Below are 52,402 nucleotides of genomic sequence, written 5' to 3' on the forward strand. Positions count from 1 at the left end.
GGACACTTGAGGCCCCTGAATCCGCGGATTCAGGGGCCTCAAGTGTCCGTTCGCGCTTGCTTGTGGGGATTATTTCGCCGGGAGGCCGTAGCGGTGTTCCGGGCGGCCCGTGGTGCCGTAGCGGAGCTGGATGTCGACGGCGCCGTCGTCCGCCAGCGAGGACAGGTACCGCTGGGCGGTGGCCCGGGATACCCCTACCCGCCCGGCGACTTCGGCCGCCGAATACTGCTCCCCGGGCACCAATGATTCGAGCACGGCGGCCTCGGTAGCGGAGCGTGGCTTGGCTGAGGGAGTGACGTCGCCGGGAATCAGCGAACGTTTGGCCCGCTCCACCGTGTCCTGGTCCAGTGCACCCGGCTGGGCCAGGATCCGCCGGTACCGGGCATAGGAACGGAGCTGCTGCGACAGGGACTCCGCCGTGAAAGGCTTCAGCAGGTACCCCAGGGCGCCGCGACGAAAGGCCACCCGCAGTGACGCCGCGTCCGAGGCCGCGCTCAGGATCATCGTGTCCACGTCCAATTGGCCGAGCAGGTCGAGGCCCGACGCATCAGGGAGGTAGACATCCAGCAGCACCAGGTCCGGGCGCAGGCTGTGGATGGCCTGCAGCGCCAGCGAAGCCGAACCCGCGGGCGGCAGCGCCATGAAACCCGCCACCGAATCCACGTAGGCCGCGTGCAGCTTGGCGACGTGGAAATCGTCGTCCACAATCAGGACCCTTAAATCCTCAACCATCGGTGTCCTTCCCGACATCGTTGTCCTTTCCGATAAACCTGTCCTCCGTGAGGGACTTCTCCCGTCCGGGTGAGTCGGCGGTGGTGCGCGGCAGCGTCGCCATAAAGACGGCACCCGGTCCGCCGGGGGAGCCGGGCTCCAGCACCCTGACGTCTCCGCCGCGGCGCCGCGCAAGTTGCCGGGCCAGTGCCAGCCCCAGTCCCTGCCCGCCGCCTGCACGCGCCGGCCGTGCCGACGTCGTATACCCTTCGGCGAACACGGCGTCCGCCGCGGCTTCGTCCGCTCCGCCCGCCGCGGCTTCGACGGCCAGGCCGTCGCCGGAGTCCCCGACGACGATATGCAGCGTCCCGCCGTCGGCTCCCGGTTCGTCCAGCAGCTCCACCTCCACCCAGCGGTCCGTAGCGGAACCGGCGACGGCGGCGTTCACGGCGTTGTCGATCAGGTTCCCGAGCACCGTGGTGACGTCCTGCGGCTCTGTGACCTGGCCGCGGACCAGCGTTTCCGGGCCGATCCGAAGCGTCACGCCGCGTTCGTCCGCTTCCACGCCCTTGGCCCCCACGAACGCCTGCAGGTAAGGGTCCTGGAGGAGTTCGGCCTGGTCCACGGGGAACTTCAGCGGTCCCGTGGCAGCCAGCCGCGCCAGGTAGTCCCGGGCCTGCTGATGCTGCCCGATGCTCATGAAGCCGGCAATGGTGTGCAGCTGGTTGGCGAATTCGTGGCGTTGGGCCCGCAGCGCCGTGGACATGGTGCCCACGGCATCCAGCTGGCGGGTCAGGTGCTGGAGTTCGGTGCGGTCGCGGAGCATCACCACCCAGCCCAGGTCCTCCTGCCGGTGCAGCGCCTTGCGGGCACTGGCCACCAGCACCCGGGACCCTGCAATGACTTCGGCGGCGTCGGCCTCGGCGGCGTCCGGCAGGGTGAGGGCCTTCAGCTGCTCCGGGACGGGGGCCCGCTTCCACGGCGTGCCGGTGAGGTCCGGCTGGCCGAGGAGCCGCTGGGCGGCGGCATTGAAAACGCTGATCCTGCCGTCGGCCGAAACGCCGATCACGCCGTCGTCAACGCCCTGCAGAACCGCCACCTGGTCGTGGACCAGGGTGCTGATCTCCTCCGGCTCCAGGCCGAGCGTCAGCCGCTGCAGCCGGCGGCGCAGGAGGAAGGAGGCCAGGATTCCGGCCAGCAGCGACCCTGCCGCCGTGAGCGCAATCGGGGTGATGTCCCGGGCCAGGCTCTGGGCGACGCTCTCGGTGGAGTACCCCACGCTGACCTCGCCCACCACCGTGTCCGAATCCGGCGCGAAGACCGGTACCTTGGCACCCGCGGAGGGTCCCAGCGTTCCGGTGTTCCGGGTGGTCACCTCCTTGCCGGAGAGGGCTTCGGAGGGATCCGTGCTGACCTTTTCGCCGAGCCGGTCGGCGTCCGGGTGGGCCAGCCGCAGGCCCGTTTCATCCGTGACCACCACGAACAGTGCCCCCGTGCGGGTACGGGCACCCTCAGCCACCGCCATTAGCGGTCCGGCCAGCAGCACCGATGCCGGGGGAGTGCCCGCCTCGCGGCTGATGGCCTGGACCTCCCGGCGGACTGCGGGATCCGAGGCGACGGTTCGGGCCAGGGTGAGCGCCTGGTTCTCGGCTTCCCTCCCCAAGCGCTCGTACGTCAGCCAGGCATGCACGGCGCCGCTGAGCAGCACCACGAGCAAAACCACACCGACCTGGAGCAGCAGGGTCTGCGTGGAGAACCGCAGCGGCGGCCTCGGTGACGGACGCTTCATTGCCCTCCTGACGGGGATGCTGACGGGGATGGTGACGGGGTAGTGGCCTGCTGAGCTAAATGAGCAAAATGCTCCCAATAAGCAGTATGCCAATCAATTGAGCCAAAGGCACTGCCGTGACGCGGGCCACTCTAACGTCTGTAGTGCGCATCACACCGGAGTGGTGCCACTGACTGACAAAGGAGCCGGCCGTGCTGGTATTACTTGGATTCGCCATGATCGCGGTATTCATGGTGCTGATCATGACGAAGAAGTTGACGCCGGTGCTGGCGTTGATCATCGTCCCCACCGTCTTCGGGCTGTTCGCCGGGGCGGGACTGGGCATCGGGGACATGGTCATGGACTCCATGAAGTCCATGACGTCCACAGCAGCCCTGCTGATGTTCGCCATTATCTACTTCGGGCTGATGATCGACGTCGGGCTGTTCGACCCCCTGGTGCGGTTCATCCTCCGCAAGCTGGGAAACGATCCCGCCAAGGTGGTGCTCGGCACCGCCATCCTGGCCGCCGCAGTGTCCCTGGACGGTGACGGCTCCACCACCTTCATCCTCACCACCGCGGCCATGCTGCCCATCTACCTGCGCCTGAAGATGAGCCCGGTGGTCCTGACCTGCGTCGCGGGCCTCGCCAACGGCACCATGAACATCCTGCCGTGGGGCGGCCCCACCGCCCGCGCCGCCACCGCGCTGAAGATCGACGTCAACGACGTCTTCGTCCCCATGATCCCGTCGCTGATCGCCGGCCTCGTTGTGGTCTTCGCCTTCGCCTGGCTGCTGGGCCTGCAGGAACGCAACCGCCTCCGCGCCACCGCGCCGGAAATCTGGGGCGTGCCTGATACGGCAGAAGAGTTCGACGGCGGCACCAGCGGCGGCCGCACAGCCGGCGGTTCCGGTACCGGACGCAAGGGTACGGGCCCCACGGGAGCCGGCAGCCCCGCCGTCGGCGGTTCCGTTGCCGTGCTGGAACGCACCGAGGAACTCGTTGACGACCGGGATTCCGCCATGGCTGACACCGCCCTGGACCCCAACCGCAAGACCCTGCGTCCCAAGCTGTTCTGGTTCAACCTCGGCCTGACGGTTGCCGTCATGGTCACGCTCGTCGCCAACGTCATTCCGCTGCCGTTCGTCTTCATGGTGGGCTCGGCCATCGCCCTGCTGGTCAACTTCCCGAAGGTCAAGGACCAGGGCGCCCAGCTCATCGCCCACGCACCGTCCATCGTGGCCGTTGTCAGCATGGTCATGGCCGCGGCCGTCCTCACCGGCGTCCTGAAAGGCACCGGCATGGTCGAGGCCATGTCCGCCTGGCTCGTCCAGATCATCCCCGCCAGCATGGGCCCGTTCATGGCAGTGATCACCGGCGTCCTCAGCATCCCCATGACGTTCTTCATGAGCAACGACGCCTTCTACTTCGGCGTCCTCCCCGTCCTGAGCGAGACCGCCGCCCACTACGGCGTCAGCGGCGCCGAAATGGCACGGGCATCCATCACCGGCCAGCCGTTCCACCTGCAGAGCCCGCTGGTTCCGGCCATCCTGCTGCTCGTCTCGCTCGCCAAGGTGGACCTGGGCGACCACCACAAGAAGGTGCTGTGGCGCACCGCCGTCATCTCGCTCGTCATGCTGGGAGTCGGAATGCTGACGGGAGCCATCGGCATCGGCTAGGGTAAAGCTGCCTGCGGCTGTGGGCTGCTTGCAGCTGGCGCCGCAGGTCGGTGCTGCCCGTCTGACGCCCGCTGGGGGTCGTCAGGCGGGCACACTGTTGCAACGTAGACTATGGGGGAAACCAAAACTACATTGCAGGGGAGATCCATGGCTGCGATCAACCGCGACGACGTCGCGCATCTCGCGCGTCTCGCGCACATCGAGATGAGTGCTGAAGAGCTGGACCGGATGGCCGGCGAACTCGCCGTCATCGTCGAATCAGTGAAGTCCGTCAGTGAAGCCGCCGGTGATGATGTCCCGGCCACGTCCCACCCGATTCCGCTGACGAATGTGTTCCGCGAGGACGTTGTGGGCCACACCTTCACATCCGAGCAGTCCCTGAGCGGAGCCCCTGACGCATACGAAGGCCGCTTCAAGGTTCCGGCCATTCTGGATGAGGACTGATACATGACTGAGAACAACGTACTGATCCGCCTCTCCGCCGCCGCGCTCGCCCAGAAGCTTGCAGCGGGCGAGGTCACCTCCGTTGAGGTCACCCGGGCCTATCTGGACCGTATCGCTGCAGTCGACGGCGGCCCCCGCGGAGTGCACGCCTTCCTGCACGTCAACACCGAGGAGGCGCTCGCCGTCGCCGCAGAGGTGGACGCCATCCGCGCCGCCGGCGGCCCGGCTGCTGCGGAGCTCCACGAACTGGCCGGCGTCCCCATCGCCGTGAAGGACCTCATTGTCACCATCGGCCAGCCCACCACGGCCGGCTCCAAGATCCTCGAGGGCTGGCACAGCCCGTATGACGCCACGGTGGTCAAGCGCCTCCGCGACGCCAAGATGCCCATCCTGGGCAAAACCAACCTGGACGAATTCGCCATGGGCTCCTCCACGGAGCACTCCGCGTACGGTCCCACCCGCAACCCGTGGGACCTGGACCGGATCCCGGGCGGTTCCGGCGGCGGCTCGGCTGCTGCCGTCGCCGCGTTTGAAGCGCCCCTTGCCCTCGGCACGGACACCGGCGGATCCATCCGCCAGCCGGGCGCCGTTACCGGCACCGTGGGCGTCAAGCCCACCTACGGCAGCGTTTCCCGCTACGGCGCCATCGCGATGGCCTCCTCGCTGGACCAGATCGGCCCGGTCTCCCGCACCGTGCTGGACTCGGCCCTGCTGCACCAGGTCATTGGCGGCCACGATCCGCACGACTCCACGTCCCTCCCGGACCCGCTGGAAGACCTGGTTGCCGCCGCACGGACGGGCAACGTGGACGGCATGAAGATCGGCATCATCAAGGAACTCCACGGCGAGGGTTACCAGGCCGGCGTCGAGAACCGTTTCAACGAATCGCTCGAACTGCTCAAGCAGGCCGGCGCGGAAATCGTCGAGGTCTCCTGCCCCAACTTCAAGTACGCGCTGGGCGCGTACTACCTGATCATGCCCTCGGAGGCCTCCTCCAACCTGGCCAAGTTCGACGGCGTCCGGTACGGCCTGCGCGTCCTGCCCAAGGATGCCCCGCTCACCATCGAACGCGTCATGGGCGCCACCCGCGCCGCAGGCTTCGGCGACGAAGTGAAGCGCCGCATCATCCTGGGCACCTACGCGCTCAGCGCCGGCTACTACGACGCCTACTACGGCTCCGCCCAGAAGGTCCGCACCCTGATCCAGCGCGACTTCGAGGCCGCGTTCGCCCAGGCCGACGTGCTGATCTCCCCGACGGCGCCCACCACGGCCTTTAAGCTCGGCGAGAAGCTGAACGACCCCCTGGCCATGTACCTCAACGACGTCGCCACCATCCCGGCCAACATGGCCGGCGTCCCGGGCCTGTCCCTGCCGGGCGGCCTGGCGGATGAGGACGGCTTGCCGGTCGGCATCCAGCTCCTCGCCCCGGCGCGCCAGGATGCGCGCCTGTACCGCGTGGGTGCCGTGCTCGAATCGCTGCTCGAGGCACAGTGGGGCGGTCCGCTGCTGGACAAGGCCCCGGAATTGGCCACCTCGGTGGTCGAGCCCGCCGAGACCCTCGAAACCCAGGAGGCAAAATAATGAGCACCGACGCAACCCTGAGCTTCGAAGAGGCCATGGAGAAGTACGATCCCGTCCTGGGCTTCGAGGTCCACGTGGAGCTCAACACCAAGACCAAGATGTTCTCCTCCGCCCCGAACGTCTTCGGCGACGAGCCGAACACGAACGTCAACGAGGTGGACCTGGGCATGCCCGGCGTGCTCCCCGTGGTGAACAAGACGGCCATTGAGTCGTCCATCAAGATCGGCCTGGCGCTCAACTGCAAGATCGCCGAGACCTGCCGCTTCGCCCGGAAGAACTACTTCTACCCGGACACCCCGAAGAACTTCCAGACCTCCCAATACGACGAACCCATCGCGTACGACGGCTACCTGGACATCGAGCTCTCCGACGGCACCGTGTTCCGCGTCGAAATCGAACGCGCCCACATGGAAGAGGACGCCGGCAAGCTGACACACATGGGCGGGGCCGCGGGCCGCATCCAGGGCGCCGACTACTCGCTGGTTGACTACAACCGTTCCGGTGTTCCGCTGGTCGAGATCGTCACCAAGCCGATCCAGGGCGCTGGCAGCCGCGCGCCGGAACTGGCCAAGGCCTACGTCGCCGCGGTCCGTGAAATCGTGAAGAACCTCGGCGTTTCGGACGCGAAGATGGAACGCGGCAACGTCCGCTGCGACGCGAACGTCTCGTTGCGTCCCCACGGCCGCGAACGCTTCGGCATCCGTTCCGAGACGAAGAACGTGAACTCGCTGCGCGCCGTCGAACACGCCGTCCGCTACGAAATCCAGCGGCACGCCGCCGTCCTGGACTCCGGCGAGCCGGTCATCCAGGAAACGCGCCACTGGCACGAGGACACCCGCTCGACGACGTCGGGCCGGGCCAAGTCCGACGCCGATGATTACCGCTACTTCCCGGAGCCGGACCTCGTGCCGATCGTCGCTTCCCGCGAATGGGTGGAGGAACTGCGCGCCACCCTGCCCGAGCCGCCGGCCGAACGCCGCAAGCGCCTCCAGGCCGACTGGGGCTATTCGGACCTGGAATTCCGCGACGTGGTCAACGCCGGCGTCATGGACGAGATCGAGGAAACCATCGCCGCCGGCGCCACGGCAACCGTGGCCCGCAAGTGGTGGATGGGCGAGATCGTGGGCCGCGCCAAGAACGCCGACGTGGACCCCGGCCAGCTGGGCGTCAAGCCCGAAACCATCGTGGAACTGAACAAGATGGTGGAAGCCGGCAAGATCAACAACAAGATGGCCGCTGAAGTGCTCGACGGCGTGCTCGCCGGCGAAGGCACTCCGGAGGAGATCGTGGAGAAGCGCGGCCTGGCCGTGGTTTCCGACGACGGGCCCCTGCTCGAAGCCATCGACGCGGCCCTCGCCGCGCAGCCCGGCGTCGCAGACAAGATCCGCGGCGGCAAGCTCCAGGCCATCGGCGCCATCGTGGGTGCGGTCATGAAGGCCACCCGCGGCCAGGCCGACGCCGGCCGGGTCAAGGAGCTTATCCTGGAGCGCCTCGGCGTCGAAGGCTAAGTCACCCGATTTAACCCAACTGGGTCGCAGTTAACGTCGTTATGAGCGCTCATAACGACATCTACTGCGACCCAGTTGGGCTTTAAGGGGAGACGAGCCCGGCCATGATGTCCTCGAGGGCCTCGCAGACCATCATCACGGAGGTCCGCTTAAGGTTTTCCGGCCGGGCCAGGATGTCGATCCGGCGCCGGGTGCTGATGCCCCGCAGCGGCCGGAGCACGATCTCCGGGTTCAGCACGGGCCGGGCGGTGTGCCGCGGCAGCAGCCCGATGACACTGCCCGTGGCCACGAGTCCCGCCACGGTGGAATAGTCGTTGATCCGGTGGACAATGTTCAGCTCGCGGCTGGACACCGCCGCGACGGCGGACAGCACGTCCGCGGGGGAGTAGCCGGTGTGGCTGGTCACCCACGGTTCGCCGACGACGTCGTGCGCCGTCAGGGTTTCCTTGCCCGCCAGCCGGTGTCCGGCGGATAACGCCACATCCAGCGGCTCGTGCGCGAGCGGGATGACGGCCACCCGCTCCTCCGGCCACCGCGGGCTGTGGTCCATCCGGTGCGCCAGCACCAGGTCATACCGGGCAGTCAGTGCGGGGAAGTCCTGCTGGGCAACATCCTCGTCGGACAGCAGCACCCTGGGTTTGTCCGGTGAGTCCAGCAGCCGGGCCAGAGGCGCAAAGAGTGCCTGGCCGGCGCTGTGAAAACCGCTCACCGTCACCGGTGCCACCGTGGAGCCGTGGTACGCGCCGATCGCCATCCGCGCATCCGCCATCGCGCTCACGACGGCGGCACCGGCGTCCGCCAGTGCCTGGCCGGCCTCGGTGAGCACCAGGTTCCGGCCTTCCTTCCGCGTCAGCGGGACGTCCACGCTGCGCTGCAAAGCCGCCAGTTGCTGGGAGACGGCGGAGGGGGTGACCAGGAGCGTTTCGGCCACCGCTTTGACGCTGCCGAGGGCGCCGAGTTCCCGGAGCATTTCGAGCTGATGGATTTCCATTCCCCGAGTCTATTGCTTAGATTTTTCTAAATCGTCGATTGAGAAGAATTCGGTTGTGCTAATGCTTCTTTGTGGTTCTAATGAAGGGAGCCAACCCCGCCGCACCTCTGCGGGGCGCCGCATTCCTGAGAGTAAAACCAAGAGTAAGGAAGCCAATGAAGGCTCTGTACAAGGCCGGCGCACACGCCGGGTTTGAGCTGGTGGACCGGCCGGAGCCGGAAACCGGCCCCGGCGACGTGAAGATCCGCGTGATGACCACCGGGATCTGCGGCACGGACCTTCATATCCAGTCCTGGGATGCCTGGGCCCAGGGCATGATCGAGGCTCCGCTGATCGCCGGCCACGAGTTCTACGGCGAAGTGGTGGAAACCGGCGAGGACGTCCGCGACGTCAAAGTGGGCGACCGGGTCTCCGGCGAAGGCCACATTGTCTGCGGCATCTGCCGCAACTGCCGTGCCGGCCGCCGCCAGATGTGCATTCACACCGTGAGCGTCGGAGTCCAGCGTGACGGCGCATTCGCCGAATTCGTGGTGATCCCCGAGACGAACGTCTGGGTCCACCAGGATCCCTCGGTCACGCCCGAACTTGGCGCCATCTTCGATCCCTTCGGCAACGCAGTCCACACCGCCCTGAGTTTCCCGCTCGTGGGCGAGGACGTGCTGATCACCGGGGCCGGTCCGATCGGGCTGATGGCCATTGCCGTGGCCCGCCACGCCGGCGCCCGGAAGATCGCCATCACCGACGTCTCCGCGCCGCGCCTGGAACTGGCCCGCCAGCTCGGCGTGGACCTTGCCATCGACGTCTCGAAGATGCGCGTCAAGGATGCCCAGCGCGAACTGGGCATGCGCGAAGGGTTCGACATCGGCATGGAAATGTCCGGGCATCCCACCGCCCTTCCGGAGATGATCGACAACATGAACCACGGCGGCCGGATCGCGATGCTGGGCCTGCCGAGCCAGTCCATCGACATCGACTGGGGAAAGGTGGTCACGCATATGCTGACCATGAAGGGCATCTACGGCCGCGAGATGTTCGAGACCTGGTACGCCATGAGCGCCATGCTGTCCTCCAACCCGGTGCTGCACACCAACATCTCGGCGGTGGTCACGGACACCCTGCCCGCCACGGACTGGGAGAAGGGCTTCGACGTTGCCCGCGCCGGTGTGGGCGGCAAAGTTGTCCTGGACTGGACCGTCTTCTAGACCTTGCAATACTTTCCGGCACCGATTAACGATTCACCCAGCTGAGGAGCACACCCCATGTATTCAGCCATCAAGGACCAGCTGCAGAACGAGCTGGACGAGATCCGCACGGCAGGCCTGTTCAAAACGGAACGCCACATCGACTCACCCCAGGCCAGCCACATCACGGCAGGCCGGATCGGCGAGGCAGGCGCCGACGTGCTGAACTTCTGCGCCAACAACTACCTGGGCCTGGCGGACCACCCGGACATCATTGCCGCCGCGAAGTCCGCCATGGACGAGCGGGGCTTCGGCATGGCCAGCGTGCGCTTCATCTGCGGAACCCAGGACCTGCACCTGGCACTGGAGGCGCGCGTCTCCAAGTTCCTGGGCACCGAGGACACCATCCTGTTCTCCAGCTGCTTCGACGCCAACGGCGGCGTGTTTGAGTCCCTCTTCGGGCCCGAAGACGCCGTCATCTCCGACGCCCTGAACCACGCGTCCATCATTGACGGCATCAGGCTCTGCAAGGCCCGGCGGTTCCGCTACGCCAACCGCGACATGGCGGACCTCGAAGCGAAACTGATCGAGGCCACTACGCAGGAGAACCCGGCCCGCCGCAAGATCATCGTGACGGACGGCGTCTTCTCCATGGACGGCTACCTCGCGCCGCTCGAAGCCATCTGCAACCTGGCCGAAAAGTACGATGCCCTGGTGATGGTGGACGATTCACACGCCGTGGGCTTCATGGGCGCCACCGGCGCGGGAACCCCCGAGCACGCCGGGGTGGGCCACCGCGTGGACATCTACACCGGCACGTTCGGCAAGGCACTGGGCGGCGCCTCCGGCGGCTACGTCTCCGGCCGGCGCGAGGTCATCGCCATGCTCCGGCAGAAGGCCCGCCCTTACCTGTTCTCCAACTCGCTGGCACCGGCCATCGTCGCAGCGACGCTGAAGGCCCTGGATCTCGTGGAGAGCTCCGCCGAACTGCGCTCCAAGCTCTTTGCCAACGCCGAATTGTTCCGCAACCGGATGGCGGAAGAAGGGTTCGACCTGCTGGACGGCGAGCACGCGATCGTGCCGGTGATGTTCGGGGACGCCGTGATGGCGGCAAAGGTGGCAGACCGGATGCTCCGGCACGGAGTGTTCGTCACTGCCTTCAGCTACCCCGTGGTGCCCAAGGGGGCCGCCCGGATCCGTGTCCAGCTCTCAGCCGCGCACAGTGCCGAGGACGTCGAAGCCTGCGTCCGGGCGTTCGTGGACAGCCGCGACGCGGTAGGAGCCTAAGGTACTGACGTGACGTCCTGCCGGGTGCAAGGATGGAGTCATGTCAGCAAATTACGATGTGGTGATTGTGGGCGGCGGCATTGCCGGGCTGTCCCTCGCCTCTGCCCTTGCCGCTAAATGCAGCGTTGCGCTCGTCGAGGCCGAACAGTCCCTGGCCTACCACACCTCGGCCCGCTCGGCCCGGCAACTGATTCCCAGCTACGGCCCCGTGGTGGTGCAGGAGCTGACGCTCCGCACGCTCGGGCTGATTGCGGCCCGGGACGCGGAGCTTCCGGAGCCTGTCCTTTCGCCGCGCAGCTTCATGCTGATCGGCGACGAAGAGACCGTCCGGGAAGAAGCCAGCGGGCACATGCACCGGATTTCCCATGCCGAAGCACTGGAGCTGTGCCCGGTGCTGGAGCCAGGGTTCTTCACCGCGGCCGGACTGGATACCGGTTCGTTCGCCTGCAACGCCCCCGTGCTGCTGGAAGACCACCGGCGCCGTGCCGAGGCGGGCGGGGTGGACATCATCACCGGAGCCAAGGTCCATTCCGCCCAGCGGCTGGGGTCCGGCTGGGAGCTCGGGGCCGGCCAGGAAGCGTTCCAGGCCGGGATCGTGGTCAATGCTGCCGGGGCCTGGGCCGATGAACTGGCCGTGATCAGCGGCGTGGAGAAGCTCGGCCTCCAGCCGTACCGGCGCACGGCGGCGATTGTCGACGTCGAACGTCCCCTCCCGGATTCCTGCCCCATGGTGGCGGCAGCGGACGAATCGTTCTACTTCCGCAAGGAAGGACGGGACGTGCTGATTTCGCCGTCGGAATCCGTGCCGAGCGGGCCTGAGGACGCGAAGCCCTACCCGGGCGATGTCGAGGCGCTGGTGGCGCGGCTCAACGCGGTGACCACCATGGGCATCAGGAACGTCAAGTCCGCGTGGACCGGCCTGCGCACCGAAGCTGCCGACGGCGTCCCGGTGGTGGGGTTCGACGCCGAAGCCACCGGATTCTTCTGGCTCGCCGGACAGGGCGGTTACGGTTTCCAGACCTCGTCCGGCATTGCTGAGCTCGCAGCCGACCTCATCCTGGCAGGGCCGTCGGCGGGGCAGGGCGCCCGGGACGAGGACGCCGGGCTCAGTCCGGCATCCCGGACAGCGGTTGCGCTGGCCGCAACCCGCTGGTCCATCCGGCACTGAAGAATGGACCCATGAGCACCCTGATCACCAACATTGCCGAGCTGATGACCCAGGACGCGGAGCACCGCGTCCTCAAGGACGCCGCCGTGGTGATCGAGGGGGAGCGGATTTCGTGGATCGGGCCGTCGTCGGCCGCGCCGGCCGCTGACGATGCCGTAGACGCGGGAGGCCGGGCGCTGCTGCCGGGCTGGGTGGACTCGCACACCCACCTGATCTTTGCCGGTGACAGGACTGCGGAGTTCGAGGCCCGGATGGCCGGCGAGAGTTACAGCGCCGGCGGCATCGCCGTGACCACTGGCGCCACCCGCGGGACAAGCGACTTCGACCTCACCAGGCTGGCCCTGGGCCGCGTGGCCGAAGCCGTCTCGCAGGGCACCACGTACTTGGAAACCAAGACCGGCTACGGCCTGGACGTGGAGAACGAAACGCGCAGCGCGCGCATCGCGTCGACTGTGGCTGACGAAGTCACCTACCTGGGCGCCCATCTGGTCCCCGCCGGGAACGACCCCGACGAATACACCGACCTGGTGTGCGGGCCCATGCTGGCGGCCGTCCTGCCCTATGTCGGCTGGGCGGACGTGTTCTGCGAGCAGGGGGCGTTCACCGAGGAACAGTCGCGCCGAGTGCTGCAGGCCTGCAAGGATGCGGGCCTTGGCCTGCGCGTGCACGGCAACCAGTTGGGAGAGGGGCCCGGGGTGCGGTTGGCGGTTGAATTCGGGGCCGCCAGCGTGGACCACGTGAACTACCTGTCCCGCGCCGACGTCCACGACCTCGCGGACAGCTGGTCCGGCTGGGAATCGGCGGCCGGCGCCGGAACGCGGGGGACTGTCGCCACGTGCCTGCCGGCCTGCGACCTCTCCACCCGCCAGCCGCTGGCACCGGGACGGGAACTGCTCGACGCCGGTGTGCAGCTCGCCCTGGCCTCGAACTGCAACCCCGGTACCTCCTACACCAGCTCGATGGCCTTCTGCGTCACCACGGCCGTGCTCCAGATGCGGCTCAGCGTCCACGAGGCCGTCCGGGCCGCCACGTACGGGGGCGCGCTGGCGCTGCACCGCGACGAGGGGAACGACGCCGACGGCGAACGCGCGGTCGGTTCGATCGCCGTCGGGCACCGCGCGGACCTCCACCTGCTCAACGCCCCCTCCGCCACCCACCTTGCCTACCGGCCGGGCATCCCGCTGACCCACGCCGTCTGGCGGGCCGGCGTGCGGGCGCGTTGAAACGCGGCCGCTAGAAGATCATGGGCGGAGCGTCCAGGACTGTCTCGTCCACGCGGCGGTCCTCCCACTGGCTGAACGGCTTGTCCAGTTCGTACTTGCCTTCATCCGTGCGCACCAGGGTCCGCACTTCGGCGTTGTCCGGGTTGTTGAGGGATTCGAAATACTCCACGGACCAGTGGAACCAGCGCATGCAGAACAGCCTCATGGTGAGCCCGTGCGTCACGAAGAGGGCGTTCGGGGCGTAGCTGGGCTTGGACCAGTGCCGGTGCAGTGTTTCCATGAAGGAGGAGATCCGGTCGTAGACATCGGATCCGGATTCACCCTCCCTGAACCGGTAGAAGAAGTGGCCGTAGGCGTTCCGGAGTTCTTTTTGGTCCTCGATGTCCCCGGCGATCTGGAAGTTCGCCCAGTCCTGTTCACGAAGCCTGGGTTCCTCGATAATCCGCTCTACAAGCGGTCCCAGATTGAGCGCTTCGAGAGTCTGGTAGGCCCGGAGGTACGGCGAGACGTAGACACACACCTGCCGGCCGTCCAGTTCCCGGCGGATCTCCTCGCCTGCGGCCCGGGCCTGTGCAAGGCCGAGTTCGGTCAGTGGTATCCGGTAATCGGGCACCCGGTTATAAATGGAGGTGTCGGCATTGGCGGCTGACTGGCCGTGCCGGATCATGATGATTTTTCCGGGCGCACTCATAAATTCCAAGCATAGGCCCCGGGCAGCGCGGCCACGTGGATGTGTTGCCCCCGCGACCAGCCGGAAGCGGCGGCCCCGACCAGCCGGAAGCGGCGGACAGGAAAGAACCAGAAAGGGAAGGCAAGATAGGAACATGCTGGTTCCCTCCCGCCGTCGTCTGCGGTTAGAAGTCTGGATTGTCCTCGGTCTGTCGCTAGGGCAGTCGGCCGTGTATTCGGTGGTGCAGTTGCTGGACAAGCTGACGCGGGCACCTCTTGCGGAGGGGACCTCCACCCTTAACCGCTCCCAGAGCAGCCGCGAATATTTCGACCTGACCTACCAGCTGCTGGATATTGTTTTCGCCCTGGTGCCGGTGGTGCTGGTCATCTATTTCCTCACCGAGCACCGGAAGTCGGGGGAGTCCGGCGCTTCGGCCTTCCGCAAACTCGGCTTCACCTTCGCCCGCCCGGGGAAGGACCTGCTGCAGGGGCTGGGCCTGGCAGCGCTGATCGGCATCCCTTCCCTGGGGCTCTATGCGGCCGGACGGGCGCTGGGCATCACCACGGCCATCATCCCCAGCGCGCTGGACGCCTATTGGTGGACCATCCCGGTGCTGATTCTCTCCGCCGTACGGCACGGGATCGTGGAGGAAGTCATCGTGGTGGGGTACCTGCTGGACAGGCTCGGGAAGTTCGGCTGGAGCATGCCGCTGGCCATCTTCGCCAGCTCCATGCTCCGCGGCAGCTACCACCTCTACCAGGGCTTCGGCCCGTTCATCGGCAACGCCGTGATGGGTGTTGTTTTCGCCTGGGTGTACACGAAGACCCGCCGCGTGATGCCCCTGGTGATCGCCCATGCGCTGCTGGACGTTGTGGCGTTCGTCGGCTTCAGCCTGTTCGGCAAGGCCATCGGGCTGGGCTAGCCGGCAACCTCTTAAAAGGATTCGGCCGCTATCGGTGGGTGACGTCGTTGGCACCCGCTGATAGCGGCCGAAGTTTGTCAGGGCAGCGCGCTGCCCGTGGCCCGGAGGGCCACACGGTGGAACAGGGGTTAGATGGTTACCGCGCCGGAGGCGGTTTCGAACGTGACGGAGAGGATTCCCGGCGTCCCCTTCGGGGCGACCCATTCAACAGCCACATCCTCCAAGGGCTTCTCGACCGGTTGACCGAGCCATTCCGTGACGCGCTCGGCCGAACCGGCGATGGTGAGGCTGGACATCTTAACGTTGCTCGGGTAGGCGTTGGACGGGTGAAGCTCCGGGTCGCCTTCCCACTTGAGCATGTACGGCACCTGCGGGTCTGCGATAAGGCCCAGGATGCCGATCTGCTTCCAGACAAGTTCGCGGCCGTCCGGGAACTTGCGGTTGCCGTTAACGGCCGAGCGGCCGAGGCGTTCTTCGAACGGTGCCAGGTCGTCCACTTCGACGCACCAGCCCATCCAGCCGCCGCCCGCTGCGGAGCGTGCCCGGACAGCCTGCCCGAACGGAGCTTTGTCGGATGCCGGGTGGTCCAGGACCTCCACGACCTCCAGGTATTTGTGCCCGGCCAGCGGGATAATCATGTTGCGGGTGCCAAAACGGGGGTGTACCCCGCCCTTCACGGCTTCGACGCCGAGGGCGGTTGCAATACGTTCGGTGGTGGCAGCCAAGCCATCTTGTTCACAGGCGTAAGAGACGTGATCCATGCGCATGCCCTCATCTTGGCACTTTGTGATGGAGCTCTCAGCTAAGGGTGTCCTTACCAAGATGGGACGTTATGGCGGACGGCCCCAAAGCCCACGAAATACCGCAGCCGACGTCCTTCGTCATAAACCTATTCAGACGGTTTGCTCCGCTCCTACACTGGGTCCAGGTCATGAGCGCCAGCATTGAGCCCCGGCTTGCTGGCCGGCAACCCTCGTTCCGCGGTGGGGTGCCCCGGGTGAGGACCTGGCCTCCGGCAACCGCCGGACGGCAAGCGCGGCACCAGACCCGGCCCGGCACGTGCGCCGGCCCCGGTGCCCTTCCCTAGAAGGAGCCTCCAATGTCCAATGCCTGGTCTTTCGAAACACGCCAGATCCACGCCGGCCAGGAGCCGGACAGCGCCACCGGCGCCAGGGCCCTCCCCATTTACCAGACGACGTCCTTCGTGTTCCCCAGTGCCGAAAGCGCCGCCAACCGTTTCGCGCTGGCCGAGCTGGCGCCCATCTATACCCGCATCGGCAATCCAACCCAGGACGCGGTGGAGCAGCGCGTGGCCAGCCTTGAAGGCGGGCTGGCGGCGCTGCTGCTCAGTTCGGGACAGGCCGCCGAGACATTCGCCATCCTCAACGTCGCCGAAGCCGGCGACCACGTGGTGGCCAGCCCCAGCCTCTACGGGGGCACGTACAACCTGCTGGCCCACACCCTGAAGAAGTTCGGCATCTCGGTGACGTTTGTGGAGGACCCGGACAACCTCCAGCAGTGGAAGGACGCCGTCCGGCCCAACACCAAGCTCTTCTTCGCCGAGGTGGTGTCCAATCCGCGCCAGGACGTCCTGGATATTGAAGGCGTTTCCGGCGCCGCCCACGAGGCAGGCGTCCCGCTGATCGTGGACAACACTCTGTCGACGCCGTACCTCATCCGGCCGCTGGAGTGGGGCGCCGACATTGTGGTCCACTCGGCAACGAAGTACCTTGGCGGCCACGGCAGCGCGATCGCCGGTGTAATCGTGGACTCCGGCAACTTTGATTTCGGCAAGGACCCGGAGAAGTTCCCGGGGTTCAACACCCCTGACCCCACCTACAACGGGCTTGTCTACGCCAGGGACCTCGGCGCCGGGGGCGCCCTGGGCGCGAATCTTTCCTACATCCTCAAGGCCCGCGTCCAGCTGCTGCGTGACCTCGGCTCCGCGGTGTCCCCGTTCAACGCCTTCCTTATCGCCCAGGGCCTGGAAACCCTGAGCCTGCGCGTCGAGCGCCACGTTGCCAACGCCGTGGGCGTCGCCGAATGGCTGGAGGCCAGGGACGACGTCGAATCCGTTGCCTACGCGGGCCTGCCGTCCAGCCCCTGGTACGAGCGCGGCCGCAAGTACGGACCCAAGGGCACCGGTGCGATCGTTTCCTTCAACATCGCCGGCGGGGCCGAGGCCGGCAAGCGTTTCGTGGATGCGCTGGAACTGCACTCGCACGTGGCAAACATCGGTGACGTGCGCTCGCTGGTCATCCACCCGGCGTCCACCACGCACAGCCAGCTGACAGCGGAACAACAGGCGGTGGCAGGGGTCACTCCGGGGCTGGTCCGTCTTTCGGTGGGGCTGGAGCACATCGACGACATCATCGCCGACCTCGACGCCGGGTTCCGCGCCGCCAAGGGCGACTGACGCGTATGACTCCCGGCGCCTCGACGCCGGGAGTCATATTGCTGTCACATTCTTCGCCATTGCGGGGACGCATTTCGTAGACTCTTTACAGGTCATGAGTGCCAGCGACAGCCCCGGCTTGCTGGCCGGCAACCCTCCTTCCGCGGCGGGGTGCCCCGGGTGAAGACCTGGCCTGCCGGCCAGTTGGCGGCAGGCAAGCGCGAAGAAGAGGTCTTCAGATGACGATTGCCGTCACCCGCAGCGGTGTACCCGAAACAACCAGCCCCAGCCTGTCATCCAGTGACGTGAAAACCACCGCAGACAAAACCGCAGGCGCTGTCCCCGACGGAACCGTCAAGTTCCAGGGCATCGGCGGGCTCGATCTTGAAGCCGGCGGGCATCTGCCGGACGTCACGCTCGCCTACGAGACCTGGGGCACGCTGAACGCGGACCGTTCCAACGCCGTTCTGGTGCAGCATGCCCTGACGGGCAGCACGCACGTTACCAGGGGAGCCAGCGACGAAGAAGGCTGGTGGGAGCAGCTTGCCGGCCCCGGCGCCCCGGTTGATACGGACAAGTACTTCGTCGTGTCCATCAACATCCTGGGCGGTTGCTACGGCTCCACCGGTCCTTCCACTCCCGCCCCGGACGGCAGGCCGTGGGGTTCGCGCTTCCCACTGGTGACCCTGCGGGACACCACGGCGGCCGAGGCCCGGCTGGCGGATGCCCTGGGCATCGACAGCTGGTACGCCGTCCTGGGCGGATCCCTGGGCGGAGCCCGCGCCTTGGAATGGGCCGTGAGCTACCCGGACCGGGTTCGGCGATGCGCCGTCATTTCCATCGGCGCCAGCAGCACGGCCGAGCAGATCGCTTTTGCCCAGGCGCAGACCCTCGCCATCCGCCAGGACGTGAATTTCAACGACGGTGATTACTACGGCGGCCCGGAACCTGAGGCCGGCCTGGCCCTGGCACGCAGGATTGCGCACATCACCTACCGTTCTGCAGACGAGCTGGAGGCCCGGTTCGGCCGGAGCGCCCAGGGCGGCGAAGCCCCGCTCCAGGCAGTGTCGCTGGGGGACCGCGGCCGTTACCAGGTGGAGAGCTACCTGGACCACCAGGGCACCAAGCTGGTCCGCCGCTTCGATGCCAACAGCTACATCGCCATCACGGAAGCGCTCATGAGTCACGACGTGGGCCGGGGACGCGGTCCGCTCAAGGAGGCACTGGCACGGGCCACGGCTGAGTTCTTTATTGCCGCCGTCAATACGGACCGGCTCTATTTTCCGGCGCAGTCCCACGAACTCGCGGCTGCACTCCCGGGCGATGTCCCGGTGCATGTCATCGAGGCGCCCATCGGCCACGACGGTTTCCTGACCGAAATCGGGCAGCTTAGCGCTCAGCTGCGGCAGAACTTTTTCGCTTAGCCCGTCGGCTCGATGTGCATTTCTGCAGAGCTGTTCTGCAGAAAATGGCGTTGAGCCTGCGGCAATGTGAGTCCATACTCTAGGGGATCGGCGCGTTGGTGGTGCACATCACACGCGGCCGTAACGGAATGGTCCACATGGTGTCGACGGAGACGCCGAAGGAGTTCACAATGAGCACGCAAAACTCCGCCGCAAGGCGCGCAGATGAGACTGACGTCAAAGCCTCAGGGCTAAAGAAAGTGGTTACGGCCTCCATGGCCGGGACCGTTGTTGAGTGGTATGAGTTCTTCCTCTACGCTTCAGCGGCCACCCTGGTTTTTGGCAAGACATTTTTCCCTAACTCAGGCACCGAACTGGACGGCATCATTGCCGCCTTCCTCACCTATGCGGTTGGCTTCGTTGCCCGCCCCATCGGCGGTATCGTCTTCGGTCATTTCGGTGACAAGTTCGGCCGGAAGCAACTGCTCCAGCTCAGCATCATCCTGGTGGGCGTCTCCACGTTCCTGATGGGCTGCCTGCCCACCTTCCAGCAGATCGGCTACTGGGCTCCGGCCCTGCTGGTGTTCCTGCGGTTCGCCCAGGGCTTTGCCGTCGGCGGTGAGTGGGGCGGCGCTGTGCTCCTCGTAGCGGAGCACAGCCCCAGCAAATCACGCGGCTTCTGGGCCAGCTGGCCGCAGTCCGCCGTTCCCCTCGGCAACCTCCTGGCCACGGCAGTGCTGTTCACACTGTCGTCCACGCTGTCTTCCGCCGACTTCCTCGGCTGGGGCTGGCGGGTGGCGTTCTGGCTCTCCGCTGTGATCGTGCTGGTTGGCTACTACATCAGGACCAAAGTCACCGACGCCCCCATCTTCCTGGAAGCCCAGAAGGAAGTCACCGTCGAGAAGAAGGGCTACGGCGTCGGAGAAGTGTTCCGCCGCTATCCGCGCGGCGTCTTCACCGCCATGGGCCTGCGCTTCGCTGAGAACATCCTCTACTACCTGGTGGTCACGTTCTCCATCACCTACCTGAAGGTGGTGGTCCAGACGGACACCTCCCGGATCCTGCTGCTGCTGCTCGTGGCGCACGTGGTCCACTTCTCAGTGGTGCCAATGGTCGGCAAGCTTTCCGACGCCTTCGGCCGCAAGCCCGTGTATATGGCGGGGGCGATCCTCGGCGGTACCTGGGGCTTCTTCGCCTTCCCGATGATGGACACCAAGAACGATCTGGTCATCCTCGCAGCCATCACCATCGGCCTGCTGTTCCACGCGCTGATGTACGCCGGCCAGCCTGCAATTATGGCCGAGATGTTCCCGACCCGGATGCGCTACTCCGGCGTCTCGCTTGGCTACCAGGTCACCTCGATCGTGGCGGGTTCGATGGCCCCGATCATTGCCACCGCCCTGCTGAGCCAGTTCAAGTCCTCCACCCCGGTGGCCGTCTACCTCCTCGGCGCCTGCCTGGTGACGATGGTGGCCGTGTACTTCCTCAAGGAAACCCGCGGGATCTCGCTGCATGATGTCGACGCCGCGGACGCCCAGGGCACGGCGGACCTCCTTGCCGCCAGCAAGAAGTAGGGGCAGCCGGTTCACATGCGCGCCGCAGTTCTGTACTCCACCGTCCCCGCCGGAATCAGCTATACCGAAGCACGCCCGCTAGTGGTGCAGGAACTTGACCGGCCCGAACCCCGCGCCGGCGAGCTGGGGGTGGCGATCACCTACTCCAGCCTGTGCCACTCGGATCTGTCGGTGGTGGACGGCTCCCGGGTCCGGCCGCTGCCCATGGCGCTGGGGCATGAGGCCGTGGGCCGGGTGGTGTCAGTCGGTGAGGGCGTCCATGACGTGGCTGTGGGCGAGCACGTTGTGCTCGTCTTCGTCCCCAGCTGCGGCGAATGCCGGGCGTGCCGGTCCGGGCGCCCGGCCCTGTGCCACCGTGCCGCCGAAGTCAACGGTTCGGGGGACCTGCTGCACGGGGAGGCGCTGCTGCGCACGCCGTCAGGGGAGCGGATCAACCACCACCTCGGGGTGTCGGCTTTCGCGGACTACGCCGTGGTGGCGCGGGAATCAGTGGTGGTGATCGACGACGACGTCCCGGACACCGTCGCGGCCATGTTCGGTTGCGCCGTACTCACCGGAATGGGCGCTGTGCTGAACACGGCGGCGGTCACCGCCGGGCAGTCGGTGGCAGTCTTCGGGCTCGGCGCCGTCGGGCTTTCCGCCGTGATGGCGGCGTCCCTGGCCGGCGCCGCAGCCGTCATTGCCATCGACCCCAACGAAGGCAAGCACCAGCTCGCCCGGAACTGCGGTGCCACGGCAGTGGGAACTCCCGACGACGCCGCCCGGCTGGTTGCCGAGGCCACCGGCGACGGCGTGGACGTCGCCGTCGAGGCCGTGGGCTCTGCCGGCGTGATCGCCTCGTGCCTGGACCGCGTAACGCGCGGCGGCGCCGTGGTCTCCGTCGGGCTGCCAAAACCCTCGGCGGAACTGACCGTCGGAGCCCTGCAGTTTGCGGGAGCGGGGAAGCGGCTGCTCGGCTCCTACATGGGAGATGCCGTCCCGGAGCGGGACATTCCGCTGTATCTTGACCACTGGCGGGCCGGGCGGCTCCCGGTGGAACTGCTGCACACGGACACGAGGCCGCTCGCGGAAATCAACGAAGGCCTTGACGCCCTGGCTGCAGGGCAAGTGGTCCGCCGACTGTTCCAGGCGTAGTGCCGGCCGCCACGCAGCGTCAGCGCGGCGCAGTGTCAGGCCGCCAGGATGTCCCGGCGGCCTGACACTTCCGCCTTGAGGGCCTCCACCACGGCCCGGACGGACGCCGAACGCAGCGACTCGGGACGCGCCACCGCCCAGATGGGGAGCTGTCGCTGGAACAGCTCAGGCAGCACGGGAACGAAGTCAGGCTTGTTCGCCACCATGAAGTTCGGCAGCAGGCCGATGCCCGCGCCGTGCCTGACCGCCTCCACCTGGGCGAAGACGCTGGTGGCCTGGAAGCTGGATTGTGGCGCGGGCAGCTGCGAGGACCGGTGGCCCAGTTCCGCCACCTGCAATGCCGACTCGACGTAGGAGACAAAACCATGCTCTCGGACGTCGTCCAGGGCTGCGGGCAGCCCGCGGGACCTGACGTAGCCCGGGCTGGCGTAGAGCCGCAGGAAGTAGTTCGTGAGGAAGATAGGCTGCACGTTCGTGACCTCCATCCGGCCCACCACCACCTCCAGGTCCACGCCGGAACGGTTCTGGCTGACCTTGCGTGTGGCGCTGAGCATTTCAATGTCCAGCAGCGGGTTCTCCTTCTGCAGGCGCACCAGCGCCGGGGCTACGAATTCCGCCCCGAATCCGTCGGACGTGCTGATCCGGACCATGCCGGACAACGAGTGTTCACCGTCGCCGATGGCGCCGGCCAGGGACCCGAGTGTCGCCTCGATCGCCTCGGCGGCGGCAACGGCCCGGCTGCCCAGCTCGGTCAGTTCCCAGCCGTGCGGGCTGCGTTCCAGCGTCCGCCCGCCCAGTTGCTTGTCCAATGCCAGGATCCGGCGGGAAATGGTGGTGTGCGTGGTGCCCAGCGTCTCTGCCACGGCATTGAACCGGCCCAGCCTGGCCACGGTCAACAGGATCAACAGGTCATCCGGACTGGGCAGCCGGTTCACATCCACTTTTTCACGTCCATCTTCCTGGTCCGCAGTGCGGCTTTGCCAAGGCATGTGCATCAATGCACATGCACTCTGTAATTTTTTCCCTTGATTGCACTCTAACAGGGTGTGATGGTGGACACGGAACTTCCAGCAATACCAGCTGGTACACAAAGCAAAGGAGCTTTTCCCATGGCAGTAGTCGCTTGGATCGGTCTCGGAAACATGGGTGGGTCCATGTCAGCAAACCTGGCGAAGGCCGGCCATGACGTCCGCGGATTCGACCTCAGTCCCGAAGCGGTGGCCGCTGCGGAAGCCGGCGGCGTGAAGCCCGTGGCCAGCATCGCAGCGGCGGTGGACGGCGCCGACGTCGTATTCACCATGCTGCCGAAGGGCGAACATGCCCGGGCCGTGTACCTGGGGGAGGACGGCGTCCTGGCCCATGCCGATACCCGCACGCTGCTGGTGGATTCCTCCACCATCGACATCGCCTCCGCCCAGGCACTGCACGACGCCGCCGCTGCCGCCGGCTTCCGTTTCGTGGATGCCCCGGTCTCGGGCGGCATGAGCGGAGCGAAAGCGGGGACCCTTACCTTCATGATCGGCGGCGAGGCGGGCGCGGTGGCCGAGGCCACGGAATACATCCATCCCATGGCCTCCAACATCATTCCCACCGGCGGTGCCACCACGGGGCAGGCAGCGAAGATCTGCAACAACCTGATGCTCTTCATCAACCTCGCCTCCACCGCCGAAGGAGCCGTCCTCGCCGACCGCCTCGGGCTGGACAAGCAGGTCTTCTGGGATATCGCCTCGGTGTCCTCGGGTGACAGTTGGGCGCTGCGGACCTGGTACCCGGTGGCCGGCGTTGTGCCCACCGCTGCCTCCAACAACGACTTCGCCCCGACGTTCACCACCGAACTCGCCAACAAGGACATCGGTTTGGCCATCAGCGCCGCCCGCGACACCGGCACCCCGCTGGAAATCGGCGAGCACGTGCAGACGCTCTTCCAGCGGCTCATCGACTCCGGGCAGTCCGGCAAGGACTGCTCCATGATCATCAAACTCGTCGACGGCTCGCTCGAGACCTCCAACTAACCGCAGCCTGCTTCACGAATAGGACTTTCCCATGGAACGCATTCCGCACTTCATCAACGGCGCCCTGATCAGCGACGCCGACCGTTTCGGCCCCGTCTTCAACCCCGCCACCGGCGCGCAGGACAAAGAGGTTGCACTGGCCTCAGCATCCCGGGTGGAGGAAGCCATCGCGGCCGCCCAGGCCGCCCTGCCCGGATGGCGGGCCACCAGCCTGGCCAAGCGCACCAACATCTTTTTCCGCGTACGGGAACTGCTGACACAACGGAAGTCCGAGCTGGCGGCCATCCTCACCAGCGAGCACGGCAAGGTGCTTTCCGATGCGGAGGGCGAGATCTCCCGCGGACTGGAAAACATCGAGTTCGCCACAGGCCTCTCCCACATGCTCAAGGGCGAACGTTCGGAGCAGGTGTCCAGCGGTGTGGACGTCCACTCCGTACGCCAGCCCGTGGGCGTGGTCGCCTGCATCACGCCGTTCAACTTCCCCGCCATGGTCCCGCTGTGGATGATTGGCAGTGCGCTGGCCTGCGGCAACACCGTCCTCCTAAAGCCCAGCGAGAAGGACCCGTCGTCGGCCGTTTTCATCGCGGAAGTCTTCGCGGAAGCGGGCCTGCCGCCGGGCGTCCTAAACGTCGTCCACGGCGACAAGGAAGCGGTGGACGTCCTGCTGGAGCACCCCGGCGTGAAGGCTGTCAGCTTCGTGGGGTCCACCCCGATCGCGCAGTCCATCTACAAGCGGGCAGCGGACCACGGCAAGCGCGTCCAGGCGCTGGGCGGTGCCAAGAACCACATGGTGGTCCTGCCGGACGCAGACCTGGACATGGCCGCCGACGCCGCCGTGTCGGCCGCCTACGGCTCCGCCGGGGAACGGTGCATGGCGGTGTCCGTGCTGGTGGCCGTGGGCAATATTGCCGACGACCTGGTCAAGGCCATTTCCACCCGTATGGCGGACCTCAAGATCGGTCCCGGCACGGATCCGGCCTCGCAGATGGGTCCCCTCATCACCAAGGAACACCGGGACAGGGTGGCGTCCTACGTGGCCGGGGCCGAGGAAGAGGGCGCCACTGTGGTGGTGGACGGGCGCGAGCAGGCCTTCGACTCGGACGGCTTCTTTATCGGGGTCAGCCTGGTGGACCACGTGAAGCCGGGCATGAAAGTGTACGACGACGAGATCTTCGGCCCGGTATTATCCGTGGTCCGGGCGGACAGCTACAGCGACGCCGTGAAGCTGGTGAACGACAACGAGTTCGGCAACGGCGTGGCAATCTTCACGCGCGACGGCGGCGCGGCGCGCCAGTTCGAGTTCGACGTCGAGGCCGGAATGGTGGGCGTAAACGTGCCCATCCCGGTTCCCGTGGGGACGTTCTCGTTCGGCGGCTGGAAGAACTCGCTGTTCGGCGACACCCACATGTACGGCCCGGACAGCATCCGCTTCTACACCCGCGGCAAAGTGGTGACCACCCGCTGGCCGGACCCGTCCACCTCGGTGATCGACCTCGGTTTCCCGCAGGTGGATTGAAGGCGGTAGCTGTGCGGGACAGGTTCCGTCCGGGAGTGTGCCTGGAGGCGCTATTTTGTCAGTGGTCGCTGCCAGACTTCAGTTATGGAAGGCAACGGCGGGCCGGGACACGCTCCGGACGGGACAGGGCGCGAGATCACAGTCAGGGACCTCATAGGTTTACTGACCTCAATCCGTCCCTGCGGCGACGGTGCCGCCCTGATAGACCAGGTGCGGGACCTGGAGGATCTGAAGTCGGCCGCGGCCGCGATGCAGGCCCGCTCGTCGGTGGCGTTCGATGTCCAGCAGCGCTGCGCCCAGGCTGAGGCCGGGCTTGCGGCGGATGAGCCGGGCAAAGGTGTCGCTGCTCAGATCGCCTTGGCCCGCCGTGAATCACCGGCCTGCGGCGGCCGGCTGCTGGGACTGGCCAAAGCCCTGGTGACGGAGATGCCCCGCACCCTGGCAGCCCGGCACACCGGTTAACTCAATGAGTGGCGCCCCTGCACGGCACGCCGACGCGCTGCGCTCGGCCGGAGACGGCCGCTCCCGCGGACAGATCATGGCAGATGACCTCGTCGAGCGGATCGCGGGCACGCCGGGCGGGATCGCGGGGATTGAGATCCAGCTCATCGTGACCGACCACACCCTCTTCCAGGGCGACAGCGAACCGGCGAGGCTGCCCGGCTACGGCGTGGTCCCTGCCGGGTGGGCCCTGGAGATCGCTGTCCAGGGCCAAGGCCAGCCCCCGAACGTTTGGCTCCGGCGCCTCTACACCGCCCCGGGCAGCGGGGATCTCGTGGCGATGGACTCGAGGGCCAGGCTCTTTCCACCCGGGCTCCGCCGTTTCATCCAGGCACGCGATGGCACGTGCCGCACGCCGTACTGTGATGCGCCGATCCGCCACGACGACCACATCGTCGCGTGGCAGCACGGGGCCCACGAGCTTCAGTAACAGCTGCGGGCTTTGTGAATCCTGCAACCAAACCAAGGAATCACCCGGCTGGCATGCCGATTCACGCCCCGGACCCCGGCACACCCTGCAAATGAGGACTCCGACAGGGCATATCTACCAATCCACCGCGCCTCCACTGCCGGGTGCAGGACAGCCACTGCCTGAGACATCGCTGCCCATGGACCGTCGCCACAGACGCGAGCTACTTCACCGCGTCAAGATCCTCAAACGGGTCCGTCCCCATGGCTCGCTGGCCGCCTAAAGGACACCAGACAGGCGAGGAAAACCGGGGGCATGAGCAAAACCGGCGGCCCGAGGAAGAGCGGGAAATGCGGGCGTCTAACCCTTCATGATCTCGTCACGCCGGGCCATGTATTCCTCCATGGCGATTTCGCCGTTGCTATACTGCTGGTCAAGCTCCGCCAGTTTCCGCGCGCGGAAACCCTGAGGGGCCGACGGCGGCGGGGGAGTCACCGGTGCGGACGGCTGCTGCGGCTGCTGGCGTGACTGGTTGCCCGGATACTCGGGGCTGTCCTCGTACGGCACCTGTCCGGCGCCGCCGGGGGCAGGATAGCCGGGGTTCTGGTAACCGGGAGCCGGGTAGCCCGGGTTCTGGTAGGGCTGGTCGAGCGGGGGCTGCTGCCCGCCGCCGAGCTGCCGGAAGCCGCCACCGAAGTAGTCCTGCTGGGTGTAGCCGTCACGCGGCTGGTTGTTGGGCCGCCCCGGCGGCTGGCCAGGGAACTGCCCGGGAAACTGGCCCGGGTACTGTCCGTTGAAATCCTGGTTTTGGTTCCTGCCCCGGACCGACTTCCGGTACATGCGCATGGCGAAGGGAATCAGGAACGACAGGATGATGATCCAGAAGAACACGTTGCTCACGGTGGAGGGCCTCTCAGAAGTGTCCCTTCAGTTTAACCCCCGGCTCACGACCGGCGTTGGACCGCGGCAGCCAGGCGGCTTCATACCGCTCACTTCCGAACGGCGCCGTTGGGATCCCCAGAAAGGCGCCGTATGCGGCAACGGCTTCATCGATCGCCCGGCTGGTGTCCCGCTCAGCGGCGGCGTCGGGTTCCGGCCCGGTTCGGATGTCCAGCTCACAGCGGCCGCCTGCCAGCTCATGGCGCCAGGAACCGATCATTTGGCCGTTCTTCAATACGACATGCATCGGAGTGTCCCGCTCCGGACGCGCCGGGGCGGTGCCGCCCAGGAAATACCGCGACCGTGAATAGCCCATGACGTATTCGTCATAGCACTGGATCAGGTCAATCCGGGGTTGTCGTCCGCTCTCCGCATCCTGTCCGGGTGCGGAGTCTGCCAGCCCACCGTATCCGGGCTCCGCGGAACTGAAATGGAACTCGATATCGTCCAGCGTTGCGGTCCCGAGCACACCGGGATCGGCTTCCAGCGTCAGTCCCAGCCCTTGCCGGACGTCCGTGACTGTCAGTCCGGACCAGTCTGCACAATCCTTCACCGTGGCCGGTCCGCGGCTGAGGAAATAGCGCCTGACCAGCTCCGCCAGTGCCGCAGGACGGTCGGCGGGGCCGCCGGACGCCACCGGAACCCGTTCATCGAAGAGTGCATAGGTCTGTTTGAGCGCGCCGCCGGTGCTGCGCACGGGCGTTCCGCTGGCCAGGACCCCGCTGATCTCCGCATGCATGATCAGGTAGGCGAGTTCCAGGCCCTTGGCGGCAAAGCCGTTCCGCTGCAGTGCAGCCGCCAGCTGCTCCCGGGTTTTGTGGGCGCCCCCGGCCACGGCAGCGGCAAGGACCCGGGCGCTCCGGGACGCGGCTTCGGCGTCGATGCCGGCCTGGCGGTACATACCCGCGTTTCCCTGGTGCAGCCGGGGCGCGGACAGCATGAGCAGCCAGCGGAGGTCGTCGCGGTGCACAAAATGCCAGGTGGGCCGCAGGATGTGCGTCCGGAGTATCCGCCCGTCAGCCACGGCTTGTTCGACGTCGGCGGCGGAGGCTCCGGCAGTGCGCTGCGCCAGCGACCAGCGGGCGTAGGAAAATTCCTGCGACTGGACGGCCAGGAGGTTCTTCACCGCCGCTTCGGCGGAAACCGCCCGGGGAGGGCGGAGCTGCTGCCGGCTAAGCCTCAGCCTGACGACGTCGTCGGCGTGCACCCTGGGCTACCTCTGTTCGGACTCTGGTCCCGCTGCCTCGCCCGAGCCCAGTGGCATCCCGGGCCCGAAGACCGGACCGGGCGTTGGCCGTTTGGCCGTGACGCCGTCTCCGGAAGACTGGTGGCGAAGCCGGCGGACAACCCAGGGCACAAAGTACTCACGCGCCCACACCAGGTCTCCGGACCGAGCCTCGCGCCAGCTGCGTTGTGGCAGGGGTTTGGGCGAGAGGGGCTCCAGGGTGTGCTGGATGTTGAGCGAGTCGAGCACCATGGCCGCGATGGTGTGGTGGCCCAGCGGTGAGAAGTGCAGGCGGTCCTGGTCCCACATCTGCGGATCGCTGAGCTGGCGAAGCGACCACATGTCGGCAATAACGGCGTCGTGCCGCGCTGCCACGGTGCGGAGGTTCTCGTTGTAGATGGCGATCTTGCTGCGGACCCTGCCCAGGACTGATGAACCGGTGTCCGGGCCGTTGAACAGCACCACGGTGGCACCGCCCAGGCTGAGGATGTGCACCACGGAGTCCAGCTTTTCGGCCAGCGCGTCAGGGTCCCCGCCGGGCCGGATGAGGTCGTTGCCTCCGGCCGAAAGCGTCACCAGGTCCGGCTTGAGGGCCAGGCACGGCGCCAGCTGCTGGTCAACGATCTGTTCCAGGAGCCGTCCCCGCACCGCGAGGTTGGCGTAGGCGAAATCGCTGTGGCCCCGGCTCAGTTCCTCGGCCACGCGGTCCGCCCAGCCGCGGTGTCCGCCGGGGCTTCCCGGTTCCGGGTCGCCGATGCCCTCGGTAAAGGAATCGCCCATGGCGACGTACCGGCCCCAGGGGTGGGTATCGACGGTGTCCTGCGGGTTCGGAATGGCTTCAGTTTCGCTCACGTTTCCATCCTGCCTCGTGAGGCTAAAGCTACGCCACCGTAGGTTGTTACCGGGCGGTAACTGCAAGAATGGTTCCATGACTGAAGCCGACGTTTCCACCGCCCCTGTTGTCCTGTGGTCCACTCCCGACGAAGAGCGCTCGGGAAAGCCCCTGCTGGTTCTGCTGCACGGCTACGGTGCCAACGAACAGGACCTGCTCAGCCTTGCCGACCTGCTGCCGGGCGATTTCGCGGTGGCGTCCGTCCGTGCCCCCATCGCCATGGGCCCGGGTTTCACGTGGTTCCCGCTGACGGACTCCGCCGACTACTCACTCGACGCGGTCAAGGACGCTGCCGCCTTTGTGCTGGAATGGCTCGACGGCGTCAAGGGCGACCACCCCTCCGTCACCCTGCTCGGGTTCTCGATGGGAATGGCGATGGCCACCACGCTGCTCAGGCAGCGCCCCGCGGACTTTGCCGCCGTCGTCGGACTTTCCGGCTTTGTGGTGAACGCCGGAGGGGATCCGAGTTTCCGGGACGACGAACTGGACGGCTCCGTCCCCCTGTTCTGGGGTCGCGACCAGCAGGACCCCGTCATCACCCAGGACAAGATCGAATACACCATGGGCTGGGTGCGGAAGCACGTGAAGCTCACGAAGGTCCTCTACGCGGGGATGTGGCACGGGATCAACCAGCAGGAGATCGGCCACGTTTCCGAATTCCTCACCCACGAGGTGCTGAAAAAGTAGCCCCGCAGCGGGCGGCCGCGGCGGGCCGGAAGCGCTAGGAACCGGCGGGTGTGAGGATCCGCACGGTACGGCCGTTGACGGTCACGGTGTCGCCGTTATGCAGCTGGCGGCCGCGGCGGTCGTCGATTTCGCCGTTGACCTTGACCAGCCCGTTCTTGATCAGCTCCGTGGCTTCGACACCGTCCTCCACGAGGCTGGCCAGCTTCAGGAGCTGGCCCAGGCGGATCATGTCGTCGCGGATGGGGATCTCTTCGATTTCCGGGTTGCTCATACAAGCAATGATGCCTGACGTAAGGTGAATCCAGTGACCCATGCACCCCGTCTCCCTCTCATTGCAGGACTGCCGCTGGCCGTAGCCGCCGGACTCGCCATCCCCGTCCAGGGCCGGATCAACGGGGCGCTGGGCGCCCGGTTGAACGACGGCATCGCCGCGGCCGTGGTGAGTTTCACCACGGGACTCATCGTGATGACCGTGGTCTCGCTGGTCCTTCCGCGGGGACGCCGCGGGTTGGCGCAGATCCTGCCCGCATTGCGGGAACGCCGCTTTCCGCCGGTCTACGTGATGGCCGGCGGCATCGGCGCGTTCTTTGTGTTTGCCCAGTCCTTCACTGTGGGACTGCTCGGGGTGGCGCTGTTTACCGTCGCCACGGTCACCGGTCAGACCCTGAGCGGGCTGCTCGTGGACCGGCTCGGCATCGGCCCCGCCGGCAAGAAGTCCGTTACCGGCATCCGCGTCCTGGGCACCGTCCTGACCATCGCCGCCGTTGCGTGGGCGGTGTCCCCGCGGTTGGGCGGTTCGGGTCCCGGCGGCGGCGCGGAGCCGGCCCAGCTGCTGCTGCCGGTAATTCTGCCGGTCATTGCCGGGTTCCTGATGAGCTTCCAGCAGGCAATGAACGGAACCGCCACAGTGCACTACGGCACACCCATCGCGGCCACCTTGGTGAATTTCATCTCCGGTGCCACGGTGCTATGGCTGGCTTGGCTGATCAAGCTGGCCGTCGCGGGTGCGGGGAACGGCCTGCCCCCAGAGTGGTGGTATTACCTGGGTGGTCCCATGGGCTGTGCATTCATCGGCCTGGGCGCACTGCTGGTCCGGAGCCTGGGCGTCCTGGTCACCGGTCTGGGCATGATTGCGGGCCAGCTGCTGGGGTCCCTCGGCTTGGACCTTGCCTTTCCCGCACCCGGGACGGTGGTGGCACTGCCCACCGTCCTCGGCACCGTCCTGACCCTCGGCGCGATTGTCCTGGCCACGCTTCCGTGGCCGCGCGGCGCCCTCAAGCGGCAGCCTGGCCGGTAGGCTAGGACACGCAGCTTCCTGCACATCTTTCCTTCGTACCGTCCCCGTCCGGCACCCGCCAGGCGCGGGGGCCTAGAAACCGCGCGGACCGCACCCAGCGGCCCTGTAGAAATTGGAGTTCCCCATGGCAGCAAAATCCGTTCTCGATCAGGTCATCTCCCTCTCCAAGAGGAGGGGCTTCGTTTTCCAGGCCGGTGAAATCTATGGTGGCTCCCGTTCTGCCTGGGACTACGGGCCCCTCGGCGCCGAGCTGAAGGAAAACATCAAGCGCCAGTGGTGGCAGTCGGTAGTCCGCGGCCGCGAGGACGTGGTGGGCCTGGACTCCTCCGTGATCCTGCCCCGCCAGGTCTGGGAAGCCTCCGGCCACGTGGAGGTCTTCTCCGATCCGCTGGTGGAGTGCCTCTCCTGCCACAAGCGCTACCGCGCCGACCACCTCGAAGAAGAGTACGAGGAAAAGAAGGGCCGTCCGGCCGAAAACGGCCTGAAGGACATCGCCTGCGCCAACTGCGGCACCCGCGGCGAATGGACAGAGCCCCAGGAATTCTCCGGCCTGCTCAAGACGTTCCTCGGCCCGGTGGCCAATGAAGAGGGCATGCACTACCTGCGCCCGGAAACCGCGCAGGGCATCTTCGTGAACTTCAACAACGTGCTCACCACGTCCCGGAAGAAGCCGCCGTTCGGCATCGGCCAGATCGGCAAGTCCTTCCGCAACGAGATCACGCCCGGAAACTTCATCTTCCGCACCCGTGAATTCGAACAGATGGAGATGGAATTCTTCGTCGAGCCGGGCACGGACGAGCAGTGGCACCAGTACTGGATGAAGGAACGCATGGACTGGTACACCGGCCTGGGCCTCAAAGCCGAAAACCTGCGTTTCTTCGAGCACCCGCTGGAGAAGCTGAGCCATTACTCCAAGGGCACCACGGACATCGAATACCGTTTCGGTTTCCAGGGCTCGGAGTGGGGCGAACTGGAAGGCATTGCGAACCGCACGGACTTCGACCTTTCCACGCACTCCAAGGCTTCGGGCCACGACCTGAGCTACTTCAACCAGGCCACCAATGAGCGCTACACCCCGTATGTGATCGAGCCCGCCGCCGGCCTGACCCGGTCCTTCATGGCGTTCCTGATCGATGCCTACACCGAGGACGAAGCGCCCAACGCCAAGGGCGGCGTGGACGTCCGCACCGTGCTGAAGCTGGACCCGCGCCTGGCCCCCGTCAAGGCCGCCGTCCTGCCGCTGAGCCGCAACGAGGACCTTTCCCCGAAGGCCAAGGCCCTGGGTGCGCAGCTGCGCAAGAACTGGAACATCGACTTTGACGACGCCGGCGCCATCGGCCGCCGTTATCGCCGCCAGGACGAAATCGGCACCCCGTTCTGCATCACGGTGGACTTCGACACCCTCGAGGACCAGGCCGTGACCATCCGCGAACGCGACACCATGAGCCAGGAACGCGTTTCCCTGGACAAGGTCGAGGGCTACCTGGCCGCGCGGCTGATCGGCGCCTGAGCATGGCAATCGAATACCGTGAATGGCGCGACGGCGACGACCTTGCACTGCTCGAACTCTGGGGCGGCCCGGAGACCGAGCAGGCACGGCAGTTCCGCGGCACCCTGGCGCCCTCGGGCAACTCGCCCTGGCGCCGCTGCATCGTGGCCGAAGACGTCGTGGACGGCGTGGCCATCCCGGTCGCGGCGGCCGTGGTCCACGAAGCCTCCCTCCATCCCGAGCGGCTCTGGGCCTACATCGAAGTTGCCAAGGACCACCGCCGTGCGGGCGTCGGCTCCACCCTGCTGACCATGCTCCGGCACGAAGCCGGCCAGGCGCCGTCGGGCGTGTCAAGGCTGCGGAGCAAAGTGGAACCGGGCACCCCCGGAGCCGCTTTCGCCGAAGCTGCCGGCCTGGTTCCCATCCAGCGCTCCCGGCTTGTTGTCGTGGAGCCGGGGGCACTTAAGCTGCCGGTTTTCGGTGACGGGTCCGAGGCTGCGGCCTCAGAGCAGATCGAGGACCTCGCCACCGGTTCGGTGGAACTCAGCGACGTGGTGGGCCGGTACTACACGGCCGTACACGGCTGGGACAGCCCGGGGGAGTTGAGCATCGGCACCGTGCAGCGGCTGTTCCTCGACGAGCTTAGCGGGGCGCACGGCGCCATCGTGCTCCGTGCCCCGAAGGCCAGCGCGTTCGGCCAGGGCGTCCCGGCCAGCAGGAAGGGGCGGCTTGAGGCATTTGCCATCAGCTACGCCGAGCTTGCCCCCGGCGGGAACGCAGCAGCCGACGGCAGCGGGTCCGCATCGGGCCAGCCCACGGATGTGTTCGTCGGCCATGAGCCGAAGTTGTCCGAGGAGGAATCCCGCTCTGCCGTCCGCGACCTGCTGGCACTCATCGCGTTCCAGCACCCCGTGGTGCTGGAACTGGACGACTCGATGACCGCCCTGCGCGCCGTCGTCGAACCTTTGCTGGAGGACGGCAAGGCCAGCCTCCGCGGCACCGAAACCCTGGTGGTTTCGGACCCCGCCTAGTACCCCGAGCCGGCCGGCCCGCACTAGTCCGCAGCTGCGGGCCGGCCTGCTTAGGCCTTCTGCCGTCCCCGCGCTGCGGCCTGTTGAGCCTTCCGTCCCACCGCGCGCCGCGGACCCTCGGCCTGATCCAGCCGCTGGCGTTCCTCTTCCGTGGGGGCACCGCCGCCCATATGCGCGGGCATCCACCAGGCTCCGGGCCGGGGTGTGAGCGGGAAGTCGGCGATGGCGGCGTCAATGCCTGCCTGCAGGATCCTCCTCAGCTGTTCGGTGGCAGGCTGCGCGTCGTGGGCAGGGTCCGGCAGGTCCGCAGGGAGCAGTGGCTCGCCCACGTGGATCCGTACCGGCGCCCGCCAGGCTCGAAGCGGCGAGAACCCGTGGTGCCGGGTCATCAGCCGGTGCGAGCCCCAGACCGAGACGGGAATGATCGGCACGCCGGCCTCCGCCGCCATCCGCACGGCTCCGGTCTTGCAGTCGCGGACCGTAAAGCTGCGGCTGACGCCCGCTTCAGGGAGGATGGCGATGTATTCGCCGGCGCGCAGTTTCGCGACGGCGGCGTCGTAGGCGCCGCTGCCCGAACCGTAGGGAACCACGACATGCCCTGCAGCGCTGATGGCAGGACCTGCGAACCAGTGGTCGGCCGCGCCCTGGGTGACCAGGTACCGCATCTGGGCACGGTTGTTCCACCATAGGAGCAGCTCGGCGAACGCGAAATCCAGGTACCCGAAGTGGGTGATGGCAACCACTGCCCCCTCACCCGGCACCACGTGGCGGGACGGGCCGTTGAGCGGCCCTGGTGGCGGCAGGTGTTCCCGGCCGGTGATGATGACGCGGATCCGGAACAGCCCGCGAAGCGCCAGTCCGGTGCGGACAATGACGCGGTAGAAGCGGTCGTTCGGCTTTGGCCGCCAGGTCACCTCAATGACCGCCTGCCGGCCGGCGCGGCGGCCAGGGGATAAAGCCCGACGTCGACTCGACGTACTCCTTGTACCCCGGCCGGGCGGACATCGCCTTCTCCGTGAGCGGCTTTCCGGTCTTGCCGGCGAGCGCCCAGACCATCAGCGCGGGGGAGAGGACCGTCAGGATTCCCGGCCAGGAGTCCGCGGCAATCAGGAACAGCCCGGTCCAGACGGCAGCATCCCCGAAGTAGTTGGGGTGGCGGGTGTAACGCCACAGCCCGGTGTTGAGCACAGTCCCCTTGTTGGACGGATCCTTTTTGAACTGTGCCAGTTGCCAGTCGCCCACCGTTTCGAACACGAAGCCGATCACCCACAGGACCACTCCCAGGCTGGCAAGCCAGCCCAGGGCGCCGGTGGCGAACATCCCCGCCTGGACCGTGAGGGACACGAAGAACATCACCATGCCCTGGGGCAGGTAGACGCGACGCAGCGCGTAGACGTTGCGGGAGCCCGGAGCATCGCTGAGCATTGCCTCGTAGCGGGGGTCCTCATGGCCGCCGCGGGCACGCCAGCCGATGTGCGCGCCGAGGCGAAGGCCCCACACGCCCGTCAGCAGCAGCAGCAGGAGCCGACGGCCGTCGTCGCCCGTTCCGGCGGAGAGCAGCCACGAAACCGCGGCGACAGCAACGAAGCCGGGCCCCCAGGCCACGTCCATGACGGAGTGCCTCCGCTGTGCCGCGGCCACGGCGAAAGTGACCGCCAGGACACTTGCCACGGCCAGGGCCGTCCAGGGCAGGCTCGCCAGGAATCCGCCGAGGGGAAAGTCAGCCATGGTCAGAGCACTACCGGGACGCCGGGGTCGGCTGCCGGCAGGAGGGCGTCAAACCCGCGGCCGCCGTCCAGTTCCACTCCGGCGGTTTCGGCGAAGGCCTTGAGGACAAACCCGGCAGCGAGGGCGTGCCAGAGCCGGACCTTGCGGAACATGAAATGGCCAGCCCCTGCCAGCGACACATAACGTAACTCCTTGGCCCCGGCGGAGGCGCGCCGGGCAAAGTTCAGCGATGCGGCGGGGCTGGTCCAGCGGTCCGTGGAACCGTGCACAATGAGCACCCGGCGTCCGGCGACGTTCCCGGCCGGTGTCTCGGCGCTGAGCCACGGGGCCAAGGCGACGACCGCATCCACCTGGGGATCGTCGGCGGCGCAAATGGCGGTGAGTCCTCCCATCGAGTGCCCCAGCAGGTACACGGGTACACCCGGGTGTTCGTCGTGGATCCGGGAGAGCGCCCACCGGGCATCCTGCAGCGGTGACATGTCAGGGCCGTTCCAGCCGCGCACGCTGTTGCGTAGCGTCCAGACTGCAAGTCCATGGCTGCCGCCGGCCCGGTGCAGGCGCTTTGCGAACGGGACCATGCGGGCCGGGCTCAAGTGGCGGGCCTCAACGGGCTCGTAGCTGTGTGAGCGGCCGCCGTGCAGCACCAGCGCCACGCCGCGGGTCTCTCCCGCCGCCTCGCGCACCGTCAGAACGGGCTTGGTGCTTCCGTCGACATTCCTGCGATTACCCATGCGGGCCTCCAGACTCCTCGTCCTACAGTTATAAACCCAAGGGTTCCCGTGTTTAGTTCCGCTGGTCAGTTCCTTGATGGAATTCAGGCGCGTCCGGAAGTGCACGGGCACCGCGCATTCCGGGCTCTCACAGGGCATTCGGAGCCGTCGCTGGTGAAGATGGGCAACCGGAGGGTGCCCAGGCCCCAGTAAAGTGCAGGCATGAGGTTTTACTGCTGATGGGTGCCGGACACTCGCACGGCCACACAGACCATTCGGATCCGACACCCGGGGCTCTGGCTGCGCGCAAGCGGGCCAACTGGCTCCTCGCTGCGGTGCTTATTCCGCTGACGCTGCTGACCCTTGCGGCCATGATCATGATGTGGCCGTCCGGGAACAAGCAGGACTTGAAGCTGGCCAGCCCGTACGCGGCCGCCCCCGGAGTGACCTTCGATACCGGCACCATCCAGCGCGTGGTGGTGGAAAGCTGCACCCAGGGTAGTACCGGCCAAAACACCACCGCCCAGCCCGGTGCGGGGCAGGGCGCCGCGCAGCCGGGGAACGACTGCACCTTCGCATTTACCGAGCCGGACAAGGGCGGCAACCCGGTCAAGGTGGTGATCAACCCGGACGTGGTGAAATCCCACGGAGTCAAGGTCGGAGACGACATCCGGTACCTGAACCTCTCCAACGCCCAGGGCGCGTCCGGGCAGGGCGCGCCTGCCTATATCTTCGTGGACTTCGTCCGCACCCTGCCCATCATCCTGCTGGCAGTCCTCTACGCCGCGGTGGTTATCGCGGTGGCGCGGTGGCGCGGGTTGCGGGCGCTGATCGGCCTTGTGGGCGCCTACGCGGTGCTGGTGACGTTCATGCTGCCCGGGCTGGTGGAAGGGAAGCCGCCCCTGCTGCTGGCGCTGGTGGGGTCCACCGTGATCATGATCGGCGTCCTGTACTTCGCCCATGGCTTCTCGGCGCGGACCTCCACGGCGTTGCTGGGCACCATGTTCGGCCTCGGCATCACCGCGCTGCTGGCGGCCTGGGCCACCGACGCGGCAAACCTGGCCGGCGTGGGCAGCCATGATGCCGCTACGCTGGCGAACATTTCGGACAATATCTCCATTTCCGGCATCATCCTGTGCGGATTGATCATTTCCGGACTCGGCGTCCTGAACGACGTCACCATCACCCAGTCCTCGGCGGTGTGGGAACTCTACGAACTTGCTCCGGAGACAAGCGCCCGCCAGCTCTTCTCCTCGGCCATGCGGATCGGCCGCGACCACATCGCCTCCACCGTGTACACCATCGCCTTTGCCTACGCAGGAGCGGCGCTGCCCATCCTCATTATCGTGATGCTCTACGACCGCCCGCTCGGAGAGGCACTGACCAGTGCTGAGCTGTCCGAAGAAGTCATCAGGACGCTCGTCGGTTCCGTGGGACTGGTGCTGGCGATCCCCGTCACCACCCTGATCGCGGTGCTGGTGGTCAAGGCCACCGGGATCAGGCCCGCGGCCGGGCCGCACACCCGCGGCGATGCTTCCGGCAGCACCGCTTCGGGGCGGCCGCCCGTGATGCCCGCCGACGTCGCGGACACCGGCGCGCTCGCGGCAGCAGCGGCGCTCTCACGCGGCGGGCGGACGCGCGCCGAGACCCCTGCCTCCCGTGAAACCGCGCGGGAACCGCTGCCCGGCAGCCGGCGGGCACGTCGGGCCGCAGAGGGGGAGTAGCCGGGCCCGTCCCCCCTGCAGGAGCGGCCATTCGGCGGCCGGCTCGCCGATTTGCCCGGCTTTGAGACAATGAACGGGTGACTGTTGTAGCGACTCCTCCCGCCCCCAAGCTGGAACTCCCGCCCCTGAAGCTGGGACCCCTCACGGTGGACACCCCCGTGATCCTGGCCCCCATGGCGGGCATCACCAACTCCGCCTTCCGCAGGCTCTGCCGTGAATACGGCGGCGGCATGTATGTGGCGGAGATGGTCACCTCGCGCGCCCTCGTGGAGCGCACCCCCGAGTCGCTGCGCATCATCTCCCATGATGACGACGAAAAGGTCCGCTCCGTCCAGCTGTACGGCGTGGACCCCGTGACCGTCGGACAGGCGGTCCGGATGCTCGTGGAGGAGGACCGGGCGGACCACATCGACCTCAACTTCGGCTGCCCCGTTCCCAAGGTGACGCGGCGCGGCGGCGGATCCGCCCTGCCCTGGAAAATCGACCTGTTCACCTCCATCGTCCAGACGGCCGTCAAAGAGGCGTCCAAGGGCAACGTCCCGCTCACCATCAAGATGCGCAAGGGCATTGACGAGGACCACCTCACGTACCTTGACGCCGGCCGGATTGCGCGCGATTCCGGCGTCGCCGCCGTCGCACTCCACGGCCGCACCGCGGCGCAGTTCTATTCCGGCCAGGCGGACTGGTCCGCCATCGCCCGCCTACGCGAAGCACTGCCGGACATTCCGGTGCTGGGCAACGGCGACATCTGGTCCGCCGAGGACGCCGTGCGGATGGTCCGGGAGACCGGGGTCGACGGCGTGGTGATTGGCCGCGGGTGCCAGGGCCGGCCCTGGCTCTTCGGGGACCTCCAGGCAGCCTTCGAAGGCAGCGACACCCGCCACAAGCCGAACCTGCGGCAGGTGGCGGAGGGCGTGTACCGGCACGCGGAACTCATGGTGGAAACCTTCGGCGACGAAGGCAAGGCCCTGCGTGAAATCCGCAAGCACATGGCGTGGTACTTCAAGGGTTACGTGGTGGGCGGGGAGCTGCGCACACGTCTTGCCCTGGTCACCAGCCTCGAGGTGCTGCGCGATACGCTGGCCGGGCTGGACCAGGATTCCCCCTACCCGGGTGTGGATGCCGAAGGTCCCCGCGGCCGCGCCGGTTCGCCCAAGAAACCGGCGTTGCCCAAGGACTGGCTGGAATCCCGGGCGCTTAACGCCGAACAGTCCCAGGACATCGCCGCCGCCGAACTGGACGTGTCAGGTGGCTGAAACGCGGACCACAGCCCCCGTGCTGCCGGGCTACGAGGCCCACGACTCCGCCCGCTGGGTGGAGGAACCGCCTAAATCCACCTACCGCTCGGACTTCGAACGTGACCGGGCCCGGGTCCTGCACTCGTCCGCGCTGCGCCGGCTGGGCGCCAAGACCCAGGTGGTTGCGCCGGACACCGACGACTTTGTCCGGACCCGGCTGACGCACAGCCTTGAGGTGGCCCAGGTGGGCCGCGAACTGGGCCGGGCGCTGGGCTGCGATCCCGACGTCGTGGACACCGCCTGCCTCAGCCACGACCTTGGCCACCCTCCTTTCGGGCACAACGGTGAATCCGCTCTAAACGAGATGGCGCACGGCATTGGCGGCTTTGAGGGCAACGCCCAGACCCTCCGGCTGCTGACCCGGCTGGAACCCAAAGTCCTGGCTGCGGACGGAACCCCGGCAGGGCTGAACCTCACGCGGGCCAGCCTTGACGCTGCGGCCAAGTACCCGTGGTCGGCATTGAATGCCCCGGTGATCCATGGCCAGCGGACCAGCAAGTTTGGTACCTACGAGGATGACCTGCCCATCTTTGACTGGATCCGGGAGGGAGCGCCGGAGCGCAGGTCCTGCCTGGAGGCGCAGGTCATGGACCTTGCGGACGACATTTCCTACTCGGTGCATGACGTCGAGGACGCCATCGTGGCGGGCCACTTCCAGTTGCGCTGGATGGACAACCCGGACCACCGTGCCCGCGTGGTTGGCTACGCCAAGCAGTGGTACCTGCCGCACAACGACCCCGCAGCGATTGACGCCGCACTGGCCCGGCTGGAGGCGACGGATGTCTGGGTGCGGGAGGCCGACGGCAGCCGCAAGGCGATGGCCGCGCTGAAGAACATGACCAGCCAGCTGATCGGCAGGTTCTGCCAGAGCGCGCTGGAGACAACGCGGGCCGTTTACGGCCCCGAAGACCTCACCCGGTACAACGCAGAGCTGATGGTGCCTGACGAGACCGTGATGGAAATCGCGGTCATGAAGGGCCTGGCCACCACGTTTGTGATGACCACCGAGCACCGCCAGCCCATCTACGAACGCCAGCGCGAGGTCCTGCACGCGCTGGTGACGGCGCTGAACGCCACCGGAGACCGCCACCTCGAGCCGATGTTCGCCGCCGACTGGCGGGACGCGCCCGACGACGGGGCCCGCCTGCGCGTCGTCATCGACCAGGTCGCCTCGCTTACCGACGGGTCCGCGCTGGCCATGTACGAGCGGTTGGTCGGCAGCCTGCCGTCGCTGTGGTGACGCCGATCAACAGCTGGTTCTAAGAATTTACACAGGAAGCGCGAGGAGTATAGAAGGACAGGCAGACCGCAAGGGACGGGAGCAGGTCATGAGTACCCGCAACAGGGGCAAGCGCTTGGCCAGCGGCATCACCGCGGCCATCGGCGCAGGCAGTCTCGCGACAGCCGGCGTTGCCGCCGCCGCGATCTATTCCGCCACGCCGGCAGTTCTTTCCAAGGCGAATTCCACCACTTCGACGTCGCAGGCTCCGGAAGGGCCGTCCTCAAGCGGTTCCTCATCAGGCGGCTATTCGGGCAGTGCCCAGGACAATGGCGTTCGCCGCCAGCGCGGTGACGGCGGCGCCAGCCCTGTGCGGCCGGGCAGCGGCGGCTTCACCCACGGACAGTCGTCGGGATCCTGACATGGACGGGCAATCCACCTGGACTGTCTGGGGGCTCGATGCCGGCCTTACCGTCACAGACCGGGCCATGCTGCCGGAAGCGGAACGGATAGTACAGCGCATCGTGGCCGACGTGGACCTGGCCTGCAGTCGGTTCCGCCGCGATTCGGAACTGATGATGCTCCAGCCGGACATGGCCGCCGGAGTCACTGTCAGCGACACCCTCCGGTTCCTCATCGAATGCGCCCTCACTGCAGCGCAACTGACGGACGGCGACGTCGATCCGACTCTGGGCGCCGACCTCGATGCCCTGGGGTATCCCCGCGGAATCACCAGCGTGCCGCTGAAAGCCGGCAGTGCGGGCCCGTCCTCCCCGCCCGGAAAGTCGTTGCCGGGAGAACACCTCCCCGTGGAACCTTCGCCGGCTGCCGGCCGTGTTCCGGGCTGGCAGCGCATCACACTCGAAGGACACACTCTGACCGTTCCTGCCGATCTCCGGCTGGACCTGGGCGCAACAGCCAAAGCAGTTGCGGCAGACCGTGCCGCCGCCGAGGTGTTTGGCCGCCTGGGCTGCGGGGCCCTCGTCTGCCTGGGCGGAGACCTGGCAACCGCAGGACCGGGGCCGGCAGCGTCCGTGCAGCCGGGCGAGTGGCAGATCCTCGTCCAGGACCTGCCCGCCGACCCGGACCAGCACATTGCCCTGGAACCAGGATTCGCACTCGCCACCTCCAGCACGCAGAAGCGGCGATGGAAGCACGCCGGAACCGACGTCCATCACATCCTTGACCCCCGCTTCGGGCTGCCCGCCGCCGCCGTCTGGCGGTCTGTCACGGTGGCAGCCCCCACCTGCCTCGAGGCCAACGCGTTCAGCACCGCGGGCGTTGTCCGGGGCACCGCCGCCCCCGCATGGTTCACGTCCGAAGGCATCCCGGCCCGCCTCGTGGACCGGCAGGGACGCGTTGTTGCGGTTGGCGGCTGGCCGGCGGAGCGCTACGTCACGGGGGCAGGTGTGTCCCGTGGATGAGGCGATGTGGGCCTTCGGGCGGGCCAGCGGGTTCATAGCCTTGGCACTGTTCACCGTTTCCGTGCTGCTGGGAATCCTCAACCGGTCCGGCAGGCCGCTACTGGTGCTGCCAAGGTTTTCCATCAGCATCCTGCATCGGAACATCGCACTGCTGGCGGCCGTGTTCCTGGCCCTGCACGTCGGATCCCTCCTACTTGACTCCTACGCCAAGCTGCGCCCGGTGGATGTCGTGGTGCCCTTCATGGGGTCGTTCCGGCCGTTCTGGCAGGGACTGGGGACGGTGGCCCTGGATCTCGCGGCCGCCGTGACGGTGACAGCCCTTCTGCGGCACCGGATCGGGCAGCGTTCTTTCAAGGCCGTCCATTGGCTCAGCTACGGCGTCTGGCCGGTGGCGATGGCCCACGCCATCGGAAACGGCACCGATGCCGGCAGCGCCTGGTTCCTCCTCCTGGCGGCGTTATCGGCGCTTGCCATTGCGGGAGCCGTGGTTTGGCGGCTCTCGGCAGCCTTCCTTGAAACGTCCAAAGCCCGTGAAGGAACCGTCCTGTGAAGCCTTTCCCTGACGAACTCGCACAACACCTCCCGGCCGCAGGGCATCAGCTGTCCCGGCTGCTGGCGGCAGGTCCGGACCCGGCACTGACAAGGCATCTGGAGACCTTCGGCTCTCTGGACACCGACGCCATGACGTCCGGATTCCTGCCTGTGCTGGAGGCGGCAGGCCTCACCGGGCGTGGCGGCGCGGCCTTCGAAACGTGGCGCAAGGCCATGTCCGCAGTCCAGTCCGGACGGAAAGGGCTGCTTCCGGCCCGGCCGGTGGTGATTGCCAACGGGGCCGAAGGAGAACCGCTCAGCTTCAAGGACCGGACGCTTCTGGCCCATGCGCCGCACTTGGTGATCGACGGCCTGCTTGCACTGACCCGGACGCTGTCCGCCGGCCAGATGTGGATGTATGTCACTGCTGCCAGCATTCCCGGTCTGCGGCGGGCCCTCTCCGAGCACCCGGGTGCGCGTCGGATAGAGGTGGTGGAAGCACCCGAAACGTTCATTTCCGGCGAGGCGAGCGCCGTCGTCAACAGGATTGCCACCGGTTCGGCCTTGCCACTGGACCAACGCCGCCGCCTCAGCGAAGCTGGACTCAACGGCCGCCCGACGCTGGTGGTCAATGTCGAAACCCTCGCGCAGGTCGCCCTCATCGCCAGGTACGGGGCGGAATGGTTCCGCGAAGCGGGTACCCCCACAGACCCGGGCACCCGGCTGGTGTCGGTCTCCGGCCCGGCTCCGGTCCGTGATGTTGTCCTGGAGGTACCCGGCGGGGCCAGCCTGCCGGGAGTCCTCCGCTCCGCCGGCGCCGACCCGGATTCCGTGTCCGCTGTCCTGGTTGGCGGATACCACGGCCGCTGGGTCCGGCCGGGCCCGTATATGCTCTCGCCCACCGGACCCGCGGACCGCACGGTACGACCGGGAGCGGGCGTTATCCACGCCCTGGGTGCTGATGACTGCGGGCTCCAGGTCACCGCCCGGATTGCCTCCTACCTCGCCCGGGAATCTGCGCGTCAATGTGGCCCCTGCATGTTCGGCCTGCCGGCCATGGCGTCGGTACTCAACCGCATCGCCGCCGGGGAAAGGAATCCCCGGCTTCCGGGCGAACTGGACCGTCTGGCCAGGCTTGTCTCCGGACGCGGGGCGTGCCGGCACCCGGACGGAACAGCCGGGCTGGTCGGCAGCGCACTGGAAGTCTTCGCCGACGACGTCCGGGCGCACCTGAACGGCCGATGCATCGGACCCGGAGGTGTGGCGGCGTGAATACCATCCTTCATATCGACTGGACACGGTGCGACGGGCGGGGCCTATGCACCGAACTGCTCTCCGGGGTTCTGGACCGGGATGACTGGGGCTATCCCGTTGCGCGCGGGCGGGCCGGGCGCCAGCGAACTGACGTTCCCCTGGCGGCGGCCGACCTCGACGCGGCGCATGACGCCGTCGCTCTTTGTCCCATGCTGGCCCTTAGCCTGCAGGACGGGGACCGGCGCGGGGGCGGGCCGGGGCCCGCCAGACGTTGAGCAGCAACGGCCAGGACGCCGGTAGTTCTGCACGGGGACTAGGATGGCTCTGTGGCTGGGCTGATCAAACGAGAAGATATTGACGAAGTACGCCAGCGCACGGACATCAAGGAAGTCGTCGACGGCTACGTGACGCTCAAGGGCGCGGGGCTGGGATCGTTCAAGGGCCTGTGCCCGTTCCACGATGAGCGCTCGCCGTCGTTCACAGTCCGTCCCCAGGTGGGCAGGTACCACTGTTTCGGCTGCGGCGAGGACGGTGACGTCATCTCCTTTGTCCAGAAACTGGACCACTCCTCGTTCCATGAGGCCGTGGAAAAGCTGGCGGCCAGGATCGGCTTCGAACTGCGCTACGAAGACGGCGGCACGGGCCCCAGCCGGGAGGACGTGGGCAAACGCCAGCGCCTCCTGGACGCCCACAAGGTGGCGGACGAGTTCTTCCGCGCCCAGTTGCTGACTCCCGGCGCCGCCGAGGGCCGCAACTTCCTGCACGGCCGTGGTTTCGACCGGGCGGCCGCTGAGCAGTTTGGCGTCGGCTACGCCCCGCAGGGCTGGGACGCGCTGCTCAAGCACCTCCGCGGCCGCGGCTACACGGATGCCGAACTGAAGCTGACGGGCATGTTCTCCGAAGGCAACCGGGGAATCTACGACCGGTTCCGAGGCCGCCTGATCTGGCCCATCCGTGACATCGCCGGCGACACCATCGGCTTCGGCGCCCGGAAACTGTACGAGGACGATCAAGGCCCCAAGTACCTCAACACTCCGGAAACCACGCTCTACAAGAAATCCCAGGTGCTCTATGGCATCGACCTCGCCAAGCGGAGCATCGCCAAGGAACGGCAGCTGGTGGTGGTCGAGGGTTACACCGACGTGATGGCCTGCCACCTGTCCGGGATCACGACGGCGGTGGCCACCTGCGGGACCGCGTTCGGCGCCGACCACATCAAGATCGCCCGGCGGCTGCTGTCCGACGACGGCACCGGGGGAGAGGTGATCTTCACTTTCGACGGCGATGCCGCAGGCCAGAAGGCCGCCCTGCGCGCCTTCGAGGAGGACCAGCGTTTCGTGGCGCAGACTTACGTCGCCGTGGAACCGACCGGGGCCGATCCCTGCGACCTCCGGCAGGCCCGGGGCGACTCCGCCGTTCGCGACCTGATCAGCAGCCGCCGTCCGCTGTTTGAATTCGCCATCAGGGCCTCGCTGAAGCGGCACAACCTCGACACTGTCGAGGGCCGCATTGCGGCCCTGCGGGAGTCTGCTCCGGTGGTGGCCCAGATCCGCGACGCGGGCATCCGCCCCGGGTATGCCCGCGAGCTGGCAGGCTGGCTCGGCATGCCCGTCGAAGAGGTCGGCCGCGCAGTGGCCGTCGCTGCCAAACGGGCTGCCCAGGGCGACGCACCCGCAGGCAGTGGAGCGGCGCCGGGCGTTGCCGAACTCCCGGCGTCGGGCGTTGTGCCGTCCTTCAACAGGCCGGACCCGAGGGACCCGGTGGCGTCCATGGAGCGCCAGGCGCTGGAAGTGGCGCTTCAGGAGCCTGCAATGCTGGCTGGCGGGACCTGGGACCGGTTCAGTGCGGCAGGGTTCCGGACCCCTGCCTACCAGGCCGTCCACGACGCCATGCGCGCCTCCGGGCCGGGACTGACCGGCGATCCCGTGCGATGGGTGGAGCAGGTGATGAACGAAGTGCCGGAGCCCCTCCGTCCGCTGGTCTCGGAGCTCGCCGTGGTGCCGCTGCCGGCCAGCAACGCTGAAGGCGTGCTCAGGTACTGCCGGGACATCCTCGCCCGGCTGTTCGAACTGCAGATCACCAGGGTCAAGGCGGACAAGATGGGGCAGCTGCAGCGGCTGGATGCCTCCTCCCACCCGGAAGAGTTCCAGCGGCTGAACCGTGAGCTGATGCTGCTGGAAATGGAACGCCGTTCACTGCGTTCCGACGCCTGAAAACCCGGACGGGATCCGGAACCGGCCGAGGGCGGACCCGGTCATCGTCGGTCCCGATTTCACTTACCTGCCGGGTCTTTGCTAGGCTAATACCCGCTTCATTCCTCCTTAGCTCAATTGGCAGAGCATTCGACTGTTAATCGAAGGGTTGCTGGTTCAAGTCCAGCAGGAGGAGCGCGCAGTCCCCGTTCCGGGTCACCGGAACGGGGACTTTTTTATACCCCGGCGGGGTATTCCCGGATGCTGTGGCAGCCGATTTCACATTGCGGCAGAACCTTTGCTAATGTCATACCTGCTTCATTCCTCCTTAGCTCAATTGGCAGAGCATTCGACTGTTAATCGAAGGGTTGCTGGTTCAAGTCCAGCAGGAGGAGCGGACGGGCCCCGTGGCCGGCGAACAGCCGGCCACGGGGCCCTTTTTCTGTTTCAGGCTTTAGACGAAATCCATCTCCACCTGCAGGAAGCGTTCTGCCTCGTCGATGGCGGCACGGAACGCTTCGTCCTCGGTGGGGGACTTCCGCGGCTCCCGGGGGTGCCACTCATGCGGCGCTGAGTGCACCCTGGTGAAGCCGCTGTTCGGCGGCGCATAGAAGATGCCGAACCGCTGCACCGGCCACTCCGGGGACGTTTCCGGGGCGACCAGGAGCGCCGCATTGTACGCGGGGTTGAACCACTGGGCAATGGGGCGGCGCCGGTCCTCAGTGAAAAGTCCGGCGGCGTACAGTGCCGCCGACTGCGGACTGGTCTGTGCGCACAACCGTTCCCACCACAGGGGCAGGATGCCGGTGTCGCACCGCTGCCATGTGGCCGGAAGGGGCGGATGATGCTGCTGCCAGTCGGGCACAAAACAACTTTATCGCGCGGGCAATTGCCGGAACAGGGCCACTAAGCCCGAACGCCCGGACACTTGTTAGGGCCGGTTCCAGGGCCCGGGATTGACCCGGTAGAGGAGCGCGGAACCGGCGATCGCGCCCAGGATGATGCCCATCGCCGGGTTTCCCATCGTCCGCCCGGCGAAGTATCCGGCGACGCCGCCGATCACCGCGCCGAGGAACAGCCCCCTGCGGTTGCGGTTAAGTCTTTTGGCCATGGCTTCAGGGTACCGGGACGGCTGCGGGTGCTTGTGGATGCAGGTACTAGTGGATGGAGGGGACCGTGCGGGGGCGGACCACCAGCCACAGTGCCGCCGCGGCCAGCAGGATGCTCGTGGCCTGGACTCCGCCCATGACGGTTGCCGAGATGTCGCCGAACCAGCCCACCACCGGGGAGACTATGCCGGCCATCATGAAGGTTGCTGCTCCCAGCAGCGATGCCGCCGTGCCTGCCTGCGCCCCGTGCTTGGAAAGGGCAAGGACCTGGACGCAGGGGAAGGTGAAGCCTGTGCCCAGGATGTAGAACCAGAGCGGCACCATCACGCCCCAGAGCCCCAGGCCGAACTGGTCGAACACGACAATCAGCACGGCCATCAGGAACATCCACGCGGTGGAACAGGCCAGGATCCACTGCGGGGGAACCCGCCTGATCACCCGGGAGCTGGTTTGCACGCCTGCCACGATGCCCAGCGAGTTGATGCCGAAAAGCAGGCCGTACTGCTGCGGCGAGAACCCGTACACATCCTGGAACAGGAAGGGGGAGGCCGAGAGGTAGGCAAAGAGCCCGGCGAAGTTCATGCCGCCGAGCAGCAGCAGGCCCACGAAGATCCGGTCCGAAAAGAGCAGTTTGTAACGCTGGCCCGCCGTCAGGCCGGATTTGCCCCGGAGTTCGCGGGGGAGGGTTTCGCGCACCAGGAGGATTGCGGCGATGATCACCAGCGTGCCGTAGCCGGCCAGGAAGTAGAAGATGCCCGGCCAGGGCATGACCAGCAGGAGCTGGGAGCCGATGACCGGTGCAAGGATCGGGGCCAGCCCGTTGACCAAGGCCATCCGCGAGAACATCCGCACCATGGCGTATCCCGTGAAGAGGTCCCGCACCATGGCCATGGCCACCACGCCGCCGCCGGCAGCGCCGATGCCCATCAGGACCCGGAACAATCCCAGCGTGGCGAGGTCCGTGGACAACGCGGCGCCGAGCGAGGCGCTGATGTGCAGGGCCGTGGCAAGGATCAGCGGAACCCTCCGGCCGAACTTGTCGCTCAACGGCCCCACCACCAGCTGCCCCAGGGCAAAGCCCACGGTTGTCCCGGTCAGCGTGAGCTGCACTTCAGCCTCGGACACCCCGAGGCTTGCCTCAAGGGCGGGGAACGCCGGCAGGTAGAGGTCGATCGTAAATGGTCCCAGTGCGGTCAGGGCGCCGAGAAGGAGGATGTACAGGATTTTCCGGTTGCGGCTCAGGGAGTCGCCCGGATTGGCGGGAATGCTCACAGGGACCAATCCTATGGCGCTCAGATCATACTTTTACAGCGTTGGAGGGCGCGCCACGGGTTATTAGCCGAAGATGGGGCCGAACCTGAATGATAGTTTTGTCAACGGGGAGTGTGTGAAGCCGCGCAGGCCCCCGGAATCCGACGGAATCCGAATCAAAGATGGAACCAGTTAGGCGGGATCGATGAGCGGACGACACAGCGGCCGGACAACTAGCGGACTGAGTATTGCGGCGCTGCCCAAAACGCTGAGGCTGGTTGCCAAACTCGCACCACGGCAGCTGAACGACGAAATCGCCCTCGCGAAGATCGAGCTGAAGCGCAAGGGCATCCAGGTCGGGGTGGCTGCAGCGTTCCTGGCCGTCGCACTGGTGTTTGTCGCCTTCCTCGTCACCGGACTCATCGTTGCGGCAATCATGGGGCTTGCCACCATCATGCCGGCCTGGCTGGCAGCCCTGCTCGTATGCGCCGTCTTCCTTGTCATCGCCCTCATCGGCGCGCTTATCGGCATGAGTAAATTCAAGAAGGCCATGCCGCTGGTGCCCGAGGACACGATCCGCGGACTCAAGCACGATCTCGGCATTGTGAAGGAAGGCTCGGAATTCGACCCGGCTGTCCTGGATCCGACCTCCGAGCAGGCCAAAGCCGCCAAGGCCGCGAAGGAAGCGAAGGCGGCTCAGGAAAAGGCGGAGAAGGAGGCCAAGGCCGCTGCCGAAAAGGTTGACGTGCCCGCCCCCACGGAAGCCGAACTCCGGAGTCGGCTGGACAAGCGCCGCCGGCACCTGACGGGCGTCCGCGACGAACTTGGCGAGGAGCTCGACGTCAAGACCCAGGCGCATCTCCTGCTGGTCGCCGCCGAAGCCGGCCTGAAATCCGGCAAGGCCCGCGCCGGCCAGCAGGCGGAATCCCTCAGCCGCTCGGCATCCAACCTGCTGAACCGCGCCGGCGAGAGCCAGGCCGGAGCGCGCTGGAAGCCGCTGGCTGCACTCGTGGCATCGGCCGCCGTCCTTGTAGTCCTCCTCCGCAAGCTCCTCAAAGGCTAGCGTCACCGGCACCACCCAGGCAGTCGAAGCGGGAAGGGAAGGAGGTTAGGGATGAAGTTCATCAACGCGGGCGCACGTCCGGGCCAGCGGCACGTAGACAGCGACGCCGTCTTCACCATCCCCAACATCCTGACGGTGGTCCGGTTCATGGGCGTTCCGCTCTTCATTTGGCTGGTCCTGTGGCAGAAGGAGTATGCCCTCGCCACGATCGTGCTGGTGATCATGGGCAGCACGGACTGGGTGGACGGGTACATCGCCCGCCGCTTCAACCAGACGTCCAGGCTGGGCCGGATCATGGATCCCGTGGCCGACCGGATGGCCCTCATTGCCGTCGCCGTCACCCTGGTGATCGCCGGGGTCGTGGAGTGGTGGTACCTGACGGCGCTGGTGGTTCCCGATGCCATCCTGATGGCCGTTTCGCTGTTCTATTTCCACAGCCACCCGGATTTGCCCGTCAGCCGGATCGGAAAGATCCGCACCGCGCTCCTGCTCGTGGGCACCCCGCTGCTGGTGCTGGCCAAGCTGCCCATCCCGCTGACCGAAATCTATTTTGTGGCGGCATGGGTCTTCCTCAGCCTCGGGCTGATCGGCCACTGGGTGGCCGGCTACAACTATTTCTGGGCCATCATCCGTAAGGGCAGGCTCAAGGCCGCGAACGACGGCGGACGCAGCTGATGGTGTGGCTCGCCGTCTTCCTGGCCGTGCTGGGCGCGTTTTGCCTGGCCATCGGCGCGCAACGCCAAGGCAGCGCGGTCAAAGCGGATACGGGAGGTCTTGCGCTTAGCACGCACGGATTGCTTCGGCTCATCCGCAATCCGCGCTGGGTCTTCGGGCTCTTACTGCTCTGCGCCGGTATGGCGATGAACGCCGTCGCCCTCGTGTCGGCGCCGCTAACGGTGGTGCAGCCGATCGGAGCCATCGCCCTGGTCATCACCACGGTCGTCAACGCCAAGGACCAGGGCCTGAGCATTAACCGGGCCACGGTGGTGGCCATCTCGGCGTGCGTCACCGGGTCAGCGATGTTTGTCCTGCTGGCGGTCAATGTGACGCAGGAAAACCATCATGTGAGTTTCGACGACGAACTCACCATCGTGCTGCTTCTCACCCTTGCGGTGGGCGTCTTCGGCACGCTGGCCCTGGTGTTCAAGCACCGGATGAGCGCCTTCATTTACATCCTCGGGGCAGGGGTGCTGTTCGGGTTCGTGGCAGTGCTGACCCGCATCATCGGCAAGCATCTGCTCGACCCCAACGGGCTGGCCCTGCTCAACGTGCAGTGGTATTCGGTAGTGGCCATCGCCGCGGCGGGCGGGCTGGGCTCGTGGTTTGTCCAGTCGGCGTACTCCGGCGGCCCGCCGGACCTCGTCATAGCCGGACTTACCGTCATCGACCCCATTGTTGGAATAGCCATCGGCATCACCATCCTGGGCGAACTCCGGCCGGATGTCCACGCCGTGCTGGCGATTGCCATGGGGGCAGCCGCTTCCCTTGCTATCGTGGGGGTAATCGCCCTCTCGCGGCACCATCCCGAAGTGACCAAGCGCAAGAAGGACGCGCGCAAGGCCGCAGGGCGGGTGTCCTAGGGGCGACTGATACCCAGACTTCACCAGAAGTCCCGGCGCGACAGCGCCGAGGGCCAGCCGGCCGCCACAGCAGCGCTGACCGCACCGTGACCACCAGGAGCTCTCCACGTGACCTTGCCCGACAGCCAGCAACCACTCACCATCCTGATTGCTGCGGACACCTACCCGCCCCACGTCAACGGAGCCGCGCAATTCGGATACCGGCTGGCCAAGGGCATGACCGCACGCGGACACGACGTCCATGTGCTGGCGTGCCGGCCGGACAAGGGCAAGAGCTACACCGAGTTCCGCGCGGAGGGCACGGTGCACCGGATCCGCTCGCATTCAGTTCCCACGCACGAGTACTTCCGCATTACCTTCCCATGGGAGATCAAGAAGGAGATCAGCCTCCTGTTTGACCGCGTCAAGCCGGACGTGGTGCACATCCAGAGCCACTACATGATCGGCGAGCACGTGCTCTACGAAGCCGAACGGCGCGGCGTGCGGATCATCGCTACCAACCACTTCATGCCGGAAAACCTGAACCCCTTCCTGCCGTTTCCGCAGTGGTTCAAGGACATCGTGGGTCGCATTTCCTGGAAGGACATGGGCAAGGTGATGGGCCGGGCTGACGTCGTCACCACGCCCACGCCGCTCGCTGCCAAGGCCATGCACCAGCACGCGTTCCTGCGCAAGGTTCTGCCGCTCTCCAACGGCATAGATTCGGCTGCCTATGAACTCCGCGAGGGCGAGGTCATCGAGCGGCACCCGTATCCCACCGTGCTGTTCGCAGGCCGCCTCGCTGAGGAGAAGCACGTCAACATCCTCATTGATGCCGTGGCCAAGACCCCCGCCGAGCTGAATGTCCACCTGGAGATCGTCGGCGGAGGCGAGGTCCGCGCCGCCCTCGAAGCGCAGGTGGCGCGGCTGGGACTGCAATCGCGGGTGAAGTTCCTGGGCCTGGCCAGCGACGCCGAATTGCGCGAGGCCTACATCAAGGCGGACCTGTTCTGCATGCCGGGAACAGCTGAGCTTCAGTCCCTGGTCACGCTGGAGGCCATGTCCGCGTCCACCCCGGTGCTGCTGGCGGATGCAATGGCGCTGCCGCACCTGGTGCGCGACGGCGAAAACGGATACCTCTTCACCCCCAATGACAGTGACGACCTCGCCGCCAAGATCACGCGGGTCCTGGAGCTTCCGGCCGAGGACCTCGCCGCGATGGGCAAGGCCAGCCGCTGCATGGTGGAGCCGCACAGTATCCAGGGGACGCTGCAGACGTTTGAAGATCTCTACCGCGGGGCCACTTACGACGACAAAGTGGTGTGATCCCGAAGCGGTGATCGCAACGTACCGCCAGGCGCCTGGAGCGCTGGTGCACGTAACAGGCGACTACTATTGCTAGAGTGTTTTTGCCCCGGATCTGCCGAGGCTCCCTACGGAGCCGGCGGTCCGCAGGGCGCACGGGGCTATAGCTCAGCTGGTTAGAGCGCGGGACTCATAATCCTAAGGTCCTCGGTTCAAGTCCGAGTAGCCCTACAAGAAGTTATCGCGACCGGCTTGCGGAGCCGGGCGCGTAGGCCGATTTGCCCCATCCAGGGAGCCGTGGGGGGGGGGGTGGGAAAGCCCCCCCGGGCGCTTTGTTTTTAGGGCCCCGGCGGGGCCCCCCCCGGTACGCCGGGGCGGCCACACACCCCCCCCCGCGA

48 protein-coding genes, 3 tRNA genes, 1 pseudogene and 2 riboswitches are annotated in these 52,402 nt (G+C 66.8%); of the genes and pseudogenes, 36 read left to right on the top strand and 16 right to left on the bottom strand.

Annotation, left to right across the window (positions count from 1 at the left end; translation table 11 throughout):
* Positions 1 to 69 precede the first annotated feature (69 nt).
* A complete protein-coding gene (locus ACFVWT_RS19500) occupies positions 70 to 732 on the bottom strand; it encodes a response regulator (RefSeq protein ID WP_390250751.1) in 663 nt (220 codons plus the stop codon).
* Positions 725 to 2,500 carry an ATP-binding protein gene (locus ACFVWT_RS19505; RefSeq protein ID WP_390250754.1) on the bottom strand — a complete coding sequence of 592 codons (1,776 nt, stop codon included), beginning with the start codon at positions 2,498 to 2,500 and terminating at the stop codon, positions 725 to 727. The genes ACFVWT_RS19500 and ACFVWT_RS19505 overlap by 8 nt, the downstream gene beginning before the upstream one ends.
* Positions 2,501 to 2,691: 191 nt before the next feature.
* On the opposite strand from ACFVWT_RS19505, the gene ACFVWT_RS19510 reads away from it, so the two are divergent.
* From ACFVWT_RS19510 to gatB, 4 genes are all read left to right on the top strand, one after another.
* Positions 2,692 to 4,158 carry a CitMHS family transporter gene (locus ACFVWT_RS19510; protein WP_390250756.1) on the top strand — a complete coding sequence of 489 codons (1,467 nt, stop codon included), beginning with the start codon at positions 2,692 to 2,694 and terminating at the stop codon, positions 4,156 to 4,158.
* 147 nt (positions 4,159 to 4,305) lie between these two features.
* Entirely contained in the window at positions 4,306 to 4,602 is a 297-nt protein-coding gene (gene gatC / locus ACFVWT_RS19515; protein ID WP_043479953.1) for an Asp-tRNA(Asn)/Glu-tRNA(Gln) amidotransferase subunit GatC, read from the top strand.
* A 3-nt stretch (positions 4,603 to 4,605) separates the two neighbouring features.
* Complete coding sequence (gatA, locus tag ACFVWT_RS19520) at positions 4,606 to 6,183, top strand: Asp-tRNA(Asn)/Glu-tRNA(Gln) amidotransferase subunit GatA (protein ID WP_390250759.1); 1,578 nt, start codon at positions 4,606 to 4,608, stop codon at positions 6,181 to 6,183.
* Positions 6,183 to 7,691: an Asp-tRNA(Asn)/Glu-tRNA(Gln) amidotransferase subunit GatB gene (gene gatB, locus ACFVWT_RS19525; RefSeq protein ID WP_390250761.1), complete on the top strand. Its 1,509-nt coding sequence runs from the start codon at positions 6,183 to 6,185 to the stop codon at positions 7,689 to 7,691. Before gatA ends, gatB begins: the two co-directional genes overlap by 1 nt.
* A gap of 82 nt (positions 7,692 to 7,773) precedes the next feature.
* Here the strand turns inward: gatB and ACFVWT_RS19530 are convergent, their stop codons facing one another.
* Complete coding sequence (locus tag ACFVWT_RS19530) at positions 7,774 to 8,682, bottom strand: LysR family transcriptional regulator (RefSeq protein WP_390250763.1); 909 nt, start codon at positions 8,680 to 8,682, stop codon at positions 7,774 to 7,776.
* A gap of 155 nt (positions 8,683 to 8,837) precedes the next feature.
* Between ACFVWT_RS19530 and tdh the strand changes: the two genes are divergently transcribed.
* From tdh to hutI, 4 genes are read left to right on the top strand one after another with little or no spacing between them, the layout of a single operon-like run.
* Positions 8,838 to 9,884: an L-threonine 3-dehydrogenase gene (gene tdh / locus ACFVWT_RS19535; protein WP_390250765.1), complete on the top strand. Its 1,047-nt coding sequence runs from the start codon at positions 8,838 to 8,840 to the stop codon at positions 9,882 to 9,884.
* A gap of 57 nt (positions 9,885 to 9,941) precedes the next feature.
* The gene (locus ACFVWT_RS19540) at positions 9,942 to 11,150 is read left to right on the top strand and encodes a glycine C-acetyltransferase (RefSeq protein WP_390250767.1); all 1,209 of its coding nucleotides are present in this window, start codon (positions 9,942 to 9,944) and stop codon (positions 11,148 to 11,150) included.
* Between the two features lie 40 nt (positions 11,151 to 11,190).
* Positions 11,191 to 12,318, top strand: coding sequence for an NAD(P)/FAD-dependent oxidoreductase (locus ACFVWT_RS19545; protein WP_390250769.1), 1,128 nt, complete (start codon positions 11,191 to 11,193; stop codon positions 12,316 to 12,318).
* Between the two features lie 11 nt (positions 12,319 to 12,329).
* Complete coding sequence (gene hutI / locus ACFVWT_RS19550) at positions 12,330 to 13,541, top strand: imidazolonepropionase (RefSeq protein ID WP_390250771.1); 1,212 nt, start codon at positions 12,330 to 12,332, stop codon at positions 13,539 to 13,541.
* 10 nt (positions 13,542 to 13,551) lie between these two features.
* On the opposite strand, the gene ACFVWT_RS19555 is transcribed toward hutI, so the two are convergent.
* Positions 13,552 to 14,232 carry a histidine phosphatase family protein gene (locus ACFVWT_RS19555; protein WP_390250773.1) on the bottom strand — a complete coding sequence of 227 codons (681 nt, stop codon included), beginning with the start codon at positions 14,230 to 14,232 and terminating at the stop codon, positions 13,552 to 13,554.
* A gap of 133 nt (positions 14,233 to 14,365) precedes the next feature.
* On the opposite strand from ACFVWT_RS19555, the gene ACFVWT_RS19560 reads away from it, so the two are divergent.
* Entirely contained in the window at positions 14,366 to 15,133 is a 768-nt protein-coding gene (locus ACFVWT_RS19560) for a CPBP family intramembrane glutamic endopeptidase (RefSeq protein ID WP_390250775.1), read from the top strand.
* A gap of 128 nt (positions 15,134 to 15,261) precedes the next feature.
* On the opposite strand, the gene ACFVWT_RS19565 is transcribed toward ACFVWT_RS19560, so the two are convergent.
* Complete coding sequence (locus tag ACFVWT_RS19565) at positions 15,262 to 15,900, bottom strand: VOC family protein (protein ID WP_028272557.1); 639 nt, start codon at positions 15,898 to 15,900, stop codon at positions 15,262 to 15,264.
* A 160-nt stretch (positions 15,901 to 16,060) separates the two neighbouring features.
* Positions 16,061 to 16,175, top strand: a riboswitch (SAM riboswitch).
* 57 nt (positions 16,176 to 16,232) lie between these two features.
* Between ACFVWT_RS19565 and ACFVWT_RS19570 the strand changes: the two genes are divergently transcribed.
* The 4 genes from ACFVWT_RS19570 (at position 16,233) to ACFVWT_RS19585 (ending at position 21,639) form a co-directional block, all read left to right on the top strand.
* Positions 16,233 to 17,549, top strand: a complete 1,317-nt coding sequence (locus ACFVWT_RS19570; RefSeq protein ID WP_390250777.1) for a bifunctional o-acetylhomoserine/o-acetylserine sulfhydrylase — start codon at positions 16,233 to 16,235, stop codon at positions 17,547 to 17,549.
* Between the two features lie 90 nt (positions 17,550 to 17,639).
* Positions 17,640 to 17,755: riboswitch (SAM riboswitch) on the top strand.
* A gap of 12 nt (positions 17,756 to 17,767) precedes the next feature.
* Positions 17,768 to 18,952, top strand: coding sequence for a homoserine O-acetyltransferase (locus ACFVWT_RS19575; protein ID WP_390250780.1), 1,185 nt, complete (start codon positions 17,768 to 17,770; stop codon positions 18,950 to 18,952).
* Between the two features lie 170 nt (positions 18,953 to 19,122).
* The gene (locus tag ACFVWT_RS19580) at positions 19,123 to 20,505 is read left to right on the top strand and encodes an MFS transporter (RefSeq protein WP_390250783.1); all 1,383 of its coding nucleotides are present in this window, start codon (positions 19,123 to 19,125) and stop codon (positions 20,503 to 20,505) included.
* A gap of 15 nt (positions 20,506 to 20,520) precedes the next feature.
* Positions 20,521 to 21,639 carry a zinc-dependent alcohol dehydrogenase family protein gene (locus tag ACFVWT_RS19585; protein ID WP_390250785.1) on the top strand — a complete coding sequence of 373 codons (1,119 nt, stop codon included), beginning with the start codon at positions 20,521 to 20,523 and terminating at the stop codon, positions 21,637 to 21,639.
* 35 nt (positions 21,640 to 21,674) lie between these two features.
* On the opposite strand, the gene ACFVWT_RS19590 is transcribed toward ACFVWT_RS19585, so the two are convergent.
* Positions 21,675 to 22,628 carry a LysR family transcriptional regulator gene (locus tag ACFVWT_RS19590; RefSeq protein WP_390250788.1) on the bottom strand — a complete coding sequence of 318 codons (954 nt, stop codon included), beginning with the start codon at positions 22,626 to 22,628 and terminating at the stop codon, positions 21,675 to 21,677.
* Positions 22,629 to 22,748: 120 nt separating this feature from the next.
* Here ACFVWT_RS19590 and mmsB point away from each other — a divergent pair, with 120 nt between their 5' ends.
* The 3 genes and pseudogenes from mmsB to ACFVWT_RS19605 all read left to right on the top strand — a co-directional run bounded on the left by mmsB (position 22,749) and on the right by ACFVWT_RS19605 (position 26,360).
* The gene (mmsB, locus tag ACFVWT_RS19595) at positions 22,749 to 23,651 is read left to right on the top strand and encodes a 3-hydroxyisobutyrate dehydrogenase (RefSeq protein WP_390250791.1); all 903 of its coding nucleotides are present in this window, start codon (positions 22,749 to 22,751) and stop codon (positions 23,649 to 23,651) included.
* A 31-nt stretch (positions 23,652 to 23,682) separates the two neighbouring features.
* Complete coding sequence (locus ACFVWT_RS19600; RefSeq protein ID WP_390250793.1) at positions 23,683 to 25,167, top strand: CoA-acylating methylmalonate-semialdehyde dehydrogenase; 1,485 nt, start codon at positions 23,683 to 23,685, stop codon at positions 25,165 to 25,167.
* An 84-nt stretch (positions 25,168 to 25,251) separates the two neighbouring features.
* Positions 25,252 to 26,360: pseudogene (locus ACFVWT_RS19605) on the top strand (HNH endonuclease).
* A 77-nt stretch (positions 26,361 to 26,437) separates the two neighbouring features.
* Here ACFVWT_RS19605 and ACFVWT_RS19610 read toward each other — a convergent pair.
* From ACFVWT_RS19610 to ACFVWT_RS19620, 3 genes are read right to left on the bottom strand one after another with little or no spacing between them, the layout of a single operon-like run.
* Positions 26,438 to 26,977 carry a hypothetical protein gene (locus ACFVWT_RS19610; protein ID WP_390250795.1) on the bottom strand — a complete coding sequence of 180 codons (540 nt, stop codon included), beginning with the start codon at positions 26,975 to 26,977 and terminating at the stop codon, positions 26,438 to 26,440.
* A 13-nt stretch (positions 26,978 to 26,990) separates the two neighbouring features.
* Complete coding sequence (locus tag ACFVWT_RS19615) at positions 26,991 to 28,223, bottom strand: winged helix DNA-binding domain-containing protein (RefSeq protein WP_390250798.1); 1,233 nt, start codon at positions 28,221 to 28,223, stop codon at positions 26,991 to 26,993.
* A gap of 6 nt (positions 28,224 to 28,229) precedes the next feature.
* Positions 28,230 to 29,021 carry an SGNH/GDSL hydrolase family protein gene (locus tag ACFVWT_RS19620; protein WP_390251098.1) on the bottom strand — a complete coding sequence of 264 codons (792 nt, stop codon included), beginning with the start codon at positions 29,019 to 29,021 and terminating at the stop codon, positions 28,230 to 28,232.
* A 148-nt stretch (positions 29,022 to 29,169) separates the two neighbouring features.
* On the opposite strand from ACFVWT_RS19620, the gene ACFVWT_RS19625 reads away from it, so the two are divergent.
* Positions 29,170 to 29,820 carry an alpha/beta hydrolase gene (locus ACFVWT_RS19625; RefSeq protein ID WP_390250800.1) on the top strand — a complete coding sequence of 217 codons (651 nt, stop codon included), beginning with the start codon at positions 29,170 to 29,172 and terminating at the stop codon, positions 29,818 to 29,820.
* Between the two features lie 34 nt (positions 29,821 to 29,854).
* Here ACFVWT_RS19625 and ACFVWT_RS19630 read toward each other — a convergent pair whose 3' ends face one another.
* Positions 29,855 to 30,091: an RNA-binding S4 domain-containing protein gene (locus ACFVWT_RS19630; RefSeq protein WP_390250803.1), complete on the bottom strand. Its 237-nt coding sequence runs from the start codon at positions 30,089 to 30,091 to the stop codon at positions 29,855 to 29,857.
* A 33-nt stretch (positions 30,092 to 30,124) separates the two neighbouring features.
* Between ACFVWT_RS19630 and ACFVWT_RS19635 the strand changes: the two genes are divergently transcribed.
* The 3 genes from ACFVWT_RS19635 (at position 30,125) to ACFVWT_RS19645 (ending at position 33,637) form a co-directional block, all read left to right on the top strand.
* Complete coding sequence (locus tag ACFVWT_RS19635; RefSeq protein ID WP_390250805.1) at positions 30,125 to 31,117, top strand: DMT family transporter; 993 nt, start codon at positions 30,125 to 30,127, stop codon at positions 31,115 to 31,117.
* A 124-nt stretch (positions 31,118 to 31,241) separates the two neighbouring features.
* Positions 31,242 to 32,627 carry a glycine--tRNA ligase gene (locus tag ACFVWT_RS19640; RefSeq protein ID WP_043479986.1) on the top strand — a complete coding sequence of 462 codons (1,386 nt, stop codon included), beginning with the start codon at positions 31,242 to 31,244 and terminating at the stop codon, positions 32,625 to 32,627.
* Positions 32,628 to 32,629: 2 nt separating this feature from the next.
* Positions 32,630 to 33,637, top strand: coding sequence for a GNAT family N-acetyltransferase (locus ACFVWT_RS19645; RefSeq protein WP_390250807.1), 1,008 nt, complete (start codon positions 32,630 to 32,632; stop codon positions 33,635 to 33,637).
* A 50-nt stretch (positions 33,638 to 33,687) separates the two neighbouring features.
* Here the strand turns inward: ACFVWT_RS19645 and ACFVWT_RS19650 are convergent, their stop codons facing one another.
* Genes ACFVWT_RS19650 through ACFVWT_RS19660 form a run of 3 tightly spaced genes read right to left on the bottom strand, consistent with a single transcriptional unit; the run spans position 33,688 to position 36,096 of the window.
* Entirely contained in the window at positions 33,688 to 34,551 is an 864-nt protein-coding gene (locus ACFVWT_RS19650) for a lysophospholipid acyltransferase family protein (protein WP_390250809.1), read from the bottom strand.
* Position 34,552: 1 nt separating this feature from the next.
* On the bottom strand, positions 34,553 to 35,365 hold the full coding sequence (locus tag ACFVWT_RS19655; protein WP_390250811.1) for a DUF1295 domain-containing protein: 813 nt from the start codon (positions 35,363 to 35,365) through the stop codon (positions 34,553 to 34,555).
* Between the two features lie 2 nt (positions 35,366 to 35,367).
* Positions 35,368 to 36,096 carry an alpha/beta hydrolase gene (locus tag ACFVWT_RS19660; protein WP_390250813.1) on the bottom strand — a complete coding sequence of 243 codons (729 nt, stop codon included), beginning with the start codon at positions 36,094 to 36,096 and terminating at the stop codon, positions 35,368 to 35,370.
* 218 nt (positions 36,097 to 36,314) lie between these two features.
* Between ACFVWT_RS19660 and ACFVWT_RS19665 the strand changes: the two genes are divergently transcribed.
* The 11 genes from ACFVWT_RS19665 (at position 36,315) to ACFVWT_RS19715 (ending at position 46,112) form a co-directional block, all read left to right on the top strand.
* Positions 36,315 to 37,799 carry a YibE/F family protein gene (locus ACFVWT_RS19665; RefSeq protein ID WP_390250815.1) on the top strand — a complete coding sequence of 495 codons (1,485 nt, stop codon included), beginning with the start codon at positions 36,315 to 36,317 and terminating at the stop codon, positions 37,797 to 37,799.
* Positions 37,800 to 37,876: 77 nt separating this feature from the next.
* Positions 37,877 to 39,055, top strand: a complete 1,179-nt coding sequence (gene dusB / locus ACFVWT_RS19670) for a tRNA dihydrouridine synthase DusB (protein WP_390250817.1) — start codon at positions 37,877 to 37,879, stop codon at positions 39,053 to 39,055.
* A complete protein-coding gene (locus ACFVWT_RS19675) occupies positions 39,048 to 40,337 on the top strand; it encodes a deoxyguanosinetriphosphate triphosphohydrolase (RefSeq protein ID WP_390250820.1) in 1,290 nt (429 codons plus the stop codon). Before dusB ends, ACFVWT_RS19675 begins: the two co-directional genes overlap by 8 nt.
* Positions 40,338 to 40,425: 88 nt before the next feature.
* A complete protein-coding gene (locus tag ACFVWT_RS19680; RefSeq protein WP_390250822.1) occupies positions 40,426 to 40,737 on the top strand; it encodes a hypothetical protein in 312 nt (103 codons plus the stop codon).
* A 1-nt stretch (position 40,738) separates the two neighbouring features.
* Positions 40,739 to 41,740 carry an FAD:protein FMN transferase gene (locus ACFVWT_RS19685; RefSeq protein ID WP_390250824.1) on the top strand — a complete coding sequence of 334 codons (1,002 nt, stop codon included), beginning with the start codon at positions 40,739 to 40,741 and terminating at the stop codon, positions 41,738 to 41,740.
* On the top strand, positions 41,733 to 42,290 hold the full coding sequence (locus tag ACFVWT_RS19690) for a ferric reductase-like transmembrane domain-containing protein (protein ID WP_390250826.1): 558 nt from the start codon (positions 41,733 to 41,735) through the stop codon (positions 42,288 to 42,290). Before ACFVWT_RS19685 ends, ACFVWT_RS19690 begins: the two co-directional genes overlap by 8 nt.
* Positions 42,287 to 43,543 (top strand): NADH-ubiquinone oxidoreductase-F iron-sulfur binding region domain-containing protein, encoded by a 1,257-nt coding sequence (locus ACFVWT_RS19695; RefSeq protein WP_390250828.1) that lies wholly within the window; start codon positions 42,287 to 42,289, stop codon positions 43,541 to 43,543. Before ACFVWT_RS19690 ends, ACFVWT_RS19695 begins: the two co-directional genes overlap by 4 nt.
* Positions 43,540 to 43,800, top strand: a complete 261-nt coding sequence (locus ACFVWT_RS19700; protein WP_390250830.1) for a ferredoxin — start codon at positions 43,540 to 43,542, stop codon at positions 43,798 to 43,800. The genes ACFVWT_RS19695 and ACFVWT_RS19700 overlap by 4 nt, the downstream gene beginning before the upstream one ends.
* Positions 43,801 to 43,851: 51 nt before the next feature.
* Positions 43,852 to 45,738, top strand: a complete 1,887-nt coding sequence (gene dnaG, locus ACFVWT_RS19705) for a DNA primase (RefSeq protein ID WP_390250832.1) — start codon at positions 43,852 to 43,854, stop codon at positions 45,736 to 45,738.
* Positions 45,739 to 45,840: 102 nt separating this feature from the next.
* Positions 45,841 to 45,913 (top strand) — tRNA-Asn (locus tag ACFVWT_RS19710).
* Positions 45,914 to 46,039: 126 nt separating this feature from the next.
* Positions 46,040 to 46,112: transfer RNA gene (locus ACFVWT_RS19715), tRNA-Asn, on the top strand.
* A gap of 59 nt (positions 46,113 to 46,171) precedes the next feature.
* On the opposite strand, the gene ACFVWT_RS19720 is transcribed toward ACFVWT_RS19715, so the two are convergent.
* From ACFVWT_RS19720 to ACFVWT_RS19730, 3 genes are all read right to left on the bottom strand, one after another.
* A complete protein-coding gene (locus tag ACFVWT_RS19720; RefSeq protein ID WP_390250834.1) occupies positions 46,172 to 46,582 on the bottom strand; it encodes a hypothetical protein in 411 nt (136 codons plus the stop codon).
* 66 nt (positions 46,583 to 46,648) lie between these two features.
* Positions 46,649 to 46,828 carry a hypothetical protein gene (locus ACFVWT_RS19725; protein WP_390250836.1) on the bottom strand — a complete coding sequence of 60 codons (180 nt, stop codon included), beginning with the start codon at positions 46,826 to 46,828 and terminating at the stop codon, positions 46,649 to 46,651.
* 46 nt (positions 46,829 to 46,874) lie between these two features.
* On the bottom strand, positions 46,875 to 48,098 hold the full coding sequence (locus tag ACFVWT_RS19730; RefSeq protein ID WP_390250838.1) for a multidrug effflux MFS transporter: 1,224 nt from the start codon (positions 48,096 to 48,098) through the stop codon (positions 46,875 to 46,877).
* 184 nt (positions 48,099 to 48,282) lie between these two features.
* Here ACFVWT_RS19730 and ACFVWT_RS19735 point away from each other — a divergent pair, with 184 nt between their 5' ends.
* From ACFVWT_RS19735 to ACFVWT_RS19755, 5 genes are all read left to right on the top strand, one after another.
* Positions 48,283 to 49,140 carry a phage holin family protein gene (locus tag ACFVWT_RS19735; RefSeq protein ID WP_390250840.1) on the top strand — a complete coding sequence of 286 codons (858 nt, stop codon included), beginning with the start codon at positions 48,283 to 48,285 and terminating at the stop codon, positions 49,138 to 49,140.
* Between the two features lie 51 nt (positions 49,141 to 49,191).
* Positions 49,192 to 49,815, top strand: coding sequence for a CDP-alcohol phosphatidyltransferase family protein (locus ACFVWT_RS19740; RefSeq protein ID WP_390250842.1), 624 nt, complete (start codon positions 49,192 to 49,194; stop codon positions 49,813 to 49,815).
* Positions 49,815 to 50,720 (top strand): DMT family transporter, encoded by a 906-nt coding sequence (locus ACFVWT_RS19745; protein ID WP_390250844.1) that lies wholly within the window; start codon positions 49,815 to 49,817, stop codon positions 50,718 to 50,720. The genes ACFVWT_RS19740 and ACFVWT_RS19745 overlap by 1 nt, the downstream gene beginning before the upstream one ends.
* 108 nt (positions 50,721 to 50,828) lie before the next feature.
* Positions 50,829 to 52,025, top strand: a complete 1,197-nt coding sequence (locus ACFVWT_RS19750; protein ID WP_390250846.1) for a glycosyltransferase — start codon at positions 50,829 to 50,831, stop codon at positions 52,023 to 52,025.
* A gap of 136 nt (positions 52,026 to 52,161) precedes the next feature.
* A tRNA-Ile gene (locus ACFVWT_RS19755) sits at positions 52,162 to 52,235 on the top strand.
* Positions 52,236 to 52,402: the final 167 nt, after the last annotated feature.

Origin of the sequence: Arthrobacter sp. NPDC058288 (assembly GCF_042880995.1) — a bacterium.
Lineage (GTDB): Bacteria > Actinomycetota > Actinomycetes > Actinomycetales > Micrococcaceae > Arthrobacter.

Excerpts from the sequence above, each read along its gene's own strand:
- ACFVWT_RS19500 (WP_390250751.1), bottom strand. The coding sequence starts at position 732 with ATGGTTGAGGATTTAAGGGTCCTGATTGTGGACGACGATTTCCACGTC.
- ACFVWT_RS19505 (WP_390250754.1), bottom strand. The coding sequence starts at position 2,500 with ATGAAGCGTCCGTCACCGAGGCCGCCGCTGCGGTTCTCCACGCAGACC.
- gatC (WP_043479953.1), top strand. The coding sequence starts at position 4,306 with ATGGCTGCGATCAACCGCGACGACGTCGCGCATCTCGCGCGTCTCGCG.
- gatA (WP_390250759.1), top strand. The coding sequence starts at position 4,606 with ATGACTGAGAACAACGTACTGATCCGCCTCTCCGCCGCCGCGCTCGCC.
- gatB (WP_390250761.1), top strand. The coding sequence starts at position 6,183 with ATGAGCACCGACGCAACCCTGAGCTTCGAAGAGGCCATGGAGAAGTAC.
- ACFVWT_RS19530 (WP_390250763.1), bottom strand. The coding sequence starts at position 8,682 with ATGGAAATCCATCAGCTCGAAATGCTCCGGGAACTCGGCGCCCTCGGC.
- tdh (WP_390250765.1), top strand. The coding sequence starts at position 8,838 with ATGAAGGCTCTGTACAAGGCCGGCGCACACGCCGGGTTTGAGCTGGTG.
- ACFVWT_RS19540 (WP_390250767.1), top strand. The coding sequence starts at position 9,942 with ATGTATTCAGCCATCAAGGACCAGCTGCAGAACGAGCTGGACGAGATC.
- ACFVWT_RS19545 (WP_390250769.1), top strand. The coding sequence starts at position 11,191 with ATGTCAGCAAATTACGATGTGGTGATTGTGGGCGGCGGCATTGCCGGG.
- hutI (WP_390250771.1), top strand. The coding sequence starts at position 12,330 with ATGAGCACCCTGATCACCAACATTGCCGAGCTGATGACCCAGGACGCG.
- ACFVWT_RS19555 (WP_390250773.1), bottom strand. The coding sequence starts at position 14,232 with ATGAGTGCGCCCGGAAAAATCATCATGATCCGGCACGGCCAGTCAGCC.
- ACFVWT_RS19560 (WP_390250775.1), top strand. The coding sequence starts at position 14,366 with ATGCTGGTTCCCTCCCGCCGTCGTCTGCGGTTAGAAGTCTGGATTGTC.
- ACFVWT_RS19565 (WP_028272557.1), bottom strand. The coding sequence starts at position 15,900 with ATGCGCATGGATCACGTCTCTTACGCCTGTGAACAAGATGGCTTGGCT.
- ACFVWT_RS19570 (WP_390250777.1), top strand. The coding sequence starts at position 16,233 with ATGTCCAATGCCTGGTCTTTCGAAACACGCCAGATCCACGCCGGCCAG.
- ACFVWT_RS19575 (WP_390250780.1), top strand. The coding sequence starts at position 17,768 with ATGACGATTGCCGTCACCCGCAGCGGTGTACCCGAAACAACCAGCCCC.
- ACFVWT_RS19580 (WP_390250783.1), top strand. The coding sequence starts at position 19,123 with ATGAGCACGCAAAACTCCGCCGCAAGGCGCGCAGATGAGACTGACGTC.
- ACFVWT_RS19585 (WP_390250785.1), top strand. The coding sequence starts at position 20,521 with ATGCGCGCCGCAGTTCTGTACTCCACCGTCCCCGCCGGAATCAGCTAT.
- ACFVWT_RS19590 (WP_390250788.1), bottom strand. The coding sequence starts at position 22,628 with ATGCCTTGGCAAAGCCGCACTGCGGACCAGGAAGATGGACGTGAAAAA.
- mmsB (WP_390250791.1), top strand. The coding sequence starts at position 22,749 with ATGGCAGTAGTCGCTTGGATCGGTCTCGGAAACATGGGTGGGTCCATG.
- ACFVWT_RS19600 (WP_390250793.1), top strand. The coding sequence starts at position 23,683 with ATGGAACGCATTCCGCACTTCATCAACGGCGCCCTGATCAGCGACGCC.
- ACFVWT_RS19620 (WP_390251098.1), bottom strand. The coding sequence starts at position 29,021 with ATGGGCGATTCCTTTACCGAGGGCATCGGCGACCCGGAACCGGGAAGC.
- ACFVWT_RS19625 (WP_390250800.1), top strand. The coding sequence starts at position 29,170 with ATGACTGAAGCCGACGTTTCCACCGCCCCTGTTGTCCTGTGGTCCACT.
- ACFVWT_RS19630 (WP_390250803.1), bottom strand. The coding sequence starts at position 30,091 with ATGAGCAACCCGGAAATCGAAGAGATCCCCATCCGCGACGACATGATC.
- ACFVWT_RS19640 (WP_043479986.1), top strand. The coding sequence starts at position 31,242 with ATGGCAGCAAAATCCGTTCTCGATCAGGTCATCTCCCTCTCCAAGAGG.
- ACFVWT_RS19645 (WP_390250807.1), top strand. The coding sequence starts at position 32,630 with ATGGCAATCGAATACCGTGAATGGCGCGACGGCGACGACCTTGCACTG.
- ACFVWT_RS19655 (WP_390250811.1), bottom strand. The coding sequence starts at position 35,365 with ATGGCTGACTTTCCCCTCGGCGGATTCCTGGCGAGCCTGCCCTGGACG.
- ACFVWT_RS19660 (WP_390250813.1), bottom strand. The coding sequence starts at position 36,096 with ATGGGTAATCGCAGGAATGTCGACGGAAGCACCAAGCCCGTTCTGACG.
- ACFVWT_RS19665 (WP_390250815.1), top strand. The coding sequence starts at position 36,315 with ATGGGTGCCGGACACTCGCACGGCCACACAGACCATTCGGATCCGACA.
- ACFVWT_RS19680 (WP_390250822.1), top strand. The coding sequence starts at position 40,426 with ATGAGTACCCGCAACAGGGGCAAGCGCTTGGCCAGCGGCATCACCGCG.
- ACFVWT_RS19685 (WP_390250824.1), top strand. The coding sequence starts at position 40,739 with ATGGACGGGCAATCCACCTGGACTGTCTGGGGGCTCGATGCCGGCCTT.
- ACFVWT_RS19725 (WP_390250836.1), bottom strand. The coding sequence starts at position 46,828 with ATGGCCAAAAGACTTAACCGCAACCGCAGGGGGCTGTTCCTCGGCGCG.
- ACFVWT_RS19735 (WP_390250840.1), top strand. The coding sequence starts at position 48,283 with ATGAGCGGACGACACAGCGGCCGGACAACTAGCGGACTGAGTATTGCG.
- ACFVWT_RS19740 (WP_390250842.1), top strand. The coding sequence starts at position 49,192 with ATGAAGTTCATCAACGCGGGCGCACGTCCGGGCCAGCGGCACGTAGAC.
- ACFVWT_RS19745 (WP_390250844.1), top strand. The coding sequence starts at position 49,815 with ATGGTGTGGCTCGCCGTCTTCCTGGCCGTGCTGGGCGCGTTTTGCCTG.